This is a genomic window from Pyxidicoccus trucidator (genome assembly GCF_010894435.1).
Taxonomy (GTDB): Bacteria; Myxococcota; Myxococcia; order Myxococcales; family Myxococcaceae; genus Myxococcus; species Myxococcus trucidator.
Genome location: NZ_JAAIXZ010000024.1, coordinates 57,366 through 115,036, shown reverse-complemented (window position 1 = coordinate 115,036; position 57,671 = coordinate 57,366). Strand labels below are relative to the sequence as shown.

Annotated in this window: 41 protein-coding genes, 2 tRNA genes and 1 pseudogene (2 of these 44 cut by a window edge); 31 read left to right on the top strand and 13 right to left on the bottom strand. The window is 69.2% G+C overall.

Features of this window, described 5'->3' with window-relative positions; genetic code table 11:
• The 5 genes from G4D85_RS42685 to sdhB form a co-directional block, all read left to right on the top strand.
• Nucleotides 1–222 carry the 3' end of an ATP-binding protein gene (locus G4D85_RS42685; protein WP_240359835.1) on the top strand. The gene continues 342 nt to the left of window position 1, outside the view, so the window shows 222 of its 564 coding nt (coding positions 343–564); its start codon lies beyond the left edge, outside the window; its stop codon occupies nucleotides 220–222.
• Between the two features lie 312 nt (nucleotides 223–534).
• A complete protein-coding gene (gene icd / locus G4D85_RS42680; protein WP_164020031.1) occupies nucleotides 535–1,833 on the top strand; it encodes an NADP-dependent isocitrate dehydrogenase in 1,299 nt (432 codons plus the stop codon).
• Between the two features lie 33 nt (nucleotides 1,834–1,866).
• Nucleotides 1,867–2,811, top strand: coding sequence for a malate dehydrogenase (gene mdh, locus G4D85_RS42675; protein WP_164020030.1), 945 nt, complete (start codon nucleotides 1,867–1,869; stop codon nucleotides 2,809–2,811).
• 221 nt (nucleotides 2,812–3,032) lie between these two features.
• A complete protein-coding gene (sdhA, locus tag G4D85_RS42670; RefSeq protein WP_164020091.1) occupies nucleotides 3,033–4,910 on the top strand; it encodes a succinate dehydrogenase flavoprotein subunit in 1,878 nt (625 codons plus the stop codon).
• A gap of 80 nt (nucleotides 4,911–4,990) precedes the next feature.
• On the top strand, nucleotides 4,991–5,797 hold the full coding sequence (gene sdhB / locus G4D85_RS42665; protein ID WP_164020029.1) for a succinate dehydrogenase iron-sulfur subunit: 807 nt from the start codon (nucleotides 4,991–4,993) through the stop codon (nucleotides 5,795–5,797).
• 163 nt (nucleotides 5,798–5,960) lie between these two features.
• Here sdhB and G4D85_RS42660 read toward each other — a convergent pair whose 3' ends face one another.
• Nucleotides 5,961–7,064: a S41 family peptidase gene (locus G4D85_RS42660; RefSeq protein ID WP_164020028.1), complete on the bottom strand. Its 1,104-nt coding sequence runs from the start codon at nucleotides 7,062–7,064 to the stop codon at nucleotides 5,961–5,963.
• Between the two features lie 324 nt (nucleotides 7,065–7,388).
• On the opposite strand from G4D85_RS42660, the gene sucC reads away from it, so the two are divergent.
• The 12 genes and pseudogenes from sucC (at nucleotide 7,389) to rsmI (ending at nucleotide 17,270) form a co-directional block, all read left to right on the top strand.
• A complete protein-coding gene (sucC, locus tag G4D85_RS42655; RefSeq protein WP_164020027.1) occupies nucleotides 7,389–8,549 on the top strand; it encodes an ADP-forming succinate--CoA ligase subunit beta in 1,161 nt (386 codons plus the stop codon).
• 41 nt (nucleotides 8,550–8,590) lie between these two features.
• Nucleotides 8,591–9,490 (top strand): succinate--CoA ligase subunit alpha, encoded by a 900-nt coding sequence (gene sucD / locus G4D85_RS42650; protein WP_164020026.1) that lies wholly within the window; start codon nucleotides 8,591–8,593, stop codon nucleotides 9,488–9,490.
• Nucleotides 9,491–9,531: 41 nt separating this feature from the next.
• On the top strand, nucleotides 9,532–9,969 hold the full coding sequence (ndk, locus tag G4D85_RS42645; RefSeq protein ID WP_164020025.1) for a nucleoside-diphosphate kinase: 438 nt from the start codon (nucleotides 9,532–9,534) through the stop codon (nucleotides 9,967–9,969).
• A gap of 198 nt (nucleotides 9,970–10,167) precedes the next feature.
• Entirely contained in the window at nucleotides 10,168–11,301 is a 1,134-nt protein-coding gene (gene rlmN / locus G4D85_RS42640; RefSeq protein ID WP_164020024.1) for a dual-specificity RNA methyltransferase RlmN, read from the top strand.
• Nucleotides 11,302–11,388: 87 nt separating this feature from the next.
• Entirely contained in the window at nucleotides 11,389–11,652 is a 264-nt protein-coding gene (gene rpsP / locus G4D85_RS42635; protein ID WP_164020023.1) for a 30S ribosomal protein S16, read from the top strand.
• 20 nt (nucleotides 11,653–11,672) lie between these two features.
• Nucleotides 11,673–11,960, top strand: a complete 288-nt coding sequence (locus G4D85_RS42630) for a KH domain-containing protein (protein WP_164020022.1) — start codon at nucleotides 11,673–11,675, stop codon at nucleotides 11,958–11,960.
• Nucleotides 11,957–12,493, top strand: a pseudogene (gene rimM, locus G4D85_RS42625) (ribosome maturation factor RimM); the annotation flags it as partial. The gene G4D85_RS42630 and the pseudogene rimM, both read left to right, overlap by 4 nt.
• An 80-nt stretch (nucleotides 12,494–12,573) precedes the next feature.
• Nucleotides 12,574–13,317 (top strand): tRNA (guanosine(37)-N1)-methyltransferase TrmD, encoded by a 744-nt coding sequence (gene trmD / locus G4D85_RS42620; RefSeq protein WP_164020020.1) that lies wholly within the window; start codon nucleotides 12,574–12,576, stop codon nucleotides 13,315–13,317.
• Nucleotides 13,318–13,437: 120 nt separating this feature from the next.
• Nucleotides 13,438–13,845: a 50S ribosomal protein L19 gene (gene rplS, locus G4D85_RS42615; RefSeq protein WP_164020019.1), complete on the top strand. Its 408-nt coding sequence runs from the start codon at nucleotides 13,438–13,440 to the stop codon at nucleotides 13,843–13,845.
• A gap of 95 nt (nucleotides 13,846–13,940) precedes the next feature.
• A complete protein-coding gene (locus G4D85_RS42610; protein ID WP_164020018.1) occupies nucleotides 13,941–15,842 on the top strand; it encodes an AAA family ATPase in 1,902 nt (633 codons plus the stop codon).
• Nucleotides 15,843–16,049: 207 nt separating this feature from the next.
• Nucleotides 16,050–16,430 carry a YraN family protein gene (locus G4D85_RS42605; protein ID WP_164020017.1) on the top strand — a complete coding sequence of 127 codons (381 nt, stop codon included), beginning with the start codon at nucleotides 16,050–16,052 and terminating at the stop codon, nucleotides 16,428–16,430.
• Nucleotides 16,431–16,439: 9 nt separating this feature from the next.
• Nucleotides 16,440–17,270: a 16S rRNA (cytidine(1402)-2'-O)-methyltransferase gene (rsmI, locus tag G4D85_RS42600; RefSeq protein WP_164020016.1), complete on the top strand. Its 831-nt coding sequence runs from the start codon at nucleotides 16,440–16,442 to the stop codon at nucleotides 17,268–17,270.
• Nucleotides 17,271–17,369: 99 nt separating this feature from the next.
• Here the strand turns inward: rsmI and G4D85_RS42595 are convergent, their stop codons facing one another.
• The 5 genes from G4D85_RS42595 to G4D85_RS42575 all read right to left on the bottom strand — a co-directional run bounded on the left by G4D85_RS42595 (nucleotide 17,370) and on the right by G4D85_RS42575 (nucleotide 22,749).
• Nucleotides 17,370–18,671 carry a hypothetical protein gene (locus G4D85_RS42595; RefSeq protein ID WP_164020015.1) on the bottom strand — a complete coding sequence of 434 codons (1,302 nt, stop codon included), beginning with the start codon at nucleotides 18,669–18,671 and terminating at the stop codon, nucleotides 17,370–17,372.
• A 97-nt stretch (nucleotides 18,672–18,768) separates the two neighbouring features.
• A complete protein-coding gene (locus tag G4D85_RS42590; RefSeq protein WP_164020014.1) occupies nucleotides 18,769–19,800 on the bottom strand; it encodes a M23 family metallopeptidase in 1,032 nt (343 codons plus the stop codon).
• A gap of 77 nt (nucleotides 19,801–19,877) precedes the next feature.
• Nucleotides 19,878–21,302 carry a sigma-54-dependent transcriptional regulator gene (locus G4D85_RS42585; protein WP_164020013.1) on the bottom strand — a complete coding sequence of 475 codons (1,425 nt, stop codon included), beginning with the start codon at nucleotides 21,300–21,302 and terminating at the stop codon, nucleotides 19,878–19,880.
• A gap of 22 nt (nucleotides 21,303–21,324) precedes the next feature.
• The gene (gene encA, locus G4D85_RS42580; protein ID WP_164020012.1) at nucleotides 21,325–22,209 is read right to left on the bottom strand and encodes an encapsulin nanocompartment shell protein EncA; all 885 of its coding nucleotides are present in this window, start codon (nucleotides 22,207–22,209) and stop codon (nucleotides 21,325–21,327) included.
• 45 nt (nucleotides 22,210–22,254) lie between these two features.
• Nucleotides 22,255–22,749 carry a ferritin family protein gene (locus G4D85_RS42575; RefSeq protein WP_164020011.1) on the bottom strand — a complete coding sequence of 165 codons (495 nt, stop codon included), beginning with the start codon at nucleotides 22,747–22,749 and terminating at the stop codon, nucleotides 22,255–22,257.
• A 105-nt stretch (nucleotides 22,750–22,854) separates the two neighbouring features.
• Here G4D85_RS42575 and murJ point away from each other — a divergent pair, with 105 nt between their 5' ends.
• From murJ to G4D85_RS42545, 7 genes are all read left to right on the top strand, one after another.
• A complete protein-coding gene (murJ, locus tag G4D85_RS42570; RefSeq protein ID WP_164020010.1) occupies nucleotides 22,855–24,552 on the top strand; it encodes a murein biosynthesis integral membrane protein MurJ in 1,698 nt (565 codons plus the stop codon).
• 346 nt (nucleotides 24,553–24,898) lie between these two features.
• A complete protein-coding gene (locus tag G4D85_RS50055) occupies nucleotides 24,899–25,120 on the top strand; it encodes a hypothetical protein (RefSeq protein WP_240359834.1) in 222 nt (73 codons plus the stop codon).
• Nucleotides 25,108–26,814, top strand: coding sequence for a S1 RNA-binding domain-containing protein (locus G4D85_RS42565; protein WP_240359833.1), 1,707 nt, complete (start codon nucleotides 25,108–25,110; stop codon nucleotides 26,812–26,814). The genes G4D85_RS50055 and G4D85_RS42565 overlap by 13 nt, the downstream gene beginning before the upstream one ends.
• Nucleotides 26,815–26,914: 100 nt before the next feature.
• Nucleotides 26,915–26,988: transfer RNA gene (locus G4D85_RS42560), tRNA-Met, on the top strand.
• Between the two features lie 78 nt (nucleotides 26,989–27,066).
• Nucleotides 27,067–27,140 (top strand) — tRNA-Met (locus tag G4D85_RS42555).
• A 247-nt stretch (nucleotides 27,141–27,387) separates the two neighbouring features.
• Nucleotides 27,388–28,335: an aromatic alcohol reductase gene (locus tag G4D85_RS42550; protein WP_164020008.1), complete on the top strand. Its 948-nt coding sequence runs from the start codon at nucleotides 27,388–27,390 to the stop codon at nucleotides 28,333–28,335.
• Between the two features lie 603 nt (nucleotides 28,336–28,938).
• Complete coding sequence (locus tag G4D85_RS42545) at nucleotides 28,939–35,100, top strand: myxosortase-dependent M36 family metallopeptidase (RefSeq protein ID WP_275900366.1); 6,162 nt, start codon at nucleotides 28,939–28,941, stop codon at nucleotides 35,098–35,100.
• A gap of 154 nt (nucleotides 35,101–35,254) precedes the next feature.
• On the opposite strand, the gene G4D85_RS42540 is transcribed toward G4D85_RS42545, so the two are convergent.
• Nucleotides 35,255–36,313 carry a patatin-like phospholipase family protein gene (locus tag G4D85_RS42540; RefSeq protein WP_164020006.1) on the bottom strand — a complete coding sequence of 353 codons (1,059 nt, stop codon included), beginning with the start codon at nucleotides 36,311–36,313 and terminating at the stop codon, nucleotides 35,255–35,257.
• A 69-nt stretch (nucleotides 36,314–36,382) separates the two neighbouring features.
• Between G4D85_RS42540 and G4D85_RS42535 the strand changes: the two genes are divergently transcribed.
• Nucleotides 36,383–38,056, top strand: coding sequence for an amidase (locus G4D85_RS42535; RefSeq protein WP_164020005.1), 1,674 nt, complete (start codon nucleotides 36,383–36,385; stop codon nucleotides 38,054–38,056).
• A gap of 21 nt (nucleotides 38,057–38,077) precedes the next feature.
• On the opposite strand, the gene G4D85_RS42530 is transcribed toward G4D85_RS42535, so the two are convergent.
• The 3 genes from G4D85_RS42530 to G4D85_RS42520 form a co-directional block, all read right to left on the bottom strand.
• Nucleotides 38,078–38,455 (bottom strand): DUF1330 domain-containing protein, encoded by a 378-nt coding sequence (locus G4D85_RS42530; RefSeq protein ID WP_164020004.1) that lies wholly within the window; start codon nucleotides 38,453–38,455, stop codon nucleotides 38,078–38,080.
• A gap of 177 nt (nucleotides 38,456–38,632) precedes the next feature.
• Nucleotides 38,633–40,753 carry a zinc-dependent metalloprotease gene (locus tag G4D85_RS42525; protein WP_205525946.1) on the bottom strand — a complete coding sequence of 707 codons (2,121 nt, stop codon included), beginning with the start codon at nucleotides 40,751–40,753 and terminating at the stop codon, nucleotides 38,633–38,635.
• 287 nt (nucleotides 40,754–41,040) lie between these two features.
• Nucleotides 41,041–41,715 (bottom strand): 2OG-Fe(II) oxygenase, encoded by a 675-nt coding sequence (locus G4D85_RS42520; protein WP_420821749.1) that lies wholly within the window; start codon nucleotides 41,713–41,715, stop codon nucleotides 41,041–41,043.
• 153 nt (nucleotides 41,716–41,868) lie between these two features.
• Between G4D85_RS42520 and G4D85_RS42515 the strand changes: the two genes are divergently transcribed.
• The 5 genes from G4D85_RS42515 (at nucleotide 41,869) to G4D85_RS42495 (ending at nucleotide 52,594) form a co-directional block, all read left to right on the top strand.
• Entirely contained in the window at nucleotides 41,869–42,906 is a 1,038-nt protein-coding gene (locus tag G4D85_RS42515) for an acetylserotonin O-methyltransferase (protein ID WP_240359832.1), read from the top strand.
• A gap of 244 nt (nucleotides 42,907–43,150) precedes the next feature.
• Complete coding sequence (locus G4D85_RS42510) at nucleotides 43,151–44,008, top strand: hypothetical protein (protein WP_164020001.1); 858 nt, start codon at nucleotides 43,151–43,153, stop codon at nucleotides 44,006–44,008.
• A gap of 121 nt (nucleotides 44,009–44,129) precedes the next feature.
• Complete coding sequence (locus G4D85_RS42505) at nucleotides 44,130–46,277, top strand: hypothetical protein (RefSeq protein WP_164020000.1); 2,148 nt, start codon at nucleotides 44,130–44,132, stop codon at nucleotides 46,275–46,277.
• 143 nt (nucleotides 46,278–46,420) lie between these two features.
• Nucleotides 46,421–51,934, top strand: coding sequence for a DNA repair ATPase (locus tag G4D85_RS42500; protein ID WP_164019999.1), 5,514 nt, complete (start codon nucleotides 46,421–46,423; stop codon nucleotides 51,932–51,934).
• Nucleotides 51,935–51,946: 12 nt separating this feature from the next.
• Nucleotides 51,947–52,594 carry a hypothetical protein gene (locus tag G4D85_RS42495; RefSeq protein ID WP_164019998.1) on the top strand — a complete coding sequence of 216 codons (648 nt, stop codon included), beginning with the start codon at nucleotides 51,947–51,949 and terminating at the stop codon, nucleotides 52,592–52,594.
• A 27-nt stretch (nucleotides 52,595–52,621) separates the two neighbouring features.
• Here the strand turns inward: G4D85_RS42495 and G4D85_RS42490 are convergent, their stop codons facing one another.
• The 3 genes from G4D85_RS42490 to G4D85_RS42480 form a co-directional block, all read right to left on the bottom strand.
• A complete protein-coding gene (locus G4D85_RS42490; protein ID WP_164019997.1) occupies nucleotides 52,622–53,662 on the bottom strand; it encodes a hypothetical protein in 1,041 nt (346 codons plus the stop codon).
• 252 nt (nucleotides 53,663–53,914) lie between these two features.
• Nucleotides 53,915–56,689 carry a M16 family metallopeptidase gene (locus G4D85_RS42485; RefSeq protein ID WP_164019996.1) on the bottom strand — a complete coding sequence of 925 codons (2,775 nt, stop codon included), beginning with the start codon at nucleotides 56,687–56,689 and terminating at the stop codon, nucleotides 53,915–53,917.
• Between the two features lie 73 nt (nucleotides 56,690–56,762).
• The gene (locus tag G4D85_RS42480; RefSeq protein WP_164019995.1) at nucleotides 56,763–57,455 is read right to left on the bottom strand and encodes an expansin EXLX1 family cellulose-binding protein; all 693 of its coding nucleotides are present in this window, start codon (nucleotides 57,453–57,455) and stop codon (nucleotides 56,763–56,765) included.
• A gap of 150 nt (nucleotides 57,456–57,605) precedes the next feature.
• Here G4D85_RS42480 and G4D85_RS42475 point away from each other — a divergent pair, with 150 nt between their 5' ends.
• Nucleotides 57,606–57,671, top strand: partial view of a DUF3060 domain-containing protein gene (locus tag G4D85_RS42475; protein ID WP_164019994.1) — the 5' portion only. The gene runs 516 nt beyond the window's last position; only the first 66 of its 582 coding nucleotides appear in the window; its start codon is at nucleotides 57,606–57,608; the stop codon falls past the right edge of the window.

Below are 57,671 nucleotides of genomic sequence, written 5' to 3'. Positions count from 1 at the left end.
GGCCCGCGCTTCCAGGTGGTGGCGACCGGGGCTTCACTGTCCGAGCGTGAGGCGCAGGCCGTCTTCCTGTCGCCCATGCTGGTGGGGCCGCTGCACCGCCGCCTCGCCCGCGCCCGCGAGCTGGTGGAATCCATGGGTGGCACCCTGGTCGTGGCTCGCGGCGCCAGCGCCGGCATCACCGTGACAGTGGAACTGCCCGCGCCGGGCCTGTCGAGCTGGTAGTCCGGGCCTGTGTCCGCGCCCGCCGCTGAGCCCCTCGGGCCGGCGGCGGTCGAGGCGGACCGCTCGGAAGCCCCTGGCCTGGAGGATTGCGGCGCGCTCGCGCCGGTCCTCCGCGCCGCCCCGCTTCAGTTCATTCCCTCATTAAAGGGTGCGCGGCTCCGGGGCCTGCGCGGTGGGCTGCTCCCTGCCGCGCCGTTGGCTCCGATAAGTCCTGCAACCTGAGCGGGCGGCCAAACTCCTTGACGGGAGGGGGCTTGTTTTCGACTATCCCGCGCCTCTTCTTACACGGCCACACCTTCCAGGAGTACGCCCATGGCGCCCCCGTCTTCCGGAGAGAAGATCTCCCTGCAGAACGGCAAGCTGTCCGTGCCAAACAACCCGATCATCCCCTACATCGAGGGAGATGGTACCGGCCGCGACATCTGGCGCGCGTCCCAGGCGGTCTTCGATGCCGCCGTCGAGAAGGCCTACAACGGCAAGAAGAAGATTGCCTGGTACGAGGTCCTCGCCGGCGAGAAGTCCTTCAAGCAGGTCAACAACTGGCTGCCGGACGAGACTGTCGAGGCGTTCCGCACGTACCTCGTCGGCATCAAGGGTCCGCTGACGACGCCGGTGGGCGGTGGCATCCGCTCGCTGAACGTGGCGCTGCGCCAGATGCTGGACCTGTACGTCTGCCTGCGCCCGGTGCGCTACTTCAAGGGCGTCCCCAGCCCGGTGAAGACGCCGGACAAGGTGGACATGGTCATCTTCCGTGAGAACACGGAGGACATCTACACCGGCATCGAGTTCGAGGCCGGCACGCCCGCCGCCGAGAAGTTCCTGGGCCTGCTGAAGCAGGAGTTCCCGAAGGAGTTCGCGAAGATCCGCTTCCCCGCCAACGTGGGCGTGGGTCTCAAGCCCGTCTCCAAGGAAGGCACCGAGCGCCTCGTGCGCGCCGCCATCCAGTACGCGGTGGACCACAAGCGCAAGAGCGTCACGCTGGTCCACAAGGGCAACATCATGAAGTTCACCGAGGGCGCCTTCCGCAAGTGGGGCTACGAGCTGGCCGCCCGCGAGTTCGGTGACAAGGTCTACACGTGGGATCAGTGGGAGGTGACGAAGGCGGCCAAGGGTGAGGACGCCGCCAACGCCGAGCAGAAGGCCGCCGTGGCCGCCGGCAAGGTCGTCATCAAGGACTCCATCGCGGACATCACCCTGCAGCAGGTGCTCACCCGTCCGGACGAGTTCGACGTCATCGCCACGCTGAACCTCAACGGCGACTACCTGTCGGACGCGCTCGCGGCCCAGGTGGGCGGCATCGGCATCGCCCCGGGCGGCAACATCAACTACGTCTCGGGCCACGCGGTGTTCGAGGCCACGCACGGTACGGCGCCCAAGTACGCGGACCAGGACAAGGTGAACCCGGGCTCGGTCATCCTCTCCGGTGAAATGATGTTCCGGCACCTGGGCTGGCACGAGGCCGCGGACCTGATGATCAAGGGCATGGACCGCGCCATCGCCAACAAGACGGTGACCTACGACTTCGCCCGCCTGATGAAGCAGGAGGCGCAGGGGACGGTGACCGAGGTGAAGTGCTCCGAGTTCGGGCAGGCCATCATCAAGAACATGTAGTCCCCCTCCGGGGACCTGAGAGAGGACGAATCCATGGCTCAGAATCGCAAGAAGAAGATCGGCCTCATCGGCGGCGGCCAGATCGGTGGCAACCTGGCGCTGCTCGCCGTGCAGAAGCAGCTCGGCGACGTGATGCTCTACGACATCCCGGTGGCCGAGGGCCTGGTCAAGGGCAAGGCGCTGGACATCAACCAGCTGTCGGCGGTGGACGGGCTCGACTGCCGCGTCACCGGCACCACGGACTGGAAGGACGTCGCCGGCTCGGACGTCATCATCATCACCGCCGGCGTGCCGCGGAAGCCGGGCATGTCCCGTGAGGACCTGCTCGAGATCAACCTCAAGATCATGAAGGACGTGGCGGCCAACATCAAGCAGCACGCCCCCAACGCCTTCGTCATCAACGTGGCCAACCCGCTGGACGCGATGGTGTTCGCGCTCCACAAGATCGCCGAGCTGCCCAAGCACATGGTGGCCGGCATGGCGGGCGTGCTGGACACCAGCCGCTTCAAGTGCTTCGTGGCCGAGGCGCTGGGCTGCTCCATCCGTGACGTGGAGGCGCTGGTGCTCGGCGGCCACGGCGACGACATGGTGCCCCTGGTGCGCCACAGCACCGTGGGCGGCGTGCCCCTGACGCAGCTGATCGCCAAGGACAAGCTGGACGCCATCATCAAGCGCACCCGCGAGGGCGGCGCGGAACTGGTGGGCCTCTACAAGACGGGCAGCGCCTACTTCGCCCCGGCGGCGTCCTCCATCGCCATGGCGGAGAGCTACCTCTTCGACCGCAAGCGCGTGCTGCCGGCCGCCGCCCTGCTCGAGGGCCAGTACGGCATCAGCGGCTACTTCTTCGGCGCCCCGGTGCAGATCGGCGCGGGCGGCGTGGAGAAGGTCATCACCGTGGAGCTCGACGGTGAGGAGAAGGCCGCGCTGGAGAAGTCCTTCCAGTCGGTGAAGAAGACGGTCGACTCCGTCAAGCTGTAGGCCGTACCGGGCGCACGCGGCCCGCCGGATACCTCCGGCGGGCCCTGTGCCTGATGCCGTGGATGACGCGGTCTTATCTTCCGCGATGCCGTCGTTGCGGCACGTTTTCACCAAGTTAACTAGCCTGTAGACCTCGCACGGGATGTCCGGGCCCTGGCGCGCCTCGCGGCGAGCTGGCTCACGGAGGCGGTGTCCGGCGCCCGGCAGTCAAGGAGACGATGATGGCAGCAGCAGCGCGGTTCACGGTGGTGGGCGGCGGTCTCGCCGGGCTGATGACGACAATCAAGCTCGCGGAGGCGGGCCACCAGGTGGATGTGCTCTCGCTCGTCCCGGTGAAGCGTTCCCACTCCGTTTGCGCCCAGGGCGGCATCAACGGTGCGGTGAACACCAAGGGCGAGGGTGACCACCCGGACATCCACGTGAAGGACACGCTGCGCGGCGGCGACTTCCTCGCGGAGCAGACGTCCGTGAATGGCATGTGCCAGGCGGCCCCGGGCATCATCTACCTGCTGGACCGCATGGGCGTGACGTTCAACCGCACGTCCGAGGGCCTGCTGGACTTCCGCCGCTTCGGCGGCACGCTGCACCACCGCACCGCCTTCGCCGGCGCCACCACCGGCCAGCAGCTGCTCTACGCGCTGGACGAGCAGGTGCGCCGCTACGAGGCCGAGGGCAAGGTCACCAAGTACGAGTACTGGGAGTGGCTCGGCACGGTGAAGGACGAGGGCGGGCGGGTCATCGGCAGCGTGGCCGTGGACCTGCGGACCATGGAGATCCGCACCTTCCCGGCGGAGGCCGTGTGCCTCGCCACCGGTGGCCCGGGCATCGTCTTCGGGCGCTCCACCAACTCCATCATCAACACCGGCACCGCTGCGGGTCGCGCCTACATGGAGGGCGCCATCTACGCCAACGGCGAGTTCATCCAGGTGCACCCCACCTCGATTCCAGGTGAGGACAAGCTGCGCCTGATGAGCGAGTCGGTGCGCGGCGAGGGTGGCCGCGTCTGGGTGCCCCGCAAGAAGGGCGACCCGCGCAACCCCCGGGACATCCCGGAGAGTGACCGCCTCTACTTCCTGGAGGAGAAGTACCCCAAGTACAAGAACCTGGTGCCGCGCGACGTGGCCACGCGCGAGATCTTCATCATCTGCCGCGACCAGGGCCTGGGCATCAACGGCAAGGACGGCGTGTACCTGGACGTCACGCACATCCCGGCCAAGACGCTCGACGCCAAGATCAAGGGCGTCATGGAGATCTACGAGAAGTTCGTGGGAGACGACCCGCGCGTCACGCCGATGGTCATCTTCCCGGGCATGCACTACTCGATGGGCGGCCTGTACGTGAACTTCGAGTCGGACCCGCGCACGAAGGCGCCGGCCGATGGCAGCCCGCGCAACCAGTCCACCAACGTCCCTGGCCTGTACGCCGCGGGCGAGGCGGACTACGCGTTCCACGGTGCGAACCGCCTGGGTGCCAACTCGCTGCTGTCGTGCATCTACTCGGGCATGATTGGCGGCCCGGCGATGGCGGCCTTCGCCAAGAACAACGCCACCAGCGCGGCGGCGATGCCGGAGAAGTACTTCCAGGACGCGAAGCGCTACTGGGAGGACCGGTTCGCCACCATCAAGAAGATGGCCGGCCCGGAGAACCCCTACGGGCTCGCGAAGGAGCTGGGCGACGTGATGACGGAGAACTGCACCGTCGTCCGGTACAACGACCGGCTGAAGAAGACGGTGGAGAAGGTCCGCGAGCTGAAGTCGCGCTGGGCCAACTGCAACGTGCTGGACACGGGCAACGTGGCCAACCGCGCGCTGTCGTACACGAACCAGGTCTGGAACATGCTCGAGCTGGGCGAGGTCATCGCCACCAGCGCGCTGCTGCGCGACGAGAGCCGTGGCGCGCACTACAAGCCGGAGTTCTCGCTGCCGGAGCCGAAGTCGAAGGACCCGCGCGAGGACGCCGACTGGATGTCGCTGTGGCGCAAGCGCCACGAGAAGTGGGCGAAGACGACCATCGCGAAGCACAGCGAGCAGGGCCCGCAGATCTCCTACGAGGAGATTCCCACGCCGGTCCTGGAACCCGAGCCCCGCTGGTACGCCTGAGCCGGGGTACTCATCTTGGTGGGCCCGCGCCAGCAGGGGCGGGCCGCCGTAACTGACTGGGAAGTGAAGGGTCGAGCGACATGGATACTGCACAGGCAAGCGCCGTCACCACCAAGACCATCACCTTCCGCATCTGGCGGCAGGACGATCCGAAACAGCCGGGTCACTTCGATGAGTTCAAGGTTCCCTACAGCAAGGGCGCCAACGTCATCTCGTGCCTGATGGAGATCCAGCGCAACCCCGTCACCGTGGAGGGCAAGAAGGTTGCCCCGGTGATCTGGGATGCCGCCTGCCTCGAGGAGGTGTGTGGCAGCTGCGCGATGAACATCAACGGCCGCGTGCGCATGGCGTGCTCGGCGCTGGTGGACAAGCTGGAGCAGCCGATCACCCTGGAGCCGATGAGCAAGTTCCCGGTGGTCAGGGATCTCACGGTGGACCGTGAGCGCATGTTCGACGCGCTCAAGCGGGTGAAGGGCTGGATTCCGGTGGACGGCACCCACAACCTGGGGCCGGGCCCGCGGCAGTCGCCGAAGGACCAGTCGGTCATGTACGTGCTGTCCACGTGCATCACGTGTGGAAGCTGCCTGGAGGCGTGCCCCCAGGTGACGCAGGGCAACGACTTCATCGGTGCGGCGGCCATCAGCCAGGCCCGCCTGTTCAACATGAACCCGACGGGAAAGCTGCAGGCCGAGGAGCGCGTCCGCTCGCTGATGGGGCCGGGCGGCATCCAGGACTGCGGCAAGGCGCAGAACTGCGTGAAGGTCTGCCCGAAGGAGATTCCCCTCACGACGTCCATCGCGGCGATGAACCGCGAGGTGACGAAGGTGATGATCAAGGACATCTTCTTCAAGGAAGAGGAGCAGAAGAGCCACAGCGGTCCGGGGTAGTCCGCCCGTCCGTCACTGCTCTTCACGCAGCGAAGCGGCCCCGTGCTGGCGTCCTCTCAGGACACCGGGCGGGGCCGCCGCCGTTTCAGACGCCGGGGAGCAGCGCCCTCCAAGCGGTGCGCTCGGCCGTTTCCGGCTTACGTCCTCCTGTCGTGTGAGGCCCTCACGGCTTCGCGCCAGCGCCGAGCGACTCCAGCGCCTCACGGACCTCCTCCGCCTGCATCGGGTCCTCCGTGTGCTTCGCCAGCGCGGTGAGCGCGGCCACGTGCGCGGTGCGCAGCGCATCCTCCGCCGGCACTGGCAGGTCGGGCTTCACTCCCACGCCTTCCCAGCTCGTCTTCGTCAGGGCGTGCACCGTCTGCCCCATCGGCACGCCCACGACGAAGTGGTCATCCACGGGCAGGGCCACGCCCGGGTTGGCGCCTCCCTGCGTCGTCTCGCCCACCACCCGAGCCCGCTTCCGTGCCTGGAGGTCATACGCGAGCGTCTCCGCCGCGGAGAAGGTGTTCCCGTCGGTGAGGACGTAGACGTCCTTGCCCCCATACCGGCCCGCGGGAGGGGACGCGGGCGTGTGGAGCTGTTCCCTGGGCCGGCCCTTCCACAGCGTGTCGAGCACATGAGTGCGCTCCGGCAGCAGCCAGCCCAGGTACAGCGCCACCAGCTCATTGTCTCCGCCGCCATTACCCCGGAGGTCGATGATGAGCGCGTCCGTGGCGGACAGCAGCCGCATGGCCGAGGCGGCGGCCTCTGCGGCGTACTTCGGCTCGGGGAAGCTCGTCAGGCGCAGGTAGCCCACGTTGCCGTCCAGGCGCTCCACGCGGCCGATGCCGTACGCCTCGCGAAGGGCCATCAGCCGTCGGCGCTCCTCGCGGCTGGCGCGGAACTTCTCCACCTCGGGCGAGGCGGGCTCCCAGGGCAGGGGCATGTTCCGGGGCACGGGCTGCGCGCTGTAGATGACGACGAAGTGCGCGTCCTGGCCGTCCCGCACCAGGTGCTCGGTGAGCACGTTCGCCAATTCCCGGTGCGCGGTGATGGCGTCGTAGTCCCCCCGCTTCAACCGGGAGCGCAGCATCCGCTCGGCCAGGGCCGCCTTCTCCGCCGAGTAGTGGCGCGCCTTCACCTGGGCGATGACCGCCTCGACCACCCGGGTCCGCTGCTTCGCGTCCAGCGCCGGGGCTTCCGACGCCTTCGGCGTTTCCGCCGCGAAGGTGAAGGCCGGCACCACGAGAAGGCACAGCCACAGCAGGGGCCACGAACGAAGGGACATGCGCGAAGGCTCCAAGGAGGGGCAGGGGACGAGCACCCGGCCCTGCCAACCGAACGCCCGGGGGAATGTTCCATACCGGCCCCATTGCCCTGGAGGGCAGGGTGGGGCGCCAATCCGCTCCGCGGTCAGCCTCCCCGGGCACCCGACAGCCGTGAAGCCGGGCTCATCCTGGCGGACATTCCTGGTTATCTCCTGTGCATGGGGCAGCACGGAGCGATTCCGCCGGGGTCAAACGGCCTTGCCATCCGTCGGTTTCTGCGCAATGAGGGCCCCGCGCTGACGCCTGTATAGAAGGCTGTCTCCCTCGTCTCCACCGGAGCCTCGATGAAGATCCACGAGTACCAGGGCAAGGAAATCTTCCGGAAGTACGGCGTGCCCACGCCGAAGGGCATCCTCGCGTTGTCGCCGAACGAGGCGGAAGCCGCGGCCAAGCAGCTCGGCACGGCCGTCGTCGTGGTGAAGGCCCAGATTCACGCGGGCGGTCGCGGCAAGGGCGGTGGCGTGAAGCTCGCCAAGAGCCCGGCCGAAGCGAAGGACCTTGCCAAGCAGATGCTGGGCATGAAGCTGAAGACCATCCAGACCGGCCCCGAGGGCCAGACGGTCCACAAGGTCTACATCGAGGAAGGCCTCGCCATCGGCCAGGAGCTGTACCTCGGCGTGACGCTGGACCGCGCCACCAGCCGCGTCACCTTCATGGCCTCCCGCGAGGGCGGCGTGGAGATCGAGGAAGTGGCGGAGAAGCACCCCGAGAAGATCCTCCGCGAGGCGGCGGACCCGGCGGTGGGCTTCACCGACTTCCAGGGCCGCAAGCTGGCCTTCGGCCTGGGCCTCACCGGCCCCACGGTGAACAAGTTCGTCCAGTTCTGCTCCGCCCTCTACCGGATGTTCATGGAGACGGACGCCGCGCTGGTGGAGGTCAACCCGCTCGTCATCCTGAAGGACGGCGGCGTGGTGGCGCTCGACGCGAAGGTCACCTTCGACGAGAACGCGCTCTACCGGCACAAGGAGCTGCTGGAGTACCGCGACCTCGCCGAGGAGGAGCCCCGCGAGACGCAGGCCAAGGAGTGGGACCTGGCCTACATCGCGCTCGACGGCAACATCGGCTGCATGGTGAACGGCGCCGGTCTGGCCATGGCCACCATGGACACCATCAAGCTGGTGGGCGGTGCCCCGGCCAACTTCCTCGACGTGGGCGGCGGCGCGAGCAAGGAGAAGGTCACCGCGGCCTTCAAGCTCATCCTAGCCGACCCGGCCGTGAAGGCGGTGCTCGTCAACATCTTCGGCGGCATCATGAAGTGCGACGTCATCGCCGAGGGCATCATCGCCGCGGCGAAGGAGGTCCAGCTCAAGGTCCCGCTCATCGTCCGGCTGGAAGGCACCAACGTCGAGAAGGGCAAGGAGCTGCTGCGCAACTCCGGGCTCGCCATCACTCCGGCGGACAACCTGCGGCAGGCCGCCGAGAAGGCCGTCGAGGCCATCAAGTAGTCCGGCGCACTCCGTCGCCAACAACTTCCTGAAGGAGCGCCATGAGCATCCTCGTCAACGAAAACACGAAGGTGGTCTGCCAGGGCATCACCGGCTCTGCGGGCTCGTTCCATTCGAAGCAGATGCTGGAGTACGGCACGAAGCTCGTCGCCGGTGTGACGCCGGGCAAGGGCGGCACCGACTTCGAGGGCAAGGTCCCCGTGTTCAACACGGTGGCCGACGCAGTGAAGCAGGCGGGCGCCAACACCTCCGTCATCTTCGTCCCGCCGCCCTTCGCCGCCGACTCCATCATGGAGGCCGCCGACGCGGGTATCTCCCTCATCATCACCATCACCGAGGGCATCCCCGTCAACGACATGGTGCGCGCCAAGCGCTACCTGCAGGGCAAGCCGGGCGTGCGCCTCATCGGCCCCAACTGCCCGGGCGTGATTACGCCGGGCGCGAAGTGCAAGATCGGCATCATGCCGGGCCACATCCACAAGCCGGGCCGCATCGGCGTGGTGTCCCGCTCCGGCACGCTGACCTACGAGGCCGTGCACCAGCTCACGCAGCTGGGCCTGGGCCAGTCCACCGCCGTCGGCATCGGTGGTGACCCGGTCAACGGCACGGACTTCGTGGACGTGCTGAAGCTCTTCAACGCGGACCCGGAGACGGACGCGGTCATCATGATTGGTGAGATCGGCGGAAGCGCCGAGGAGGCGGGCGCGGAGTATGTGGCCCGCGAGTTCACCAAGCCCATCGCCGGGTTCATCGCCGGCCAGTCGGCGCCCCCGGGCAAGCGCATGGGCCACGCCGGCGCCATCATCTCCGGCGGCAAGGGCACGGCGACGGAGAAGATGAAGGCCATGGAGGCCGCCGGCTTCCTGATGGCCGCCAGCCCCGCCGAGCTGGGCACCACCCTCCAGGAGGCCCTCAAGCGGGGCGCTCCCAAGAAGCGCTGAAACGAAGCGCTAAACCCCAACGAGCACAAGGAGCCACTCACATGGCCATCGAGCGCACGCTGTCCATCATCAAGCCGGACGGTCTGGAAAAGGGCGTCATCGGGAAGATCATCAGCCGCTTCGAGGAGAAGGGTCTGAAGCCGGTCGCCATCCGGCTGCAGCAGCTCTCCCAGAAGGAGGCCGAGGGCTTCTACGCGGTCCACAAGGCCCGGCCCTTCTTCAAGGACCTGGTGCAGTTCATGATCTCCGGCCCCGTGGTCCTCATGGTGCTGGAGGGCGAGAACGCCGTCCTGGGCAACCGCGACATCATGGGCGCCACCAACCCGGCCCAGGCCGCCGCGGGCACCATCCGCAAGGACTTCGCCACCAGCATCGACAAGAACACGGTGCACGGCTCCGACAGCCTGGAGAACGCGAAGAACGAGATCGCGTACTTCTTCCGGGAGACGGAGATCCAGGCGTACCCGTACCAGAAGTAGCCGGCCGGCCCCCTCTCGGGGCCGCCGTTCACGGCCCGGTGTCCGTGCCTGCGAAGGCCCGGGCCCGGGTCGTTGTTCTTCCTGGAGAGGGCCGGAAAGCGTCCAGCGGGCGGGTAGGGGAGCGTGCGCTCCTTTGACTTGCCGTGCCCAGGTGTGGGAAGGGACGCCCTCGGTCCCACCGTTTACAGGCCAACGACGATGTCAGAGACCTCCGCTACCGCCCTGCCTGTGACCGAGCCGCTCGCGGCGCCCGCCCCCACGAAGCTCGTGGACGTGGCCAGCCTGTCGCTGGAAGCGCTCACGCGGTTCGTCACCGAGACGCTCGGCGAGCGTGCCTTCCGCGCCCCGCAGCTCTACCGTTGGCTGCACCAGCGCGGCGTCACCGCGTTCGACGAGATGACGGACCTGTCCAAGGCCCTGCGCGAGAAGCTCAAGGCCCAGGCGGAGATCGTCCCCCTGGTGAAGGACGCCGAGCTGCGCAGCACCGACGGCACCATCAAGTACCGGTGGAAGACGCGGGACGGCCGCTTCATCGAGTCCGTCTACATGCCCGCCGATGACCGCCGGACGCTGTGCGTGTCCACCCAGGTGGGCTGCGCCATGGCCTGCGGCTTCTGCATGACGGGCACCATGGGGCTCAAGCGGAACCTGACGCCCGGGGAAATCGTCGCCCAGGTCCACGCGGTGAACCGCGAGGTCCGGAAGAACGAGGGGCACGAGACGCTCCGCCCGCTCAGCAACCTGGTGTTCATGGGCATGGGCGAGCCCCTGCACAACTTCGAGAACCTCAAGACGGCGCTCTCCATCCTCCAGTCCCAGGACGGGCCCAACTTCAGCCACCGGCACATCACCGTCTCCACGGTGGGCCTGGTGCCCATGATCGAGCGCTTCGGCCAGGAGACGGACGTCAAGCTGGCCATCTCCCTCAACGCCAGCACCGACGAGCAGCGCAGCAAGACGATGCCCGTCAACCGCAAGTGGAACATCGCGGCGCTGCTGGACGCGTGCCGGAAGTTCCCCCTGCGTCAGGGCCGCCGCATCACCTTCGAGTACGTGCTCATCAAGGGCTTCAACGACGCCGACGAGGATGCCCACCGGCTCATCGAGCTGCTGAAGGGCATTCCGGTGAAGGTGAACCTGATTCCGTATAACGAGAACCCCGGGTTGGGGTTCCACACCACCGGCGACGAGCGGGCGGAGCAGTTCCGCGCCATCCTCGCCGACGGGCACATCGGCGCCTACATCCGCAGGAACCGGGGTCGGGACATCGCCGGCGCCTGTGGACAGCTCGCGAACCAGGGTGAGTCGGCTCCCGCCGACGGCACGACATAAGCTCCCGAGCTTCCTTGACAATCCCGCGGGTGCGGCGGTAAGAGCGCCCCCCTTTCCTAGTTTGTAACCTGTTCGTTGGAGCAACTCATGGCCGTCGTCCTCCGTCTCGCCCGCGCGGGCGCCAAGAAGAAGCCGTACTACCACGTGGTCGCCACCGACTCCCGGAACCCCCGGGATGGCAAGTTCATCGAGGCCGTGGGCGCGTATGACCCCAACCTCGAGCCCCCCAAGGTGGAGTTCAACGAGGAGCGGCTGAACTACTGGCTGAAGACGGGCGCGACGCCTTCCGAGACGGTGGCGGACCTCATCAAGGTCGCCGCGAAGGCCAAGACCGCCGCTCCCGCGGTCTGAACCCGCTTCGCTGAGCGGACGTGGAGCAACTTCTCACCTATCTGGCGCGGGCCCTGGTCGACCAACCGGACCAGGTCAGCCTGCGCATGTCCGATGTGGACGGCGCCCGGCTCTACGAGCTGAAGGTCGCCCCCGAGGACGTTGGCAAGGTCATCGGCCGTGACGGGCGCACCGTGAATGCCCTCCGGACGCTGCTCAACGCCGCCGCTCAGAAGTCCGGGCAGAAGGTCCGCCTGGAGATCCTCGACGACCGGCGCAACGCGGCTGGCGTGCCTGGCGCAGCGGCCGTCCCGGATTCCTCCCGGTGACGCCGCCTCCCACCCTCGAGCTCGGCTTCGTGTCACGTGCGCACGGGCTGCGCGGCGAGGTGGCCATCCGCACGTTCGACCCTGCCTCGGAGGCGCTCGACGTCGTGGAGCGCGTCCTGCTGCACACCCGCTCCGGTGAGGTGCGCGAGGTGTTCCTGGAGGCCGTGCGCCCCACGCCCAAGGAGAACATCGTCGTCATCGAGGGCGTGGACTCACGCACCGAGGCTGAGTCCCTGGTGGGCTCCAAGGTGTTCGTCTACCGCGAGGACCTGGAGCCCCCGGGCGAGGGCGAGTTCTTCCAGGGCGACCTGGTGGGGCTCATCGCCGTGGACGAGTCCGGCGCCGAGCTGGGCCGGGTGGAGGAGATCTGGTCCACCGGCGAGGTGCCCAACCTCGTCATCCGCGCCCCGAAGCGGCCGGAGTTGGTGGTGCCCTTCGCGGACGAGTTCGTGCCCTCCGTGGACTTGGCCACCCAGCGCATCGTCATCCGCCCCCCGGAGTACGTGGAGGTCGGGCGCCCCGGTGGCGGTCCCTCCGCCGTGAAGACCGCGCCCGAGGGCGGGGCGGTTGGAGCCCCTGAAGTCCCGGACGACAAGGGTGGCGGGGACTCGGAATGAGCCCGCCGTACCCGGTGGAAATCCTCACGCTCTTCCCGGGCATGGTGTCCAGCTACCTGGGGGCGAGCATCCTCGGGAAGGCCCAGGAGAAGGGCCTGCTGTCCGTCACCGTCACCGACGTGCGCGAGTACGCCGAGGGTAAGCACCGCGTCACCGACGACGCGCCCTATGGCGGCGGCGCCGGCATGGTGATGAAGCCCGAGCCGCTGGTGGCCGCGATTGAGGCCGCCCGGGCACGGCTGTCGGGTGCCAGGGCGCTGCTGATGAGCCCCCGCGGGCCCACCTTCGCCCAGGCCACCGCGCGTGAGTTGGTGCGCCACGAGGCCGGGCTGATCCTCGTCTGTGGTCGCTACGAAGGCGTCGACGAGCGCGTCATGGCCCACCTGGACGGCGAGCTGTCCCTGGGGGACTTCGTCCTCACCGGCGGCGAGATTGCCGCGCTGGCGGTGGTGGACGCGGTGGCGAGGTTGGTGCCCGGCGTGCTGGGCAACGTGGACTCGTCCGTCACGGAGAGCTTCGAAGAGGGGTTGCTGGAGCACCCCCACTACACCCGCCCGCCCGTCTTCCGGGGAACCGAGGTGCCCGCCGTCCTCCAGTCTGGAGATCATGCGCGCATTGCCCGGTGGCGCCGGTGGAAGTCGCTGATCCTCACCCGGGAGCGCCGGCCGGACCTGTACGCTCGTCTGGTGCTCTCGGCCGCCGACCAGAAATTGCTGGCCCGGCGGGAGGAAGACCTGTAACCCTGAGCGTTCCCAGCGGGTTGACTCATCTGTGGGCTTGTCCGACACCGCTCTCTCTGGTAGTACGGCCCGCTCTTTCACGCGCCCCGCGCGTAAGTTTCCGATTTTCCGGAGTCCGTCATGCGTAACGCCGCCATTCAGCACGTCGAGGCCAAGTTCCTGCGCCAGGACGTCACCGCTTTCCGTCCTGGTGACTCCGTGCGCGTCCACTGGAAGGTGAAGGAGGGCGACAAGGAGCGCGTTCAGGCTTTCGAGGGCGTCGTCATCCGGCTGAGCGGCCGTGCGCACCGCGCGACCTTCGCCGTCCGGAAGATGTCCTTCGGCGTCGGCGTGGAGCGCATCTTCCCCCTGCACAGCCCCCGCTATGAGCGCATCGAGGTCCTGTCGCGTGGCGCCGTGAACCGCAGCCGCCTGTTCTACCTCCGCGACCTCAAGGGCAAGGCCGCCCGCGTGGACGTGCAGGAGGAGCCGACGGCCAAGACGGTCGCCGCTGCCGCCGCCAAGAAGGCCGCCAAGTCGGCGTCCTGATCGCCTGCCTGCCCGCAAGGGCACAGGGGCTGTCATGAAAAGGAGCGTCCGATCCCGGACGCTCCTTTTTTCATTCGCGCTAACATGCGTGGGCCATGCAATTCGCCGAGGTCGCCGTCCAGAACGTCCGGGGCTTCTCTCCAGCGGGGCGCTTCGCCCTCAAAGCCGGGTACCTGGTCCTCAAGCCCCCCACGGCGGAGATCAGTCCGCTGGCGGGCCTGTCGCTCGCGTTGCTATTCGCCGATGGGCGCGGCGGTGACGCCAGCTTCCTCTCGCCGGGCGCGAAGTCGGGCAAGGCGGCCCTCACCTTCGTCGGCGTGGACGGGGTGACGTACCGCGTGCTGCGCGAGCTGGGCGGCTCCGGGACGCTGCACCGGATGAACAAGACGACGCAGCAGGCGGAGCTGGTGTCCTCGGACGCGTCGGAGGTCAGCCAGTTCCTCCGGGGCCAGGTGGGGCTGCCGCCGCGCACCACCTTCGAGCAGCTGTACTGCCTGCAGGCCGGGCAGCTCCCCTCGAAGCGCCCGCGCAAGCCGGCCGCGGGGGCGAAGCAGGACCCCAAGACGTCCGGGAAGTTCCCCTCGCTGGCGTCGGCGGCCACGGTGGCCCCCGCCGAGGACATTGGCGCCGCCGAGGCGAAGCTGCGCGCGCTCGAGCAGGAGCTGGTGGGCGCGAGCGAGGTGGACCAGATCCAATTCAAGGTGGACGGCCTGACGTCGCAGGTCTTCGACGCCGAGCAGCGCCTGAAGGGCACGGACGGGCTGAAGGTGGCCATCTCCGAGGCGGAGGGCGCCTGGCGGGCCGCGCCCACGCCGCAGTCGCTCGGGCTGCCGCAGGACATCCTGGGTCGCGTGCAGCGCTACCCCAAGGTGGTGACGAAGCGGGACGACGCCCTGGCTCGGCTCAATCAGGACCGGGACGTCGAGGCGGAGTCGGTGCCCGCGCACGTGGAGCCGCTGAAGGAGAACCGCATCTTCTGGGCGGGGATGGGCGCGGGCGTGCTCTTCCTCGCGCTGGGCGTGGGCCTGGGCTTCGGCGTGGATGCGACGTTCCGCTACCTGACGCTGCTGAACATCCCCGCCTTCGGCGTGGCCGCGTTCATGGCGCTGCGCTACGTGGACGAGCTGCAGAAGGCGTCCCGGCACGGCAGCAAGGAAGGCCGCTTCGAGGCCCGCGAGAAGAAGATCCTCGAGGAGTTCGAGGCCGAGGCCGCGCCGCTGCGGATGGCGCAGAAGGCGCTCGGCGTGGAGTCACTGGACGAGATTGCCCCCACGCTGGAGCGCAAGGAGCTGCTGGGCGCGCGCGTGGTGGAGCTGAAGGACCAGCTGGCCTCCATGGAGGCGGACCCGGACTACGTGGCCGCCGTCACCCAGCGGCAGTCGCTGAGGAACGAGCTGGAGGCGCTCAACGCGGAGCTGACGCAGAAGGGCTCCTACGTGCGGGACATCCGCGAGGTGGAGCGGGAGATTGGCCGGGTGAAGGAGTCCATCGCCCTGGCCAAGGCACCGCCTCCGGTCGCGGCTCCGAGCGCGGATGGCACTCCGGCCCCGGTGGAGGCCCTGGAGGACCCGTCCCCCGCGCTGCTGGCCCAGGCCGCGGACGTCTTCAACACGGACGTGCTGTCCGTGCAGGGGCTGCTCAAGGAGCGCTGCCTCCAGTACCTCACCGCGCTCACGGACCGGCGCTACCAGGGGGTCGAGTGGGACAAGGAGGGCCGGGGCTTCGCACTCGCGGCCGGCAAGCGGACTCCCGTGGGAGAGCTGCCGCCGAAGGACCTGGACCTCTACTACCTGGCGCTGCGGATGACGGTGGTGGAGAAGGCGAGCGCCCGCGTGAAGCGGCCCTTCCTGCTGGAGGACGTCTTCGCCGGTGTCGAAGAGGTGAAGCTGCCCCTCATCGCCCGCATGCTGAAGCACCTGGGCACGCTGACGCAGGTGCTGCATGTCACCGGGCACCCCGGCTTCGCGCAGATGTCGGACGGCACCGTTAACGTGTAGGTGACTCGGCGGGTTGCCTCCAAAGGGGAGGAGCCGCCGGGCTACATACACGGGTGACTCGGCGGGGCACTTCCATGATGGAAGACCCATCGCGGCACAGCCGGGTGACTCGGCGGGGAACCTCTACACAGGGGAGAACCCGCCGCGGCACCTGAGCGGGCGAAGTGGCGGGGGCCTTCCGGAAGGAGGACCGCCAGGGGAGGGTGCATGGGACGGGCGGCGCCGCGCGAGCGGCGGGAGTACGGAAACGCGGCCGAGGAAGCGGCGGTGGGCTTCCTGGAAGCGCAGGGGTGGCGGGTGCTGGCGCGCAACTGGACGTGCCGGTACGGAGAGCTGGACGTGGTGGCCGAGCGGGAGGACACCGTGTGTTTCGTGGAGGTGCGGATGCGCTCCACGGCCGTGTGGGGAGACCCGGCGCACACCGTATCCTTCGCCAAGCAGCGTCGGGTGGTGAAGGCCGCGCTGCACTACCTCTTCGCTCACGACTTGCGCGAGCGGATGATGCGCTTCGACGTGATATCGGTGGTGGGGCGTGGTGAGCGCGCCACCGTGGAGCACATCCCCGGCGCCTTCGACGCGGGCATGTGAGAGGACGCCATGGCTGGAACGCTCTATCTGGTGGCAACGCCCATCGGGAACCTGGGGGATGTGACGTCACGGGCGCTGGAGACGCTGCGCACCGTGCGCTTCATCGCCTGTGAGGACACGCGGCATTCGCGCGTGCTGCTGGACCACTTCGGCATTGGCGGGAAGGACCTGGTGAGCCTGCCGGCCTTCGCGGAAGGGCAGCGTGCCGGGCGCATCCTGGACCGGATTGCCGAGGGCGACGACTGCGCGCTGGTGACGGACGCGGGCAGTCCGGCCATCAGCGACCCCGGAGAGAAGCTGGTGTCGGAGGCGCTGGAGCGGGGGCTGACGGTGGTGCCCATTCCAGGCCCCACGGCCCTCGTCGCGGCGCTGAGCGCGTCCGGGCTGCCCACGGGGCGTTTCCACTTCCTGGGCTTCATTCCACGCAAGGGAGCAGAGCGCCGGGCCATGCTGGAGGAGGTGGCCCAGCTGTCCGCGACGCTGGTGCTCTACGAGTCCCCGCGCCGGGTGGGCGAGACGCTGCCGGACCTGCTGGAAGTCTGGGGAGACCGGCGCGCCTGCGTGGCCCGCGAGCTGACGAAGCTGCACGAGGAGTTCGCCCGGGGCACGCTGTCGGAGCTGGCCGCGCGCTACGCGACGGAGGAGCCCCGGGGCGAGGTGGTGGTGCTGGTGGAAGGCCGCACCGGAGAGCGCCGCTGGTCCGAGGAGGAGCTGCGCAAGGCGCTGGAGGACGGCCTGTCGCGCGGCGAGAAGCTCAAGGCGCTGAGCACCGAGCTGGCCCGCCGCGCGGGCTGGGGCGGTCAGGACGTGTACCGGCTGGGCCTCTCGCTGAAGCGGTGAAGGCGCCCGCCGGCACGGAGGCCGAACCCGGCTGAGTGTCCGGGCCCGTGCCTGAATCCAAGGGACGGGCTCACTGCGCGCCCGTCCCCGTCCTGCCCGCTAGAAGCTGAACGTGGCGCTCAGGTCGAAGCGGAACGAGGTGCTCTCCACCGCGCGGAAGCGGCGGGAGACCAGGTCATAGCGCCAGTCGAACGTCGGGTTGACCTCCCCCGGGTTGGTCTCCACGTCCACCTCGCCGTTGCCGTCGAGGTCCTGGCCCAGCTCCTCGGCGGTGAGGGTGTGGTCCGTGTTGTAGAGGAACGTGCCGGACGCGCGGATGGTGAAGGACTCGGCCGCGCTCGCGGTGACGCCCAGCATGCCACCCAGCTGGAAGTAGTCCTCGGACGTGAGGAGCTTGCCCAGCGCCGAGCTCAGCTCGTTGTAGTACCGGCCGCGGCCCACGTAGTTGCCGATGGTGCGCACGTCGAGGGCGAACTTCTGGTGCTTCTGCGGCTTGTCGAAGGGGACCAGCTCCACGCCGAAGAGCATGCCGCCCGTCGTCGGGGCCTTGATGCCCGTCTCCTTGCGATTCCACGGGCCCGTGAAGCAGTTCTCCGGAGCGCCCAGGTTGTCCGGGTTGGACGCCGCCTGGTCGCAGTTGGAGTAGATGCCCGGGCCGCGCACGGGGATGGTGTAGTGGGCCTTGAAGTACGGCTCGGCCACGCCCATGCGGCGCGAGAAGGACGTGTAGAGCTGGTACTTGTGGACGCGGTCACCGATGTCGCCGCGCTCGTCCGGGTTCGTGGTGTCCACGCTCGGGTCGCGCTGCTTCGCGGTGGGGGCCTCGTAGTCCAGGCCGATGATCCACGTGGGCTTGGTGGGGTCCCTCTCCTGCTTGAAGAAGGCGTAGGCCAGCCCGAAGTGCATGTTGCCCAGGCCGCCGCGGAAGCTCTCCTGCGGCATGCCGAACAGGGGAATCGTGCCATCGCCAGTGAGCGGATTGCAGCCCGGGATGGTCGAGCCGTTCGCGTTCAGGCAGTTGTTGGTGATGGTGGAGATGGCCGCCGACGAGTCCGAGGTGAAGTCCCAGCGCTCGTTCTGCTGGAACACCAGCGGCAGCGTGAAGGAGAACTCCAGGTCCCGGTACAGGCCGAAGGCCAGCTCCAGGTTGAGCCGCGCGTCCACGGCTTTGTACCAGAGCTCCGAGGCGTCGATGCGGCCCGTGGAGCCGGATCCCGCTGGGGGCACCTGCTCACGGAGGATCTTCGCGCGCGTCTGCGTGCGCTCGAAGCCCACGTCGATGAAGAGGTCGAACGGATCGTCATCGTCGAAAGACGATGCAATCCGGGTGATGTCCGCCGCGCTGGCGGCGAGCGGCGCGCCCAGGGTGACAGCGGCGAGTACGGCGCGAAGCCTTTGCATCCGACCTCCGACGGCGAATCACCCGGGCCTTCCGGCAAGGCCCGGGGGGCTTCCAGCTAGCCGCGCCGTCGGAGGAGTGTCAAGAAACGGGTAACGATTACTTGCCGGCCACCGAGGTCCCGAGGAGCCCGTCCAGGCGCCGCACCTCGTTCTCGAAGAGCGCCTTGTGGCTGGTATTCAGGGACCGGCGGTACGTCTTGTGCTGCTCGAAGGGGTCCAGCACGCGGTCATCCTGCGTCATCAGCTGATAGTGCAGGTGGGGCGCGAAGGAGCGGCCCGTGTTGCCGCTGGCGGCGATGACCTGGCCCACCGTGAAGCGGCTCCCCGCCTTGATGTTCTTGTCCACCGCGTCCAGGTGCAGGAAGAGGGCCCGCCGGCCGCGGCCACCGGTCTCCACCAGCTCCAGGCAGTTGCCGTTGCTGCCGAAGTTCCAGTTCTTGCGCTTCACCACGCCGCTGAAGGGCGCCTTGATGGGCGTGCCCACCGGGGTGCGGAAGTCCACGCCCTTGTGACGGCGGCCGTCGCGCAGCAGGGACGTCACCTGCTCGTAGTTGTCGATGGGTGACTTCTCCAGGCGCAGCTCCAGCTCATCGCCGCTGGAGAGGTAGTAGCGGGCGTTCGGGTCGCCCTCGCCCTGGAAGCGGTAGGCGCTGAGCGTCTTGCCCAGCTTCCCGCTGGTGAAGCGCACCGCGTGCACCAGGGGCTCCTCGTTCGGCCGGCGCTGGAAGAGCACGTCGAGCGTGTCGCCCCGGAGGATCTCCCCGGGCACCTCCACCCACCACACCAGCGTGCGCGTCACCACCTGCGCCAGGGCGGGGCCCACGTCCGCGCCGGCAGCGCCGTTGAGCGCCGTCTCCAGCGGGCCGTCGATGCGCACCGAGGCACGCTCCAGGCCCGCGGCCTTCACGGGGTCCACCGGCGCCGGAGGGGCGACGGGCGCCGCGGCGACGGCCCCCGCGTCCACGGCCGCGGGAGCGGCCTGCGCGGCCCCTTCCGTGGCATGTGCCATCCGCTGCTTCCACCACCACACGCCGCCGGCGGCTCCGCCGAGGATGAGTGACACGGCGACCACCGGTCCGAAGGGACTGCGCTTCGGAGGGGCACCGAGGGTGGGAAGGTTCGGCCGCATACAAGCTCCCTGGGTTTGGAAAGAGTGGGCCGGCCCGAAACCGACGCGCGCGAGGAGGAATTCCGCCTCAGCGCGGGCTACTCGTCGGTGGTGTCGTCCTGCCCGTCTGGTGTGGTGTCGCGCAGGCCGAATTCCTTCATCTTGGTCTGCAGCGACTTGCGGCTGATCTGCAGCAGGCGAGCGGCCCGCGTGACGTTGCCGCCCGTCTCATCGAGCTTCTTCACGATGAGGTCCCGCTCCAGCTCGGCCGCCTTCATGCGGACGATGTCCTTGAGTCCGACTTCACCCGTGGGAACCTCCATGGCCGCCGAGGAGGATGACGACGCGGCGCCCGCCTGTACGCCCGCTCCTCCGCGCACCGGCTCCGGCAGGTCCTTCGCGGTGATGAAGGGTCCGTCCGCGAAGAGCAGCACGCGCTCGATGAGGTTCTCCAGCTCCCGGATGTTGCCCGGCCACGCATAGGCCTGGAGCAGTGCCATGGCGTCGTCGGCGATGCCTTCGATCTTCTTGTTGAGGCGCTTGTTGTACTTGTCCAGGAAGTGCCGCGCGAGCATCGGAATGTCGCTGCGGCGCTCGCGCAGGGCGGGCAGGGTGATGGGCACCACCGCCAGCCGGTAGTACAAATCCTTGCGGAAGCGGCCCGCCTCGATTTCCGCCTGCAAATCGCGGTTGGTGGCGGCCACCAGGCGCACGTCCACGCGCGTGGTCTTGATGCCGCCCACGCGCTCGAACTCGCCCTCCTGGAGCGCGCGCAGCAGCTTCACCTGCATCTCCACCGGGATTTCACCCAGCTCGTCCAGGAAGAGGGTGCCCTCGTCGGCCAGCTCGAAGCGGCCGGGCTTGGAGGTGACGGCGCCGGTGAAGGCTCCGCGCTCGTAGCCGAACAGCTCGCTCTCCAGCAGCGTGGCGGGGATGGCCGCGCAGTTGATCTTGATGAAGGGCTTGTCGCGGCGGCTGGACGCGCCGTGCAACGCGGTGGCGATGAGCTCCTTGCCCGTGCCGCTCTCCCCGGTGATGAGCACCGTGGAGGGCGTGTCCGCCACCTTGTCGATGATTTTGTAGACCTCTTGAATCTGCGGCGAGTCACCGATGATGGCGGCGCGCGCCTTGAGGTCCGGCCGGACGGAGCGGCGGGCGCTCTCGTTCGTCTTGGCGGCCTTGGCCACGACGGAGGACAGCTCCACCTGGTCGAAGGGCTTGGTGATGTAGTCGAACGCGCCGGCCTTGATGGCGTCCACGGCGGAGTCCACGGTGCCGTGCGCGGTGATGATGATGACCGGCACGTCCGGGTTGGCGGCGCGGACGGTGCCCAGCACCTCCATGCCGCCCACCTTGGGCATCACCAGGTCCGTCACCACGATGTCCGCGCCGTTCTTGTGAAACTCGGCGAGCCCCTGCTCGCCATTCTCCGCGACGGTGACGTCGAAGCCATCGCGGCGCAGCATCGCGGCGAGCACCTTGCGGAGGTTCGCCTCGTCGTCGATGACCAGAACTTTTGCCATGGGCGGGACTGAGGGGCCCAGGCTAGCGGCGGTGCGTGGGGGCGGGCGGCGCGCTGGCGGCGCCGGGGCCCTCGAGGGTGCAGATGGCGTCCGGGTGCTTGATGCGCAGCAGCAGCGCCTCCAGCACGCGGAAGGGGTGGTTCATCCGCGACGCGCCCAGGTACGCGGCCACCATGTCCATGGACACGGCGAGGTCCATGTTCTCCCGGCCGGTGGACACCACCACGCCGGAGTCCCCGCGCAGGCGGTTGGACTGGTAGACGCCGTCCGACGCGAGCTGGCGGATGGTCTCGATTTCGAGCACGCCCGTCTTCTCGTAGATGCGGTGCAGCTGCGAGTACAGCCGCGGCGACAGCACCACGGCGTAGGGGCCGAAGTGGCCGTGCTCGTTCAGCTTGCGGGTGGAGTCGACGATGGCCTGGAAGCCGCCGCCCGCCACAGTCCAGTCCCCGAGCGGCACGGTGAGCCGGCCGTTGGCCGTCATCAGCCCCTCGTAGCCCAGGCGCGCGTCGCCGTAGAAGATGAGCTCGTCCTCCTGCTGCGCGCACAGCGCGGCGGCGCCCGCGGCGGCGGACACGTCCAGCGGCATGTTGTGCGTGCGCGCCGCCTCGATATCCCGCCAGTGCAGCAGGAAGTCCTTGTAGAGGATGGGGATGGTCTTGAACTTGCGCGCGTCGGTGAAGACCATCGCGGTCTCCTGCTCCCCGACGATGTCCACCGCGCCCGGGGACACGCCCTGGAACTCGTCGTAGGGCACGGTCTGCACGCCCGCGCCCAGCGGACCGTAGATGTCCAGGATTCGACGGCCGACGAGCGAGCGCCGCGCGACCTGGATGACGGTCTCGTTCAGACGCGCCCACTCCTCTTCGCGCAGCGGGTTCTCGGCATGTCCAAGGAAGTCAGGCATCGGATTGTTCTCCAGAGGAGTCAACAAGGAGAGAAGAGGGGGACGTCAGCGACCGCTGCCACCGCCGCCACCACCCCGGCGGAGCGAGCCGACGGTGAGCGGATGGGACTCCACCGCGGGCGGCGGGGCGGGCAGGCCGTACATCAACCGCTGCGGAGGCAGCGACGTGGGGGGCTCCGAGCCCAGGCGGCCATTGCGGCCATTCCCGGACACGGAGGCAGGGGCAGGGGGCTCCACCGGAGCGTGCCGGTCGGCGGCGACGGTGGCGGGAGGCGCACCGGCCGTCCCCTCGAAGTGTCCGGGGACGAAAGGCTTCGTGAAGTGCGCGTCCTGACCGTTGTCCATCATGCGGAGCATGTGGACGGCCTCGGAGACGTGCTCCTTCTCCTCGGCGGCCAGGTGCAGGAAGAAGGCGCGGACCTCGGGCGCCGAGGAGGTCCTGGCGAAGGCCTCATACTCGTTGATGGTCTCGAGCTCGCGGGCCAGCACGCGGCGGATGCGCGCCACGTCGTCCAGGTCGCTGTCGGGGGTTCCGGCCATTGGCACCGGACCCTGGCAACCTGGCGAGTTAGCGTCAAGTGAAAGAGGCTGGCCGGGTTTCGCGCTTCATGCCACTCAACGGCGCGCGTAGAGTCCCGCGCCTTCGTGACTGCCTCCGCCCCCGAGTCCCCACCGCCGCCGCCGCCCGCCGTGCCCACCCGGTCCGCGCGTCCGGGCGGGAAGGGCGCGCTGCTCGTCGCCACTGGCATCCTGGCCTCACGGTTGATGGGGCTGGTGCGCGAGCGCGTCTTCGCGCACTACCTGGGCAACGAGGCGGCGGCCGCCGTCTTCAAGGCCGCGCTGCGCATCCCCAACTTCCTGCAGAACCTCTTCGGCGAGGGCGTCCTCTCCGGCTCGTTCATTCCCGTGTACGCGGGGCTGCTGGGGCGCAAGGAAGACGAGGAGGCGGACCGGGTGGCCGGCGCCGTCTTCGGCCTGCTGTCGCTGGTCACCGCGCTGGCGGTGGCGGCGGGCATGCTCGCCACGCCGCTCCTGGTGGACCTCATCGCCCCGGGCTTCGAGGGCCACGAGCGGGAGCTGGCCATCACCACGGTGCGCATCCTCTTCCCCGGCACGGGGATGCTGGTGCTGAGCGCGTGGTGCCTGGGCATCCTCAACAGCCATCGCCGCTTCCTGCTGTCGTACCTGGCGCCGGTGGTGTGGAACATCGTCATCATCCTCACCCTGGTCATCGCCGGCGGCCGCTACACCGAGGACCGGCTGGTGGAGGTGCTCGCGTACGGCGTGGTGCTGGGCTGCACCCTCCAGTTCGCGGTGCAGGTGCCCTCGACGCTGCGGCTGCTGGGGCGCTTCCGCCCGACGCTGTCGCTGGCGGGCGACTCCGTGCGCCAGGTGCTGAAGAACTTCGGCCCGGTGGTGCTGGGGCGTGGCGTGGTGCAGTTCAGCGCGTGGGTGGACACCGCCTTCGCGACGCTCATCTCCAACCGCGCGGTGTCCTCGCTGCTGTATGCGCAGACTATCTACCTCATCCCCGTGAGCCTCTTCGGCATGGCGGTGTCCGCCGCGGAGCTGCCGGAGATGTCCCGCGCCTCGGGCGAGGGCCAGGACGTGGCCGCGAAGCTGCGCGAGCGCATCGACAACGGCGCGCGGCGCATCGCCTTCTGGGTGGTGCCCTCCGCCGCCGCGTTCCTCTTCCTCGGGGACATGGTGGCCGCCGCGCTGCTGCAGACGGGCCGCTTCGACGCGGCCGACTCGCGCTACCTCTGGTACCTGCTGATGGGCTCGGCGGTGGGCCTCGTCGCCTCCACCGTGGGCCGCCTCTATGCCTCCGCCTTCTACGCGCTGAAGGACCCGAAGACGCCCCTGCGCTTCGCGGTGGTGCGAGTCACCGCGGGCGCCCTGGGCGCGTGGGTGCTGGGCCTGCACCTCCCGGAGTGGCTGGGCCTCCCCCAGTACCTGGGCGCGCTGGGGCTCACCCTGGCGAGCGGCATGGTGGCCTGGCTGGAGTCCACTCTCCTCCGCCGGAAGCTGGTGAAGCAGGTGGGGCCCGTGGGCGTTCCCCCGGGGCTGCTGCCCCGGCTGTGGGGCGCGGCCACCATCGCGGGCCTCGTTGGGCTGGGCATCAAGCTGGGGCTTGCCTTGCTGCTCGGCCCCATGCCGGGCGTGGAGGCGGAGTGGGGTGGGGCGCTGCTGGCGCCGCCCCACTTGCACCCCGCGGTGGGCTTTCTCGCGGTCGCTGTGCCCTTCGGTGCGGTTTATTTTGGACTGGCCGCCGCCATGGGGGTACCCGAGGCCGGCGCCGTGTTCCGCAAGGTCGGCCGCAAGCTGCGGCTGGTGCGCTAACCCCCCGCGAATACTCGGCTCCTGACTGACCAGCCGGCACTTCGTTGGGGGCGCAACCAGCACCTGGGGATGGCCTGACGCGCTGCCTCCGTTAATGGACGAAGCATCGGGGCACACGGCATCCGCGTCATCTGGCTTCCTCCGGAGTTGGCGCGCGTGTAGAGTGCGCCGCCTTTTTCACCGGGGCCCGGCTTCTCGGGAAGCCAGGGTCGAATTCGTCTCAGGAAGGTCTCGGCAGTGAGCGACGAGAAGAGCGGTTCCAATTCGGGCGGTCCGGGCGGGATGGGTCCCAAGAAGCCGAAGGCTACCTTCGGTGACGTGATGCTCGGCATCCCCTCTGGGGGAAGTGGCCGGGACGGGGACCGGGGTGGGCGCGGAGGTGGCCGCGGTGGTGAGCGTGGTGGCGATCGCGGAGGTCGTGGCGAGCGCGAAGCGTCGCCGCGTCCCGAGGGTGGCGCCCCGCGAGGCGACCGTCCTCCTCGTCCTGGCGGTGACCGGGGCGGCGAGCGCCGTGGTGGCGGGAGTGGTGGCGGCGAGCGCCGCCCGTCCGGCCCCATGGTGGTCGTGAAGCGCGCCTCGGGTGCCATTGAAACGCGCGGCCTGGCGGACGAGAAGCCCGCCGACGCTACGGCCACGTCCGAGGAGACCACGGCGACCGCCGAGGCCTCCGCCGCGACGCCGGCCGCGCCGCCCGCGCCGCGTCCGGTGACGCCGACTCCCGCGCCGTCCAGCGCGCTGTACGAGGAGGTCCCCGAGTCCCAGTCCTTCGCCGAGATGTTCGAGGCGCAGGGGGGGGCTCCCGGCCGCCGCGGCGTGCGCGTGGGCGAGAAGGTCAAGGGCACCATCTTCCAGCTCGGCGCGGACACCGCGTTCGTCTCGCTGGAGGGGTCCGCCAAGAGCGAGGCGATGATCGAGCTTCGCGAGCTGAAGGACGACGAGGGCATCCTCCGCTTCGGCGTGGGTGACAGCCTGGAGGCGCACGTCATCGAGGTGGGCGCCAAGGGCATCCTCCTCAGCCGCGCGCTGGCCAAGGGCAGCGCGTCCATGGCCATGCTGGCCGAGGCCCGCGCTTCCGGCATGCCCGTCGAGGGCATGGTGCTGAGCGTGAACAAGGGCGGTGTCGAGGTCGCCATCGGCGACATCCGCGCCTTCTGCCCCATCAGCCAGCTGGACCTGCGCTTCGTGGAGAAGCCGGACCAGTTCATCGGCGAGAAGCTCCAGTTCCGCGTCACCGAGGTCCGGGACCGCAACGTGGTGCTGTCGCGCCGGGCGCTCCTGGAAGAGGAGCAGCGGAAGCTGGCCAACGAGACGCGCAAGACGCTGTCCGAGGGCAAGGTCGTCAAGGGCAAGGTCTCCGGCGTCCGTGACTTCGGCGTGTTCGTCGACCTGGGCGGCGTCGAGGGAATGATTCCCGTCTCCGAGCTCTCGTACACGCGCGTGGGCCACCCCAGCGAGGTGGTCAACGCCGGTGACGAGGTCGAGGTGGAGATCCTCCGCATGGAGGCCGCCCAGCCCAACTCGCCCGACAAGAGCAAGCAGAAGGAGCGCATCACCCTGTCCATGCGCGCGCGCATGGAGGACCCCTTCAAGAAGGCGATCTCCGAGCTCAAGGAAGGCGACCGGCTCCAGGGCAAGGTCGTCCGCCTGCAGCCCTTCGGTGCCTTCGTGGAGCTGCGTCCGGGCGTGGATGGCCTGGTGCACATCTCCGCGCTGAGCGACCGCCGCATCGCGCACCCACGCGACGTGGTGAAGGAGGGTGAGGTCATCTGGGTCGCCATCGAGAAGATCGACCCCAACGACAAGCGCATCGGCCTGCGCCGCATCTCCGAGGAGGAGGCGCAGCGTCCTCCCGAGGAGCGTCCGGCCTCCACGGCCGCTGCCGCCAGCGCCGCCCCGGCCCGTCAGCCGGCCGCGCCCCGTCCCCAGGTCGGGCAGGTCGTCGTCGGCAAGGTGGACCGCATCGAGCCCTACGGCGTGTTCCTCGCCTTCCCCGGTGGCAAGGGCCTGCTGCCCGCCAGCGAGACGGGCACCGAGCGTGGCACCGACCTGCGCAAGCACTACTCGCTGGGCCAGGAGGTGAAGGTGGCCATCCTGGACATCGACGCCTCCGGGAAGATTCGCCTGTCCGTCACCGCCGCCGTTCGCGCGGAGGAGCGGGCCGAGGTGGAGGCCTGGCAGAAGACGCAGCAGCCCCAGGGCCAGGCCGCGGGCAAGAAGGGCTTCGGCACCTTCGCCGACCTGCTCAGCAAGATGGGCAAGTAACGCTCCTTCCTCCGGCGCTGATCACCTCAAAGTGATCAGCGCCGAGAAAGGTGTTGACGCTCCAGGCGGGGGACGGTACTTACGCCTCGCCTCTCTCTGCCGCGGGGTGGAGCAGCCTGGTAGCTCGTCGGGCTCATAACCCGAAGGTCGCAGGTTCAAATCCTGCCCCCGCAATTCGTACCCGTAGCACCCGAAAGCCCGGCTGGAATGAAGGTCGGGCGTCTTCGGTTTGAAGACAGACACACAACATGACGCGGGGTGGAGCAGCCTGGTAGCTCGTCGGGCTCATAACCCGAAGGTCGCAGGTTCAAATCCTGCCCCCGCAACTCGGATCGGCCCGGTCATCCTCTCGGATGACCGGGCCGATTGCTTTTGAGCACTTCGCTCGCCCTCGTGTCCGGGGCCGCGCGGAGTGGAAGCGTTCGCCGGGCCTCCTGCTCGTCCCTCGTGCGGACCAGGGGCACCTGTGGAAACCCGCAGACACAACCGGCCTCACGCTCCATCTTCCCGGTGTGGGCACTTTCGCGGACGGGCCTTCCCACCGCGCGTGCCCCCGGAGAGGAGGAGCGCGCCATGGACACCGAGGCCACGCACGTCCTGCTGGTGGGCGGCACGGGCAGGTTCGGCCGGAGGCTCGCCGCGGCGCTGCTCTCCAGGCCGGGCATCCACCTTCATGTGCTGGTGCGCCCGGGCCGGCGGCGCGAGTCGCTGGTCGGGCTCGCGGACCAGGGGGTGACGCTCGTCGAGGGCTCGCTGGAGGATGTCCGCTCGCTCGACTCGGCGGTGGAGGGCGTGGACGCCGTCGTCTCCGCGGTGCGCGGAGGCCCGGAAGTGCTGCTGGACGGGCAGCTGCGGCTGCTGGAGGCGGCCCGGCGGCACGGAGTCATGCGCTTCATCCCCTCGAACTACTCGCCGGACTTCTTCCAGCTCGCGGACGGCGAGGACTCGCTGCTGGACCTGCACCGCCGCGTGGCGGAGGCCGTGGAGCGGAGCGGGGTGCGGTACACGTTCATCCTGTGTGGCGGCTTCATGGAAGTCGCGCTGTCGCCGGTGGCGCACGTGTTCGATTTCGAGCGCGGCCAGGTGGCGTACTGGGGCACGGGCGACGAGCCCTTCGACGTCACCGCCATGGGCGACGTGGCCCGCTGGGTGGCGGAGCTGGTGGTGGACCGCCGCGCGGAGAACCGGAGGCTGGAGCTGGTGGGTGACGTGGTGTCGGTGAACGAAGTCGCACGCCTCTACGAGACGCTCACGGGCCGTCAGCTCCAGCGCTTCCACCGGGGCTCCGTCGAGGAGCTGCGCCGCTACCTCGCGCGGGCCGAGGGCGCCTCGCGCGCGTCACGCGACAGCGTCGTGCAGCCCCACTTCCTCATGCAGCTGACGGGGAAGGGGAGGCTGCTGCAGCCGGCCAACGCGGAGTTCCCCCGCATCCACCCCATGAAGGTGCGCGACTACCTCGAGGCGACGCTGCGGCCAATGCTGGCGGCGCCTCAGGAGTCCGCGCACCCCGCGCACCCGTGAAGGGTGACGCTCAGCGCTCCTCGGCCGGAGGCGGCAGCCGATGCGGTGCGGGGTCGCACGCAAGCTGCGCGCACTGCAACTCCGTGCCGCACGTCCCATCGCAGCAGGGCTGCTGTCTTCCAGGACACGCGCCGCCGTCGGGCGACTGAGCCGGGGCAGGCGGTGGCCTCTGGCGCGCTTGCACCCCCGCATCCCAACGCCTCACGTCCTGGAACGCCGCGGCGCTTCCGCCATCCGTCACGTGGCCGTTGCGCCCACCCGTCCCGGGCGCCGTCTCCGCGGTGCCCCGACAGGCCGCGTTGAGCAGAAGCAGGCCAACTCCCGCCAACACGGGCCCGACGGCGCTTCGCATCCACCGCATTTTTCCTCCCGATTTCGGCCATAACCTGCCGTAACCACGGAATTCTGCGTTGCGCTGGGAAAATGTGACCGTGTCGCCTTTCAACCTACATCAGTAAGGGCACTAATCTCTTCAACAGGCGACAGTCCGTCGCCTTGGGGGCCTCCCACAGGAAACCTGGCGTTCCGGCGATGGTGCCGGGACACCCGACCAGGTTGCAAGGTGGCTCCCACCCCGCCGCAGTAAACAGGGAGCTCCCCCACGTGAGAAGGTTGGTCGCCACGCTGTCTGGCCTGTCGCTGGTGCTGTCCGGAACCAGCGCAGTTGCCCGGACGTTGCCGAATTACGATGCACTGCAGGACGCGAAGCCCGCGGGTCGAGTTGCCGCTGGCTTCAAGCCTGTGGACTACAAGGGTCCCCGCGCCGCTCATCGTGACGAGCGCACCGGTTCCCCCACTTTCGTCTGGGCCAAGAAGAGCGCGGATCAGACGAAGCTGCGCTCCCAGTTCGCGAGCATGGCGCCCGAGCAGGCCGCTCTGGCGCAGATCGCGGACGCCGCTGCTCTCTATGGAGTGAGCTCCTTCGAGGCTGCTGGCGCGCGGGTGGTCAACGTCAGCCAGAACCGTCAGGGCGTCAAGGTCGTCACGCTGGCCCAGGAGTCGGGCGGCGTCGAGGTCTTCCGCCAGAACCTCAACCTCCTGCTCAACCGCAACAACGAGCTGGTGGCCATCTCCGGCGGCATCTCCCAGCACGTCAACAACACCGCCTCGCCGCGCGCCCGGTTCCAGCTGTCGGCCAATTCGGCCGTCGCCGCTGCGTACCGTGACCTCACCGGCAACGAGCTGGACGGCAGCCTGCTCAAGAACGTGAAGGCGCAGAACGCCGGAAAGTACACGCACTTCGAGCTGGCCTCCTACGCCCGCCCCCTGGATGAGGGGCTCCTCATCCCGGCGCGCGCGAAGCAGGTTCTCTACTCGCTGCCCACCACGCTGGTACCCGCGTACTACGTGGAGCTCAACACCGGCCGCGCCGACAGCCCGGACTCCGACTTCTACGGGTACGTCATCTCCGCGCTCGACGGCCGCGTGCTGATGCGCAACAACCTGACGTCGCACGCGGAGTTCAGCTACCGCGTCTTCGCCGACACCACTCCGCCGTACATCCCGCACGACGGCCCCACGGGCGCCGTCGGCTCCACGCCGCACCCCACGGGCAACCCGGACGGCTACCGCCCGGCGTACGTCGCGCCCGCCCTCGTCACCCTCGAGAGCGCCCCCTACAGCCAGAATGACCCCTGGCTCCCGGATGGCGCCACGGTGACCACGGGCAACAACGTGGACGCGTACGCGGACCTCGTCGCCCCGGACAACTACCAGGCGGGTGACCTGCGTCCCACCGTCACCGCGCCGGGCGTGTTCGACCGGACGATGCTGTTCGACATCCAGCCGAACGCGAACGCCGAGCAGATCTCCGCGGCCACCACGAGCCTGTTCTTCATGAACAACTGGCTCCACGACTGGTTCTACGACGCGGGCTTCGACGAGGCCGCGGGCAACGCGCAGACCGACAACTTCGGTCGCGGCGGCCTGGGCAACGACGCCATCCGCGCGCAGGCGCAGGACTACAGCGGCACCAACAACGCCAACATGTCCACGCCGGCGGACGGTCTGTCCCCGCGCATGCAGATGTACCTCTTCACCGGCCCGCGCAACGCGCGCCTGACGGTGAACCCGCCCAACAGCGCCGCGGGTGACTTCCAGGTGGGCATCGCGGCCACCATGGGTCCGCAGACGTTCGACGCCACGGGTGCGGTGATCGCCGCCCTGGACGCGTCCGACGCCGCCGGCCCGTCCACCACCGACGGTTGCACCGCGTTCACCAACGCGACCGACGTCGCCGGGAAGATCGCGCTCATCGATCGCGGCACGTGCTCCTTCAACGTGAAGATCGAGAACGCGCAGGCGGTGGGCGCCATCGGCGTCATCATCGCCGACAACGCGCCGGGCTTCGTCACCGACATCGGTGGCACGTCCACCATCCCCATCACCATCCCCTTGCTGCGCCTCACCCAGGCGGACGGCAACCGGGTGCGCGCCGCGATTCCCGCCGGCATGAACGCGCGGATGTTCCGCGGGGGGACCATCAACGTCGACGGCACGATCGACAACCAGATCGTGGCGCACGAGTGGGGCCACTACATCAGCAACCGCCTCATCGGCAACGCGTCCGGCCTGGTCAACAACCAGGGACGCGCCATGGGCGAGGGCTGGGGTGACTTCACCGCCCTGCTCATGACGGTGCGCGCCGAGGACATCAACACCCCGTCCAACGCGAACTGGAATGGCGTGTACGCCATGGCCGAGTACGCGACGCGCGGAATCTCTCCGGACTCGTCGTTCTTCGGCATCCGCCGTGGCGCCTACTCGGTGGACCCCACCAAGAACGCGCTGCGCTACCGCCACATCATGGACGGTGTGGCGCTGCCGACGACCGCCCCCTTCGCTCCGGGTGGCCTCAACTCGCAGGTCCACAACTCCGGCGAGATCTGGGCCTCCATGCTGTGGGAGTGCTACGTCTCGCTGCTCCGCGCGCATCCCTTCCAGGAGGCGCAGGACCGGATGAAGAGCTACCTGGTCAACGGCTACAAGATGACGCCGTCGTCGCCCACCTACCTGGAGGCGCGTGACGCCGTCATCGCTTCGGCCATGGCCAACGACCCGGCCGACGGCCAGCGCCTGTGGGCTGCCTTCGCCCGCCGCGGCGCCGGCGTGGGCGCGGTGGCTCCGGACCGCAACTCGGTCGACCACGCGGGAGTGGTGGAGAGCTACAACGTCGGCTCGGATGTGCAGATCCTCGCCGCCTTCTACGAGGATGACTCGGCGCACGCGGGTGACGAGGACCAGATCCTCGACAACGGCGAGACGGGCCTGCTGACCTTCGTCGTCTTCAACAACGGCTCCGAGCCCGCCGACACCGCCAGCGTCACCGTCCTGTCGACCACCCCGGGCGTCTCCGTGGGCAACCGCGGCACCGCGCAGTTCCCGGCGATGGGCATTGGCGACGTGAGCATCGTCTCCCTGCCCGTGTCGCTGACCGGCGCGAGCACGGCCCAGCGGCTCGACTTCGCGTTCTCCGTCCGGGATGACCGCCAGGCGACCCCGGGCGACAAGTCCGACGTGCTGGCCTTCAGGGGCAACTACGACGAAATCCCCCTGGCCACCACCAGTGAGACCGTGGAGGCCACGCCCTCCAACCTGCCGTGGACCACCCCGTTCGACCCGGAGCTCATCCCCGCCGAGTTCGGCGTGGTCGAGTTCACGGACCTCAACCGCGCCTTCTACGGTGAGGACGTGGGCGGCCCGGTCGACTTCAGCCTCGTCTCCCCCGCGCTGAACGTCAGCGCGACCGCGCCGTTCGTCGTGAACTTCCGTCACTCCTATGACTTCGAGTTCGACGTCACCGGCTTCTACGACGGCGCCGTCATCGAGCTCACCGAGGATGGCGGTCAGACGTGGGTCGACATCGGCGATGCCGTGTATACGGGCGAGCTGGTCGAGTACGCCGGCAACCTGAACCCGCTGCAGGGCCGCCGCGCCATCGTCGGCAGCCTGGTCGACTTCCCGACGTTCCACTCCGCCACCCTGGACCTGGGGACGGCGTACGCGGGCAAGACGGTGCAGATCCGCTTCCGCATCGGTTCCGACAACGCCGTCGGCGCCACGGGCTGGGTGCTGGACGACCTGTCCTTCTCCGGCATCACCAACCTGCCGTTCATCAAGATCTGCGCGGACACCGGCGCTTGCGGGAACACCGCTCCGGTGATCTCCGCGGGTCCGGACGTGACGGTCAACGAGCGTGCGGCGGTGTCCCTCACCGGTAACGCCTTCGACGCGGATGGCCAGGCGCTTACCTACGCCTGGACGCGCGTGTCCGGCCCGGTGGTGACGTTCACCAATGGCAACACGCTGACGCCGTCCTTCACCGCTCCCGAGGTGACCGCCGACACCAACCTGGTGCTGCGGCTGACCGTGGGCGACGGCGCCGCGACGGTGACCGACACGGTGACCGTGCGCATCACCCAGGTGAACCGTGCGCCCACCGTCAACGCGGGCCTCGACGGCGTCGCCGACGAGCGCACCAACGTCACGCTCTCCGGCTCCGCCAGCGACGCGGACAACGAGGCGCTGACCTACCTGTGGACCCAGACGAGCGGCACGGCGGTGGCGCTGCGCAACTACAACACCGCGACGGCCACCTTCACCGCTCCGGAGACGGTTACCGGTGAGACGCTCACCTTCCGCCTCGCGGTCAGCGACGGCAGGATCAGCGTCAACGACTCGGTGAGCATCAACATCAACAACGTGAACCGCGCGCCGGCCGTGACGGCTTCTTCCGTCGCTGTCGACGAGCGCAGCACCGCCACCCTCTCGGCCACGGGCTCGGATGCGGATGGCGACACGCTGACCTACGCCTGGACGCAGCTGTCCGGCGCCGCGGTGACGCTCTCGGGCGCCAACACGTCGACGGCCACCTTCTCCACGGCCGAGGTGTCCGCTGACGCTGTGCTCACCTTCCGCGTGACGGTGAGCGACGGCACGGCCACGGCCACCCAGGACGTGACGGTGAACGTGCGCAACATCAACCGCGCTCCCACGGCGAACGCGGGTGTGGACATCGCGGCGAGCGAGCTGCAGCCCGTGACGCTGAGCGGCTCCGCGAGCGACGACGATGGTGACAGCCTTACGTACACCTGGGTGCAGATCTCCGGTACCTCGGTTGCGCTGTCCGGTGCCACCACCGCCACGGCCACCTTCACGGTGCCGGATTCGGCCGGCAACGAGACGCTGTCCTTCCGCCTGACGGTGAGCGATGGCCAGCTGAGCACCAGCGACACGGTGAACGTGTCGGTGAACGCCAGCAACCACGCGCCGACCGTGACGGCCGCGCCGGTGACGGTGAACGAGCGCAGCACGGCCACCCTGTCGGCCACTGCCTCGGATGTGGACGGTGACACGCTGACCTACGCCTGGACGCAGCTGACGGGCGAGGCGGTGGTGCTGTCGAACGCCGACACGGCGACGGCCTCCTTCACCGCTCCGGAAGTGACCACCGACTCCGTTCTCAACTTCCGCGTGACGGTGAGCGACGGGACGGCCATTGCCACCCACGACGTGGCGGTGACCGTGCGCAACGCCAACCGCGCGCCCACGGCGAACGCGGGTGTGGATGGTTCCGCGGATGAGCGTACGCAGGTGAGTCTGAGCGGCTCCGCGAGCGACGCGGACGGCGACGCGCTGACCTACTCCTGGGTGCAGACGTCTGGCACCCCGGTGGGGCTGTCCGGCGCGGACACCGAGCTGGCCCTCTTCACCGCGCCGGAGACGGCCACCGGTGAGACGCTCACCTTCCTCTTCACGGTGAGCGACGGCGCGCTGACGACCAGCGACACCGTGTCGGTGTCCATCAACCCTGTGAACCTCGCTCCGACCGTGACGGCCTCTGCCGTCGTGGTCGACGAGCGCAGCACCGCGACCCTCGCGGCCGTTGCCTCGGATGCGGACGGCAACACCCTGACCTACGCCTGGACGCAGGTGTCCGGTCCGGAGGTCACGCTCTCGGGCGCTGACTCCGCGACGGCCACCTTCGCCACGGGCGAGGTGACCGCCGACACCGAGTTCACCTTCCGCGTGACGGTGAGCGATGGTGAGCTTTCGGCCAGCCACGACGTGGCGGTGACGGTGCGCCAGGTCAACCGGGCGCCCGTGGCCAACGCGGGTGAGGCGGTGTCCGCCAAGGGCAAGGCCTCCGTCAGCCTCAACGGCAGCGCGAGCGCCGACGCCGATGGCGGCACGCTGACGTACCAGTGGACGCAGGTGGGTGGCCCGTGGGTGACGCTGGCGGGGGCCGACACGGCCACGCCGTCCTTCACCGCGCCCGACGTGAGGGCGAACACGGAGCTGACCTTCCGCCTGGTGGTGAGCGACGGTTCGCTCACCAGCGACGCGGCCACCGTGACGGTGACTGTCACGCAGACCGACAACGTCGTCCCCGTGGCGAAGGCTCGCATCATCCTCTCTGGCGACCAGACGTCGATGACCCTCGACGGCTCGGCCTCCAGCGACCCGGATGGTGACGCCATCACCTACAAGTGGGAGCAGACGGGTGGCCCGTCCGTCACGCTGGGCAGCGCCAACCAGGCGGTGCTGAGCGTGGACGTGCCCGAGCTCGACGACGACAGCGCCACGTTCAGCTTCAAGCTGACCGTGACGGATGCTCGCGGCGGCTCGCACTCCGTCACCGTGGAGACCACGGCCACGCCTGACACCGGCGGTGGTTGCTCCTCCACGGGCGCGGGCGCCCCGGTCGGCATGCTCGGCCTGGCGCTCCTCAGCCTGCTGCGCCGTCGGCGCAACACGCTGGCCTGAGACGTAAGGCGCCTCCTCCGCCCCTCGGGGTGGAGGAGGCCGCCTCCAGGCCCGGACGGCTGAAGGGTCCGGGTCCGGTGGTTCGAACCTGAGCTTTGGAAATCCCTGGCGGCCGGTTCCTTGTTTCGAGGGGCCGGCCGCCAGTCTTTTGTGGTCAGAGCGGCCGCACGTGCTCCGCGACGCGCCCCGTGGCGATGAGCTCCAGCAGCTCGTCGCCCATGCGCTCGCTCTCGGAGACCACCTGGTTCCACGCGCGGATGCGCGCCGTGTCGCTGAGCCGCTCGAAGTCGATGCGGTCCGGAATCTTCCCTCCGGGCAGCCGTGCGAGCAGCTCGGGGGAGGGCGCAATCAGCAGGGCCCTGCGGAAGTTCGCCGGGCGCGCGCGCCGCCAGCGCAGGGACTTGTCGAACCAGCCCGGCACCACGTACGGGTAGAAGTGCGGGTAGAGCACCAGTCCCTCGCCCGGGCCGAAGTCCAGGTCCAGGTGGTAGTCGAGCACGCCGCCGTCCCGGTACACGCCCGGCCGCGCGCCCGGAATCCTCACGCCGCTGAGCACCAGCGGAATGGAGCCCGAGGCCAGCAGCGCCGGGCGCAGGTTCTCCCGCGTCAGCGGCAGGTGCACGGAGGGCAAATCCTTCAGCCCCGCGAACGGGCTGCTGTCGCCCGCCGTATGGAAGATGACGCGCTCCATGTGCAGCCCGAGCGTCCGTCGGCTCACCAGGTTCCCCATCGCGCACAGCGCCAGCCCCAGCATCTGGACGCGAGGGTGCTCCACGCCCACCGGCCCACGGCACAGCGCCGTCACGACGTGCAGCCGTGCCCACGGGTGGTTCAGGATCTGCGCCTCGCCTTCGTCGCCCAGCAGCGCGCCCAGGATGTGCGCGCTCGTCTCGCTCACCAGCGACGGCGGGGGCTTCGCGGGGTAGCGCTGGTCGATGTACGCCGCCTCGAACCGGTGCAGCGCCGCCACCGGGTCCTCCTGCGCCACGCACGCCAGCCGCCAGCTTCCAATGGACGAGCCAATCAGGTGCAGCGGCCGTGTCCGGCCCATGAAGAGTCCGGCGAAGAGGGCGCGGTCCAGACCGGCCAGCACCAGCCACTTCGGGCCCCCCGACGCCCCGGGAACGACGTCCACGTCATCGCCACGCAGGCCCCGCTCACGAATCAACCGCAGTGCGTCAGGGCCGGCCAGGAGGGTCAGGTTCGATGCCATACGGGGGCGGCAAGGTAGCAGGCCCGCTTGCGACAGTCCGCGCGCCGCTGCTGTAGTGCGCGGCACCCCATGAAGAAGCCCAACGCTTCCGGCAGTCCTCCTCCCGGCCTGAGCCGCCGCGCCTTCCTCGGCGGCACCGCCGCGGCCACCGCCCTCGTCACGCTGGACTCGCAGGCGCAGACCGCCGCCGCCCCGGCCCCGGTCCCCGCGTCCCGGCCCTTCGAGCTGGAGGAGGCCACCGTCGCGGACCTCCAGGCCGGGATGAAGTCCGGCAAGCACACCGCACAGGGGCTCACGGAGCGCTACCTCGCGCGCATCCACGCGCTGGACCGCAAGGGGGACCTCCCGCTGCTGTCCGTCATCGAGCTCAACCCGGATGCGCTCGCCATCGCCGCGGCGCTCGACAAGGAGCGCAAGGAGAAGGGGCCTCGCGGGCCGATGCACGGCATCCCCGTGCTCATCAAGGACAACATCGCCACCGCGGACCGGATGCAGACCACCGCGGGCTCGCTCGCGCTCGTGGGCGCGGTGCCCTCGAAGGACGCCTTTATCGTCGAGCGCCTGCGCGCGGCGGGCGCGGTCATCCTCGGAAAGACGAACCTCAGCGAGTGGGCCAACTTCCGCTCCACGAAGTCCTCCAGCGGCTGGAGCGGGCGCGGCGGCCAGTGCCGCAACCCGTACGCGCTGGACAGGACGCCGTCGGGCTCCAGCTCGGGCTCGGGCGTGGCGGCGGCCGCCAACTTCTGCGCGGTGGCCGTGGGCACGGAGACGGACGGCTCCGTCGTGTCGCCCGCGGCGGCCAGCTCGCTGGTGGGGCTCAAGCCGACGGTGGGCCTGGTGAGCCGCTCCGGCATCATCCCCATCTCCCACAGCCAGGACACCGCTGGCCCCATGACGCGCACCGTGGCGGACGCCGCGGCGCTCCTGTCGGCGCTCGTGGGCATCGACGCGGCGGACGCGGCCACGGCAGCGAGTCAGGGCAAGGCGCACGCGGACTACACGAAGTTCCTGGACCCCGACGGGCTGAAGGGCGCGCGCATCGGCGTCCCGCGCGAGCGCTTCTTCGGCTATCACGCTCCCACCGACGCGCTCGTGGAGCAGGCGCTCGAGCTGATGAAGGCCCGGGGTGCCACCATCATCGACCCGGCCCCCATCCCCGCGGCGGCGAAGCTGGACGGCCCCGAGTTCGAGGTCCTCCTCTACGAGTTCAAGGCGGACCTGGAGGCGTACCTCGCCGGGCTGGGGGAGGGGACGCACCCGCGCACGCTCGCGGACCTCATCAAGTACAACGAGGAGCACCGCGCCACCGAGCTGCCGTACTTCGGCCAGGAGCTCTTCCACATGGCCCAGGAGAAGGGCCCCCTGACGGACAGGAAGTACCGCAAGGCGCTCCAGGACTGCCGCACGCTGTCGCGCGAGCAGGGGCTGGACGCGGTGATGGCGAAGCACCGGCTGGACGCGCTCGTCGCCCCCACGCAGGCGCCTCCGGGCCTCATCGACCTGGTGAACGGCGACCACTGGCTGGGCAGCAGCTCCACGCCAGCGGCCGTCTCCGGCTATGCCACCCTCACCGTGCCCGTCGGCTACGTCTTCGGGCTGCCGGTGGGCATGTCCTTCATTGGCCGGGCGTGGAGCGAGCCGACGCTGCTGAAGCTCGCCTACGCCTACGAGCAGGCCTCCCGCCACCGCCGTCCGCCCACGTTCGCGCCCACGGCGGACCTGCGGCTGAAGGCCGCGACCTGAGTCCCCGGCCGGCGCCGTGGCTCAGGGCTTCGGCGAGGTCGCCCAGGGCGAGGTGGCCTGGAGCACGGCCTCCTGGAGCGCGGCGGTGCGCAGGTGGGAGATGCGCTGGTACTCCGGGTCCTCGACCATCTGCAGGAACGCCGCTCGGCTGGGATAGCGCACCAGCAGCACGGCGTCCCAGGACTGTCCGGACTCGGCCACCAGCGCGGTGGAGCCATCTCCCGCGTAGAGCGGCTGGCCGCCGGCCTTGAGGAGGAAGGGCATGACGGCGCTCGCGTACTCCGCGTAGGACGCCCGGCCTCCCTCCTTGAAGCGCACCAGGTTCAGCATGACCACGGGGCCTCCCGGGTCTTCCTGCACGAAGCGTTGGATGTCGGCGCGGTTCGGATCGACGGCCACGGTGTCTCCTCGGATGGGGCCGCCCGGAGCGGGGCGGTGCCCCATTGTCGCCTATGTCCGGTGCTTCAGGGGGACACCCGGGCCAACCGTGCCCGGGCCTCCCAACCCGACTCCGGGGAAGCCGGTGTCCGCGGGCGTGCTCCCGCGGGCCTCCGGTCCCCGGCGCCGTGGCTCAGCTCACTGGTAGTACGGCGACAGCGCGGCGTGGACGCGGGCGAGCAGGTCTTCCGCCTGCGCCCGCTCGGCGCCGCTCAGCGAGCCCAGTCCCGCGGTCAGCGTGTCCCGGGCATCCCGCAGGGCGAGGTACGCGGGCAGGCTCTGCATGGACTTGAGGATGTCCACCATGGTGCGGCGGGCCTTGAAGCTCCGCACGCCGTCCACGTTGAGCAGGATGCCCTGGATGTCCGCGAGCACCGCCGGGGTGACGGCGGCGTCCTCGCCCGGGGTGGCGGTGAAGGCATCTCTCAGGCTCGCCGGGTCCAGGTAGAGGCGGGCCAGGATGCGACGGGCCAGGTCATCCGCCACCGTGCCGTAGAACGGGCCGGCGTCGGGGGGCACGGCCAGGGGAGGCCGCACCTGGCCGATGGCCACGTCATAGGCGAACAGCTGGTCCGCCGGGGAGCCCGCGCGCACCCACTGGAGCGTGGTGTTGGCGTAGTAGTCGAACGCCGACTCCAGCGCGGGGAAGGGGAGCACCTCGTAGAGCAGCAGCTCCTGCACCAGCTGGTGCGTGGGCCCGAAGAAGAAGCCCAGCGGGTCCGAGTAGCGGTCGAACCGGATGCAGTACGGGTCCACCACCGTGTCCTCGTCCGTGCAGAACAGCTCCGTGGGCAGCGCGCTGTCCAGCCCGTAGAGGTAGCGCACGGCCTGCACGTCATAGGTGCCCGGCGTGTCCACGTAGATGGCGTCCGGGTCATAGACGTACTCCATCGCCGAGTTGGAGCGCGGCGAGGCCGGGTCGCCGTCGAACACCAGCGAGCCCGCGAAGTTGTGGCGCAGGCCCAGCGTGTGGCCGACCTCGTGCAGGATGACGTGCGTGAGGTACCGCTCCACCTTCTGCTTCTTGGTGAGCGGGCCGTCCACCGCCGCCGCGGGCAGCTTGTCGTGGCGCGTGTCGGCGTCGGGGCGCAGCGGGGGCAGGGCCAGCTCGCACAGGGGCTCACCGTCGAAGCCGCCCCACGTCATGCGCAGCGGCTTGCGGGCGTCCTTCAGCTTTGCCTTGAGGCTCGCCGCCGCGTCGTCGCTGAACTCGCCGTCGGCGAACTCCAGCCACAGCGCGTTGACGTAGACGCTGGCGCCGCGAATCTCGCCGGTGTTGGGGTTGGTGCGCCAGTCGGCGAAGGCGAAGCCCGCGGAGGCGTCCGGGTCGAAGATGATGACGTTCTTGTCGTCATCCGCGAAGCCGATGCTGTCGCCCACCGAGGCCTCGAACACCTTGAAGCCGAAGGCCGCGTTCCAGTTCTCCACGCCCTTCTTCACCGCGCCCACCACGTCGTAGTCCTTGAAGCGCGGGTCGGCCTGCACGGCCCTCACCGTGTCGGTGATGAGCCACTTGATGGGCTTCATGCCCGGCCGGATGTTCCACTTCGCCGCCGTCTGCACCACCTGGCCGGTGTTGGGCACCAGGCGCGGCTCGCTGCGGAAGTAGTGCTCCTGCGGGGGCAGCTCGGTGGGCGTATAGCCCGCGCCCTCCTGGTAGCGGCGCAGCGCCACGCCCAGCGTGCCGGAGCTGCGCAGCTGGTTGTCCTCCAGGTAGTCGGAAGAGCCCGGGTCCGCCACGTCCGCGTAGCCGGTGAAGAGCTGCTCGAAGGTGACGCCGTCGGAGATCTTCCGGAAGCGCTGGGCGAAGCTCAGCTCCACCTCGAAGCGCACGCCGCCCTGGCCGTACGCCTCGCCAATGAACCCGAACCGGTTCAGGCCCGCAGTCGGGTCCACCAGGATGTAGCCGTCCGAGCCGCGCAGGTGGTTGAAGGGGCCGTAGTCGTTGACGATGGGCCACGCCTCCACCAGCACCTGCGGGTCGAAGATATCGCTGGTCGTCTTCCGCTCATCCACGTCGAAGACGAACAGCTTGCCGTTCTGCTCCTTGAACGACACCACCCGCGTGCCCAGCGTGGACGCGGCGCCGTAGAACACCGCGCCGGGGAAGAGCTGCTTGAGGTACGCGGACAGGAACCAGCGCTGCCCCAGCTCGCTCTTGCGGATGGCCAGGTAGAAGCTCTCGCCGGAGTTGGACACCGCTCCGTCCAGGTGCTGCTTCAGCTGCTCCTGCTGCTCCGCGCTGACCGCGCGGGGCACGGCGACAAAGGCGTCATCCAGTTCCACTTGCAGCGTGGATGCCGGAGTCTCCGGAGCAGGTTGGGGGACCGGCGCGTCCGACGGGCCGCAGCCGACAGTCAGGGCCACAGCGGTGGATACAGCGCCCCAGAAGGAGCGTCGTAGCGGGGATTGCCACCTCATGTTTGCCTCCGTGATCGATGAAGAGCGGTGACGTCCCGGAATGGGAGTCCGCACTTCAGTCGTCGCGGAGCCAATGCTGAAAGTTGCTCCTCATACTGTTTTCTTGAATTTTCGCAATCTGGTTACTACTCCAACTCACCTGCGGGGCCGCTATCGGGCCGCTCCCGCTGGGCGTCGAGGTAGGCGGCGAAGCCGGCCTTGGACTGGATGCGGAAGGTGGGGATGCGCGCGAGCGCCTCGGGAGGGAAGGCATACTGCTCGCAGACGAGGCTCGCCCGCCGCGCGCCTTCCTCGCCGCCGGTGAAGGGCCGCACCTCGTGCTGGAGGTCGCCGCGGAAGTGCACCAGCAGTCCTTCGCGGGGCCGCACCTCGCCCACGGGCACGTCGTCGCGCAGCAGCCGCAGCTCGCCGCCCTTCGCGCGCTCGGGGACCTGGAGGTACAGCACGCTCACGTGCCGGGGCGTGGCGCCGGGCACGCCGCTGGGCTCCTGCAGCGTCGCGTCGATGTGCCGCCCCACGGGCGTGCCCGCGTCCAGCAGCAGCAGGTTCAGGTAGAACGCATTGGGGAGGATGCGCTCCCTGCTCGCTCCCAGCAGCCGTTCCCTCCACGGCAGCAGCCCGCGCGCGCTGGCAGGATCCAGAACCCGCGCCAGGTAGCAAGATAGGAAAGGGAAGCGTGCCTCCAGCATGGCCCGGCCCTGGAGCGTGAAGATGAAGGCGAAGCCGCGGCTGGCCCGGAACGTACCCATCAGCGGGCTGCGCGCGACGAAGCGCGAGCCCAGCAGGGCTTCCCGGAGCATCCTCAACTCCAGTACCGTCAGGGCTTCACGCTGGGTGGTGTACGTGCGCACGGCGAGCCAGCTGGGATGGCGGGTCGAACGGACCCATGGCAGGTTTACAGTCTACTTTCTATGTTTCAGCTCTGACGTTCCTTTATCCCCCGAGACGCTCTCATGAGCCAGCACCTCCAACCTTCCAGCGCTCCGCCTCCCGCGACCCTCATCATGAACCAGATGGTGTACGGCTTCTGGGTCTCCCGCTGCCTGCAGATTGCGGCGGAGCTGAGGCTCGCCGACACCATCGGCGACACGCCGAAGACGGTGGAGGAGCTCGCGACGGCCAGTGGCACCCATGCGCCCTCGCTGGCCCGCATGCTGCGCCTGCTGAGCGGCGTGGGGGTGATGGTGAAGGACGAGCAGACCCAGCGGTGGGCGCTGACGGAGATGGGCGCCCTGCTGCGCAAGGACCACCCGGGCTCGGTGCACGGCTCGCTGATGGCGCATGGCCACCCGCTGTCCTGGCGGGCCTGGGGCGAGCTCAAGACTTCGCTCACGACGGGCAAGCCGGTGGTCGAGCAGCTCGTGGGAGAGACCTTCTTCGAGTTCCTGGGGTCTCACCCGAAGGACGGGGCCATGTTCCAGGAGAGCATGGTGGCCTACCAGCTGCAGAACGCCCCGGCGGTGGTGAACGCGTATGACTTCTCCACGGCCCGCACCATCTGCGACGTGGGCGGCGGCACGGGCGCGCTGCTGGCCCACATCCTCCAGCGGCACCCCGCCGCCCGGGGCACCATCTTCGAGACGCCCCTGGTGACGAAGGAGGCGCGCGCGAAGCTCGCCGAGCAGGGGCTGACGGAGCGCTGCGACGCCATCGAAGGCGACTTCTTCGCCTCGAGTCCCAAGGGCCAGGACATCTACATCCTGTCGCAGATCCTCCACGACTGGAACGACGAGAACAGCCTCCGCATCCTCACCCAGATCCGCCAGGCCATGCGCCCCGACTCGCGGCTGCTCATCGTGGAGGCGGTGCTGCCGGGCGACAACGCCAATCACTTCGGCAACCTCTACGACATGGCGATGCTCATCCTGCTGGGCGGGAAGGAGCGCACGGAGGCGGAGTACAAGGAACTGGTGGCCAGGGCGGGGCTGCGCGTCTCCCGCATCGTCCCCACGTCCATGCCTCCCAGCATCGTCGAGGTGGTCCCCGCGTAGTCGGGGCTCCCCCAGGGCGGGCGGTGCCGGCGTCTCGTGGCCGTCCGCCCGCCTCAGTGCCTCGCCTCGTCCAGCAGGTCGAGCAGGGCCCGCTCCGAGCATTGCACTGCGCGCCCATGACCTCCTGGAGGGACTCGTCGACAACCCAGGCTTCGGCTGGCCGCCTGCTGGAGGAGAGAGCAGAAAAGCGCCCGGCGGCGTTTTCGATGGGAATAGAGGTCGATTAGAGTCCGGGGCGGTTCCCATGCACGAGTTCCTCAGCGCCATCCTCACGCTCCCGACCGCGGTCTTCACCATCGCCATGGGCGTGGTGCTGACCTACTGGCTGTTCGTCATCATCGGGGCGGTGGGCATCGACCTGCTGGATGGCAACCTCGACTTCGAGGCCGGTGGCAAGGCCCTGGGGGGCGCCTTCGAAGGCGGCGCCAAGGCGCTGGGCGGCGCGCTCGAGGGCGGCGGCAAGGCGCTGGGCGGCGCGCTGGAGGGCGGGGTCAAGGCCGCCGGTGAGGCCGTGCAGGGCGGCGCCAAGGCGCTGGCCGGGCACCACGACCATGACATGCACGTGGATGGCGGCATCCTGTCCGCGCTGGGCTTCGCGGGCATTCCACTCACCGTGTCCGTGAGCCTCGTGTCGCTCTTCTCCTGGACGCTGTCGCTGCTGAGCTCGCCGCCGGTCCACGCCATGCTGGGGCCGGTGCTGCCGAACTGGGTCCTCAGCCTCGCGCTGGGGCTCTTGTGCTTCGCCGTGGGCACCGTGGGCGCGGGGTTCACCGTCCGTCCGTTGCGGCCCATCTTCGTGGCGCGAAAGGCCCCGGGCCGCGACTCGCTGATGGGCCGGGTGTGCACCATCTCCAGCGGAAGCGTGACGGACCGGCATGGCCACGCCACCTTCGAGGATGGCGGCGCCGGCATGATTCTCAATGTCGTCTGTGACAAGCCGAATGAGCTCAAGCGGGGCGCCCCCGCACTCATTCTCGCCTACGACGCGGAGAAGGGCGTCTACGAGGTGGAGCCGGTGGACTGGCTGGTGCCGGAGGAACTGGAGCAGCTCCAGGACCCGGTCAGGGCCGCGGCCCTGGCCCGAGCGAAGGCTCGCGACTGAAGAGAAGCGCGGGCCGCTCCAATGGGGGGGAGGCCGGCAAGAATTCCAGGCTGGGGGGCTTTTGCGGGGGACCTCCGGCGCCTGATAAAAGGCCCGCTGTCATCACATTTCAGGATAGGCCATGGATTCCATCAACTGGGGCACAGTCGTCGGTGTCGCAATTCCCGTCCTCATCATCTTGTTCGGCGTGGGCATCACCATTGCCCGCCTCTACCGTCAGGTGGACCAGGGCAAGGTGCTCATCGTCAACACGATGAAGAGCGAGCCGGCCGTCACCTTCACCGGCATGGTGGTGTTCCCCATCATCAACCGCTCCGAGGTGATGGACATCTCCCTCAAGACGGTTGAAATCGACCGCCGCGGCAAGGAAGGCCTCATCTGCAAGGACAACATCCGCGCGGACATCAAGGTCACCTTCTTCGTGCGCATCAACAAGACGCGCGAGGACGTGCTCAAGGTGGCGCAGGCCATCGGCTGCGCCCGCGCGTCTGACCAGACCACGCTGGAGAACCTCTTCGAGGCCAAGTTCTCCGAGGCCCTCAAGACGGTGGGCAAGAGCTTCGACTTCGTCGAGCTCTACACCAAGCGTGACGAAATCAAGGACCAGGTGGTCCGCGTCATCGGCCGCGACCTCAACGGCTACATGCTGGAGGACTGCGCCATCGACTTCCTGGAGCAGACCCCCGTCGAGATGCTCGACAAGGACAACATCCTCGACGCCGAGGGCATCCGGAAGATCACCGAGCTGACGACGAAGCAGAACGTCTTCACCAACGAGCTGCGCCAGGACGAGCGCATGGCCGTCACCAAGCGCAACGTCGAGGCGGACGAGGCCATCTTCGCCCTCGAGCGCCAGCGCGAGGAGGCCTCCGCCAAGCAGAAGCGGGAAATCGACAGCATCCACGCGCGTGAGTCCTCCGAGGCCGAGCGCGTGAAGCAGGAGGAGCACGCCAAGGCCGAGCTCGCCCGCATCAAGGCCGAAGAGGAAATCCTCATCAACGAGCAGAACAAGCACCGTCAGGTCGAGGTGGCCCAGAAGAACCGCGAGCGCGTGGTCGGCGTGGAGTCCGAGCGCGTGGAGAAGGACCGCGCCCTGGAGGCCATCAACCGCGAGCGCGAGACGGAGCTGCAGCGCATCGCCAAGGAGAAGGCGCTGGAAGGCGAGAAGAAGCTCATCGCCGACGTGGTGCGCGCCCGCATCGCCGTGGAGAAGACGGTGGCCGAGGAGGAGGAGCGCATCAAGGACCTGCGCGTGAAGGCCGAGGCCACCCGCCGCAAGGACGCGCTCATCATCACCGCCGAGGCGCAGGCGCAGGAGAAGACGGTCAAGGACGTGAATGCCGCCAAGGCCAGCAGCGAGATGGCCACGTTCATGGCGAAGGAGAAGCTCATCCTGGCCGAGGCGGACTTCGAGGCCGCGGACAAGACGGCGAAGGCGAAGATCCGGCTGGCAGAGGGTGTCCAGGCCGAGTCCGCCGCGCACGGCCTGGCCGAGGTTCGCGTGAAGGAAGCCGACGCGCAGGCCACCGAGAAGCTCGGCATGGCGCAGGTGCGCGTGAAGGAGGCCGAGGCTGGCGCCATCGAGAAGCAGGGCCATGCCCAGGCGCAGGTCGTCCGCGAGCGGATGCTGGCGGAGGCCGCCGGTGAGCAGGAGAAGGGCCTGGCTCGCGCCCGCATCCAGGAGGCCGAGGCCGGAGCCGTCCAGAAGAGCGGCGAGGCAGAGGCCAGCGCCATCCGCGAGAAGCAGCTGGCGGAGGCCGCGGGCATCCAGGAGAAGCTGTTCGCCGAGGCCCGGGGCCTCGCCGAGAAGGCCGCGTCCATGAAGCTGATGGACGGCGTCGGCCGCGAGCACGAGGAGTTCCGCCTCAAGCTCAACAAGGAGCGCGACGTGGAGCTGGAGACCATCCGCGTGCGCAAGGACATCGCCCACGCCCAGGCCGAGGTGCTGGCCAAGGCGTTCACCAACGCGAAGTTCCAGATTGTCGGCGGCGACGGCCAGTTCTTCGAGCGCTTCGTCAAGGCGGTGTCGTTCGGCACCGCGGTGGACGGGGCCATGGACCACGGCGAGTCCCTGAAGAAGGCGCTCGGCGGCTACCTCAACGGTGAGAAGGACCTGCCGGCGGACCTGAAGGAGATCCTCTCCAAGCCGGGCCTGAGCGGCGACGCGCAGAACCTGGCGGTGGCCGCGCTGCTGCACAAGCTGGCGTCCAGCCCGGTGGCCGCGACGGGCGCCGGCCTGAAGGCGCTGGTCGACGAGAAGCAGGGCTGACAGGTCGATGGGCCGCCACCGCGCACCACGCGGTGGCGGCGGGTTGGTACGACGACCCTCGCTCCGGCCTCTCCTTCAGGGGGGTGCCGCTCCCTGAAGGGAGTGGGTGGGGCGGGGGTCTACGCTTTTTCCGGTGAACATCCATGGCAACTGACGGCAAGGGCGCGGCGCCCACGGGCGAGGCGGCGCTGGAGGGCGGCAGCTACGAGGTCATCCGGACGCGGCTGCTGGCGCAGGCGGACGCGCTGGCCGCGAAGGCGAACGACCTCAACACGCGCCGCAAGACGCTCTTTGGCGGCACGGAGCTCTCCGTCATCGGCAACGAGCGGGTGCGCACCGAGCACAACTGCGTCCCGCGCGACATCTCCGCCGTCGGGAAGTACCTCCTCTTCGGCTACAACGTCTTCATCGGGCTGAAGAAGGAGACGTCGGTGTCCGACGTCTTCTCGCTGCACCGCTTCGAGAAGACGGGGGAGGGCTTCGACTTCGCCACGGTGCCCAACACGGAGGCCGGCGGGTTCCTGGCGGACCCTCGCTTCGTGAAGGACTTCGGCGAGCTGTACAAGTACTACAAGGACGCGAAGCTCCTGCAGCTGCGCCGGCTGGACTCGCGCCTGCTGGCCATCTTCCAGACGGGCCAGTCGCTGCGGGACATCAAGGTCTTCCGCTTCAGCGTGGACGTGGAGGGCCGCGCCACCTACCTGGACAACCAGGGTGAGAGAGACCACGTCTTCCCGCCGTCCCACGACTTCGAGTGGACGGTGGCCACGCGCGACAACTACGTCACCGGCCAGCACCCGCACGTCAACGTGCTGGACCAGGTGTTCGTGGAGACGGTGAAGGGCGACCTCACCATCAAGGTGGAGGACAACACCTCCTCCGGCATGGGCATCTACAGCGAGCCGGTGGAGGACCCGGACCAGTCGCTGGACGACGCCGAGTTCGCCTACGCCCAGGTGGGCACGCTCATCCTGCTGCGGGTGCTGCCCTTCCGTGAGAAGGCCCACCGCTACCTCGTCTTCAACTCGCGCACGCAGCACGTGGTGCGCATCGACGCCCTCGGCCAGGCGTGTGTGCGGCTGCCGGAGGACCAGGGCATCGTCTTCCCCGGCGGCTACTACCTCCAGACGGGCGACTTCAAGGTCTTCGACGGTGACGCCGCTGGCGCGGGCATGGAGTTCAAGCGGGCCATCCGCTCGCCGAATGGTGAGGACGTGCTCTACGTCTTCCACCGTCGCGACGAAGGCTCCTACGTCCTCTTCCCGTACAACCTGGTGCGCAAGGAGGTGCAGAACCCCCTCGTCGGCCACGGCATGAGCCTCTTCGCGGACGGGCAGCTGGTCATCTTCCGCTCCACGTCCAGCGAGCCCACCCGCGTCCACCCCATGCAGGTGTGGCAGACGCCCTTCGTCTCCGCGGAGCACGCGGCGGCCACGCCGCCGGCCCCCGGCTACCTGGGCAAGGTGGGCAACGCGGAGCTGGTGCGCGGCATCTCCGACTCGCTGACGCTCCAGCGCATCGCGAAGTCGGACAAGCCCTCGCGGCGCACCTACGAGGACCTGGTCGCGGCGGCCACGCGCGCGCTGGACGCGTTTTACTGGCTGGGCCATGCGGAGACGGGCCTTCGCGAGCCGGTGGAGGCGCTGCGGCGCACCTCCGAGCTCATCATCGACGAGTTCGAGAAGGTCCTCACCCTCCAGAAGCGCGCCACCGAGGCGCTCGCGGCGGCGGTGACGGCGCAGGACGAGTTGCTCCTGCGGGTGCAGCCCGAGCAGCTCACGAATGCCGAGGCCTTCATGCAGGCCCTGGCGGACCTGCGCAAGCAGCGCGGCCACCTGATTACCCTCAAGGACATCCGCTACATGGACCTGGGGCGGGTGGAGGCCCTGGAAGCCGCGGTGGTGGAGGCGTCCGACAAGGCCAGCGCGGCCTGCGTGGACTTCCTCCAGACGGGCGAGGCGCTCCAGCCGCTGGCCACGCGCCTGGACGAGCTGCTGGCGAAGCTGGAGCCCCTCCAGACGACGGTGGAGCTGGCGCCGCTGGGCGAGGATGTGGATAAGACGGCCCACGGCCTGGAGGTGCTGGGCGAGGTGGTGGGCGGGCTCCAGGTGGGCGACCCGCTGGCCCGTGCCCGCATCCTGGAGGGCATCTCCGAGCTGTTCAGCCGCCTCAACCGGGTGCGCGCCAGCCTGGGCGCGAAGCGCAAGGAGCTGTCCGGCCGCGAGAAGCGCGCGGAGTTCGGCGCCCAGTTCAAGCTGCTGGGTCAGAGCATCGAAAGCGCGCTGACGCAGGCGGACTCGCCGGAGCGCTGTGACGAGGCGCTGTCGCGCCTCACGGTGCAGCTGGAGGAGCTGGAGGGCCGCTTCGGCGAGTTCGACGAGTTCCTCGGGCAGATCACCACCAAGCGCGAGGAGCTGCTGGAGGCCTTCGGCGCCCGGAAGCAGTCGCTGGTGGACGAGCGCCAGCGCCGCGCGCAGGGCCTCTTCAGCGCCGCGGAGCGCATCCTCCAGGGCGTGCAGCGCCGGTCGAAGTCGTTCAAGACGGACGACGAGCTCAACGGGTACTTCGCGTCCGACGCGATGATCCTCAAGCTGAAGCAGCTGGCCGAGCAGCTGATGGGGCTGCAGGACAGCGTGCGCGCGGACGAGGTGCAGTCGCGCATCAAGTCCGCGAAGCAGGACGCGCTGCGCGCCCTGCGCGACAAGCAGGACCTGTTCGCGGACGGCGACTCGCTCATCAAGCTGGGCGCGTACCGCTTCAACGTGAATACGCAGCCGCTGGAGCTGACGCTGGTGCCGCGCGAGGGCGCGCTGTACCTGCAGCTCACCGGCTCGGACTACGCGCAGAAGGTGGAGGACCCGGAGCTGCTGAAGTACCGCGACCTCTGGGACCAGCACCTCGTCTCCGAGTCGAAGGACTTGTACCGGGCGGAGTACCTGGCCGCCTGCGTCCTGTCCGACGCGGAGGACGGGAAGGGCGGCCTGACGCTGGCGGCCCTGCACGAGGCGTCGGTGGGCGGCGCGCTGCTGGAGAAGGTGCGTGCGTACGCGGCGGACCGCTTCGACGAGGGCTACGAGCGCGGCGTGCACGACGCGGACGCGGCGGCCCTGCTGGAGAAGCTGCTGCACCTGCACCAGGGCGCGGGCCTGCTGCGCTTCGCCCCGGTGCCGCGCGCCTGGGCGTCGCTGTTCTGGGCCTTCGACACGGACGAGGCCGTCCGGACCCTGTTCCACCGGCGCGCGCGCAGCCTCTCGCGGCTGCGCACCACCTTTGCCTCCACTGGCGGCATGGCCGACCTGGGCACCGAGCTGGGCGAGCAGGTGGCGGTGTTCCTCACCTCGCATGGCGTGGCGCACTCGCCCGCCGAGGCGCGGCAGGCGGGCCGCTACCTGGTGGAGGAGCTGGGCGTGGAGCGCCCGCGCTTCACCACCAGCGGCGAGGCCCTGGCGCTGAAGGATTTGTTCCTCGGGCAGCTGGACAGGCAGGGCACGCGCTCGGCCTTCGAGGACGACCTGAGCGGGCTGGAGAAGGACCTCTCCTCGCGGCTGGAGATTGCCCGGGCGTGGGTGGACGCGTACCTCGCGAAGCGCGAGGAGGGCCCTGGCGCGTGGGCGCACGTGGCGCTGGAGACGGCGGTGTTGCTGCTCACCGAGCGCAAGCTGGACCGCGAGCCCGCGGGCGCGCTGACGGCCAGCGAGGTGACGAATCTGCTGGGCAACCACCCGCGCATCCATGACAGGAAGCTGCCCCTGCGGCTGGACGAGTTCCTGGCGCGCACGGGCGAGTTCCGGCAGGTGCGGGTGCCGCAATACCAGGCCTACCGGGCCGTGCTGCGTGACTTGCTGGAGCGCGAGCGGCGCAAGCTGCGGCTGGAGGAGCTGACGCCGAAGGTGCTCAGCTCGTTCGTGCGCAACCGGCTCATCGACGAGGTGTACCTGCCGCTCATCGGCGCCAACCTGGCGAAGCAGCTGGGCGCGGCGGGCGAGGGCAAGCGCACGGACCGCATGGGCATGCTGCTGCTCATGTCGCCGCCGGGCTACGGCAAGACGACGTTGATGGAGTACGTGGCCAGCCGGCTGGGCCTCACCTTCGTCAAGGTGAACGGCCCCGCGCTGGGGCACGCGGTGAAGTCGCTGGACCCGGCCGAGGCGCCCAACGCCACGTCGCGCCAGGAGGTGGAGCGCATCAACCTGTCCTTCGAGATGGGCAACAACGTGATGCTCTACCTCGACGACATCCAGCACACGGACCCGGAGCTGCTCCAGAAGTTCATCTCGCTCTGCGACGGCCAGCGCCGGATTGAAGGCGTGTGGAACGGCCGGACGCGCACGTACGACCTGCGCGGCAAGAAGTTCTGCGTCGTCATGGCGGGCAACCCGTACACGGAGACGGGCGAGCGCTTCCGCATCCCGGACATGCTCGCCAACCGCGCGGACACCTACAACCTGGGTGACATCCTCGACGGGAAGGAGCACCTGTTCGCGCTCAGCTACATCGAGAACGCGCTGACCTCCAACCTGGCGACGGCGCCGCTGGCCACGAGAGATCCGGCGGACACGCACCGCCTCATCCGCATGGCGCAAGGCGAGGAGGTGCCCGCGGGCGAGCTGAAGCACGGCTACGCGGCGGCGGAGCTCCAGGAAATCGTCGCGGTGTTCCAGCGCATGTTCAAGGTGCAGTCGGTGCTGTTGAAGGTGAACATGCAGTACATCGCCTCGGCGGCGCAGGACGAGCGCTTCCGCTCGGAGCCCGCGTTCAAGTTGCAGGGCAGCTACCGCAACATGGGCAAGCTGACCGAGAAGGTCGTGGCGGCGATGACGGACGACGAGCTGGAGCGGCTCATCGACGACCACTACCAGGGCGAGTCGCAGACGCTCACCACGGCGGCGGAGCAGAACCTGCTCAAGCTGGCGGAGATGCGCGGGCGGCTGACGCCGGAGAAGGCGAAGCGCTGGGAGGACATCAAGCAGGGCTTCGCGCGGGTGAAGCGCATGGGGGGCAAGGAGGACGACCCCGTGGCGCGCGTCACCGGCCAGCTCAGCGGCATCGAGGAGCAGCTCGGCGCGGTGCGGGACGCGGTGATGCAGGCGGCGTCCCAGGTGGCCAGCGGCGCGGAGCAGGGCACGGACCCGGCGGCCGAGGTACTGCCCCACCTGGAGGCCCTGCGCGACGCGGTGCTGGAGGTGGCGAAGGTGGGCCGCGAGGCGAAGGCCACGCCGCCGCCGCTCCCGGCCCCGGCCGCGACTCCGGCCACGGACCTGGCGCCGTACCTCAAGCACCTGGCGCAGCTGCTCAAGGCGCTCACGGAGCGGGTCGCGGTGCAGACGCAGCAGCCGGCGGTGGTGGCTGCCCAGACGCCCGCGCCGGACTTCGGGCCTTATATGGAGCAGCTCTCGCGGGCGATTGCCGCGCTGGCGGACCGGCCGGTGAATGTGTCGGCCAGCGTGCCGGCCGAGGCGCTTCAGCGCGCGGCCGTCGCCGGGCCTTCACCGGCGGAGCTGAGCCGGCAGATCGAGCTGGTGGAGGGCGTGCTCCTCCCCTTGGAGCGGGCCTCGCGGCGCGCCATCCAGGGCGAAGGGGAGGGCGTCAAGTCGCTCCAGGTCTGGCAGAACGTGACGGAGGCCCTGGAGCTGCTGCGCAGCATGCTGCGGCGGTAGAGGATGGCCGCAATGTCGGTGATAACGCACCCCAACTTCCTGACCGTCGTCGGCATCGGACTGGTCGTGGCTGTCATCATGGTCACCGTCCGGTGGAAGCGGTGGCAGCGGCGCATCGTGGCCTGGCAGTCCTTCGCGAACCAACGCGGCCTGGAATTCAGCGTAACGCCGGGGGCACTCAAGTACGCGGTGGGGACCCTGACGATGCAGGGCGTCTACCAGGGGCTCCCGCTCCTGCTGTTCACCGAGTACCGGGGGCATGGCGAGTACCGGAACATCTTCACGCTCCTGCAACTGGAGCTCGGAGACGCGCTCCCTCCCGGGTTGAGCCTGAAGCCCGAGCAGCTGGGTGACCTGGCGCTCAAGCTCATCGGCTACAAGGACGAGGAAGTGGGTGACGCGGAGCTCGACGCGGCGCTTCTGCTGAAGAACGTCACGCCCCGGGCCCGGGCCCTGCTCGTCGCCCCGCGTGTGCGCGGGCCCTTGCTGAAGCTGGGGCAGGCGTACTTGGGCTTCTCCCTCGAGGATGGCTTCCTGCGGGTGGAGAGGGTGGGGATGCCGGGAACAGCCACGGAGCTGGATGCCTTCATGGCCCCGGCGCTCCTGTTGGCGAGAGCGGTGCAAGCGACCAAGGAATATACCGGCGCGCGAATGGGCTGAGCGCGGCGCCTTGCCCGCGGCCTGCCTTCACTTCACGATCTTCACTTCCTCGTAGTCGTCGGGATTCAGGCCGAGGCTGCGCAGGGTGTCCAGGTCCATGCGGACGTCGCCGCCGACGTACGTGTGATCCCGCTTGTGCATGAAGTACCGCTGGTAGCTGCTGTCCACCTGGAACGTCTTGCCGCTCGAGCCGACCACCGTGTTCTCCTCGTTGACGTAGTTCAGGAAGTTCCGGTGCTGGGTGTCGCCCGCGGCCATGCGGTCGTAATAGCTCTTCATGCTGGCGTCGCCCTGCGCGTGGATGGCCTCCATCCGCTGCTGGTGGCGCTGGGCGCTCTGCTGGAGCGCGGCCATGTTCCGGTGATGCTGGGCGGTCATCTGACGCCCGAACTCCTGGATCTGCGCCATGCGCTCCTGGTGCTTCCGATTCTGCTCTGCCTGCCAGGCCGGGTTCTGCTGGTAGGAGCGGCCCATGGCTTCAATCATCGGCAGGTACTGCTTCGGGTCGCCCGAGGCGGCAATCCCCGTGACGGTGACGACCCAGAACGAGCCGTTGTCCGTCGTCGAGCCGATGATCAGCGCGTTCATCGGCTTGCCGCCGTCCATGTAGCTGAAGGCGACATTCGCGATGGTCGCCTGCACCCGGAGGCCCGCGTCGGCGAAGCGCTTCCGCAGCTTCTGCTCTGCCTGGGCATCCGCCTCGGTCGAGAGGAGCTTGAAGTCCGGCAGCTTGCCGAACTTCCGCTTCACGTAGCCGGGGAAGTAATCCGTGGCGGGCACGAACGGCTCGATCTTCATCCGGGGGTGGACCCGGGCCATGTCGTAGTGGACAGGCGTCGCCGCGGCTGGGTTCCAGTACTGGGGGATGCTGGGGTCGCCACTGAAGATGAGGACGCTTCCGTCCGGGCTGACCGAGTGGGTCACCATGCTGTGGATGTCGTACACCCGGGCCGAGTAGGTCTGGTTGTGCCAGCCCTTCGGCATCCCCATCGTGTAGGCGTTCTCGACCGGGTCACGCACCGTCACGAGGTCGGTGGTGGGAGGCGTGCTCCGCGGAGCGGTCTTCATGGCGGGCTGCTCCGGTTCGCCGGCCCCGGCGGGGGTGGCCTCTTTGGGTTTGGAGCAGGCTGCCATCAGGGCGAGCGCGAGGAAGGCGAGGTGACGGCTCGAACCCATGACATGAACTCCTGGCAGGCTTCGGGAGCCTGCTGACCGCATCACAGCCGGTGGTGAGCGTGTGTTGATATGTCCTGGCTGGGGACGTTGTCGAGGGGGGCGAAGGCGGTGCCCTCGGACCGCCCATGGCCTGCTTCCCTCGGTTCAGGGCGCCTTCTCCTTGTCGAAGATCCTCGGTCCGGTGGCTTGCAGCGCGGTCATGACCTCGTTCAGACGCGCGGACGCGGCGCCGACCGAGACCACCATGCGGCGCGGGTCGAGGTCGGCAGCCGCCACGGCGGCGACCTCGGCGGGGGTGATCTTGCTGATCGCGAGCGCGAGTTGATCGCTGTGGTCGGCGGGCAGGCCGCGCCGCACGCCGTACTCGAGCCGCTCTGCCCTGGCGGTGACGCCAGCGACGTCCGCCAGCGCGCTGGCCAGCACGCGGCGCCTCGCCCGGACGAAGCCCTCCGCCATGGCGCCGGCTCCGGTACGGAGCGCCTCGAGCTCGGAGACGATGGCGGTCGCGGCCTTCGCCGCCCGCACCGGCTCGAGCTCGCTCTCGATGTAGAGCGCGCCGCCGCCGGTGCCCGCGGTGTACGACACCTGCACGCCGTAGGACGCACCCATTCCCTCGCGGACGATCCGCAGCCTGTCTGTGACCATCTCCCGCAGGACGAGCCGCGCGGCCTGGTCCCGGTCGGGGTCCGAGGCGGTCGCGAACGTCACCGCCAGGCCCACCTGCGTGCGGGAGGCATCCCGCGTCCCGACCCAGCTCGGCCCTGGCGCGGGCCGTGCGGCGGGGAGCGTCGCGGGCGTCGCGGCGGGGTCGTCGGACCAGTACGCGAACAGCGCCCGGACATGCTTTCGCATCGCCTCGACGTCGAAGCCGCCGGTGACGATCAACGTGGCCCCGCGTGGCACGTAGTGAGTCAGGCGATAGCGCTCCAGCTCGTCGCGCGTCAGCCAGCTCCACGCCTCTCCGGTCGGAGGCGGGGTTGCATAGGGATGCCCGTCGCCGAACAGGAGCTCACGGCTCAGCGCCTCCGCCGGATCGACGTCCTTGGCGCTGGCACCCATGGCGTTGGCGCGGAAGGTGCTCACGGCCTCGCCTTGATAGCCACACTGGTCGATGAGCCATGAGAGACGCCACACGTGCCAGTCAGCCAGGTTGGAGGCGCCGCGTGCCCAGAACACGGTGGACGTCTCGGAGACGTCGATATCGAGCTGGGTGCCGATGCTCATCCCCCATCCGAGCAGCAGCACGTCGCTCGCCGGGTAGCGACGGTTCGGGTCGGGCTCCAGCAGGCCGGCGGCGGCGGTGGCCCGGCCGCGGAACTCGGGCGGGTCTGACGCCGCGCCGTACGGGAACACCAACCGCACATCGACCAGTGCGCTGGTGGAGTCCGGAGCCAGGAGCACGCGGAGTCCGTTTTCCAGTTTCAGCTCCTCGACGGTGTCGCGGGCCCGCGCGGGGGGCGCGGGAAGCGGGCGCTGGGCCTCCATGACGTCCACCGGCGCCCGCCAGGGAGCGAGATCGGGCTCGCGGCCCGAGGCCACGGCTTCCCGCGAGGTGGTCGCCGGCTTGCCGCTGGGCTTGACCAGGGCGACGTGGCTCTTGGTTTGTACGAACCTCGCCCGGGCATAGCTGGCAGCGTCCACCATCGAGGTGCGCGCCACGGTCTCCAGCTCGGGCATCATGAAGTTTTCGTGGCGCGTGTAGGTCAGGTAGTCGCCGAGCCACGTGCCGCGAGCCGAGAACGACTCGTACGACGCCACGTAGCCGGTCTGGAGCTGGCCGAGGAGGCTCGCGGCCGCGTACGGACTGACCTCGTCGAACATCGCGGGTGCGCGCTCGAAGACCTCGTCGACGGCGTCGTCGAGGCGCCTGGGGTCGTCGACTTCAACCGTGACGAGGATCAGCCGGGCCCGGCCCGCGCCGTCGGTGGTGACGTCCACGTCGGTAATCCAGTCATGCTCTTCATCGGCCCGAGCCAGGACGCGGTTCATCTGACCGAGCGCCAGCGTGTTCAGCACCGCGTCTTCTCCTCCCCAGGCCGGTGCCTGGAAGAAGACCATCGCGACCGCGTCGTCGATGTCGGCAAGGTGCCGCGACCGGGTGCCCGTGAGCCTGGCTTCCTGGACGGGGGCTCGCGCGGCTTCGCTCTTCCAACCGGCCCGGGCAAAGCGCTTGCCAATCGCCTTGGCGACCGGGGCGGGGTCGAAGTCACCGGTGACGACCAGCATCAGCCGATCGGGTGCGTAGTGTTTGCCGATGAAGCGACAGGCTTCATCCTTGGTCGCATTCGCGACCTCGTGGGTGCCGAGGCCGCGGGCGTACGGATGGTGCTCGCCCCAGACCGCACGCGCGACCTCGCGGTGGAGGTTGCTCCAGGTCGTGCTTCTCTCGGCGTCCTCCTCCAGCACCACGTCGCGTTCGCGGCTGAAGACGGCGTCGTCAAGCTGCTCGCAGGACACCTCGAGGCGCTGCGCTTCCAGCTCGAGCACGTCCGCCAGCCGGCTGGCGAGCGCCGTAGCCGTGTAGTGGGTGACGTCGTGGGTGGTGAACGCGTTGTGCTGGAGGGCGGCCTCGCTCAGGCGGTCCGCGAGAGTGGCTTGATTCGTTCCCGTCCGGGCCTCGAAGGTCAGGTGCTCGACCAGGTGGGCCATGCCGGCACGTCCGGCCGGATCGTCCGAGGCTCCGACGAGATAGCGGGCATCGACCGTGACCAGGTTGGTGCGCTTGTCGGGCAGCAGTGCCACGGTGATTCCGTTCTCGACGGTGTACAGCTGGATGTCGTGACGGAACTGGAGCGGGCGCGAGTCGGTGCGCAGGGCTCCGAAGCGGGGACGGCCGCGCACGCCCAGGCATGCGCTCACGGCGGCGGCCAGGGCCATGAGACAGAGAAGCCGGGCCGTCCTCTGGAAAGTCTTGCTCACGTGTATTCCCCCCTGCAGCCGCGTGTTCAAGTCGTTCGCCAGGGGCTGGCGGCAGCGCCAGCCCCCAGGTGAATCAGCGGAACTGGCCGGCGCCCTCGGCGGTGTCGTCGTCGAGCACGCGCTGAATCGTGTCCTCGACCTGCTGCCCGTCCGAGGCGGTGACGCGGACCTGGAAGCTGCCTTCGCCCATGCCGTCGCCGTTGACGAAGTAGTTGTAGTCCTCGCGGGGGACGTTGTTCCAACCGCCCGTGCCGCGCCGCCACTCCAGCTTCTGGATGGGCAGCCGGTGGTTGCGGACCTGGATGGCCGTCCACCACGGATTGCTGCCGTTCTTGAAGTGGTACTCGAGGTTGCCGGCCACGTCGCAGGACACCGGCGTCCAGGTGATGTTGACGCGACCGGCCTGCATCTCGGCGATCTTCGCGAAGGCCTCGCGGCTCAGGTCCAGGTGGCCGCTCTCGCACTCCGGGCAGCGGTCGACGATGCGCACGCGGACATTGCCCTTGGGTCCCTTGATGTCCACGCACTGCCCGCACGCCGCGCTGGCGGCGTACTGCGGCGTGTTCATGGCCGCCACCATCAGGTCGCCGTTCGGCTCGAAGCTGCAATTGCCGGCGCCGGTGGCGTCATAGTAGGTGGCGATGCCGTCCTGCTCTTCACCCAGCGGCGCGCCGCCGCCGGACGGGTCATCGCTGCACGCACCGCATGCGAACAGCGCGGCGGCGAGGGGGAGGAGGAATCGGGACTGGGAACGGAATGGGCGCATACGCGGGGGATTATACCCGCGAAGACGGGGCCCCGCTGCCGTGGGGTAGCCGCCGTAAAGCTTTGAATCTTTCGTGCCCGCTTGCGTAGATAGGCGGCGGTCGAGGCCGGGTCTTCTGGCCCGCTGCCATCCCAAGGGGAAAAAGACGATATGCACGGCAAGCTCGGAGCGGCGGTGTTCATGGTGGTCGCATGTGTCCTCGGCCCGGTGACGGCG

Bases quoted from the DNA above. Each gene is read 5' to 3' on its own strand.
- icd (WP_164020031.1), top strand. From the start codon at position 535: ATGGCGCCCCCGTCTTCCGGAGAGAAGATCTCCCTGCAGAACGGCAAG.
- mdh (WP_164020030.1), top strand. From the start codon at position 1,867: ATGGCTCAGAATCGCAAGAAGAAGATCGGCCTCATCGGCGGCGGCCAG.
- sdhA (WP_164020091.1), top strand. From the start codon at position 3,033: ATGGCAGCAGCAGCGCGGTTCACGGTGGTGGGCGGCGGTCTCGCCGGG.
- sdhB (WP_164020029.1), top strand. From the start codon at position 4,991: ATGGATACTGCACAGGCAAGCGCCGTCACCACCAAGACCATCACCTTC.
- G4D85_RS42660 (WP_164020028.1), bottom strand. From the start codon at position 7,064: ATGTCCCTTCGTTCGTGGCCCCTGCTGTGGCTGTGCCTTCTCGTGGTG.
- sucC (WP_164020027.1), top strand. From the start codon at position 7,389: ATGAAGATCCACGAGTACCAGGGCAAGGAAATCTTCCGGAAGTACGGC.
- sucD (WP_164020026.1), top strand. From the start codon at position 8,591: ATGAGCATCCTCGTCAACGAAAACACGAAGGTGGTCTGCCAGGGCATC.
- ndk (WP_164020025.1), top strand. From the start codon at position 9,532: ATGGCCATCGAGCGCACGCTGTCCATCATCAAGCCGGACGGTCTGGAA.
- rlmN (WP_164020024.1), top strand. From the start codon at position 10,168: ATGTCAGAGACCTCCGCTACCGCCCTGCCTGTGACCGAGCCGCTCGCG.
- rpsP (WP_164020023.1), top strand. From the start codon at position 11,389: ATGGCCGTCGTCCTCCGTCTCGCCCGCGCGGGCGCCAAGAAGAAGCCG.
- trmD (WP_164020020.1), top strand. From the start codon at position 12,574: ATGAGCCCGCCGTACCCGGTGGAAATCCTCACGCTCTTCCCGGGCATG.
- rplS (WP_164020019.1), top strand. From the start codon at position 13,438: ATGCGTAACGCCGCCATTCAGCACGTCGAGGCCAAGTTCCTGCGCCAG.
- G4D85_RS42610 (WP_164020018.1), top strand. From the start codon at position 13,941: ATGCAATTCGCCGAGGTCGCCGTCCAGAACGTCCGGGGCTTCTCTCCA.
- G4D85_RS42605 (WP_164020017.1), top strand. From the start codon at position 16,050: ATGGGACGGGCGGCGCCGCGCGAGCGGCGGGAGTACGGAAACGCGGCC.
- rsmI (WP_164020016.1), top strand. From the start codon at position 16,440: ATGGCTGGAACGCTCTATCTGGTGGCAACGCCCATCGGGAACCTGGGG.
- G4D85_RS42595 (WP_164020015.1), bottom strand. From the start codon at position 18,671: ATGCAAAGGCTTCGCGCCGTACTCGCCGCTGTCACCCTGGGCGCGCCG.
- G4D85_RS42590 (WP_164020014.1), bottom strand. From the start codon at position 19,800: ATGCGGCCGAACCTTCCCACCCTCGGTGCCCCTCCGAAGCGCAGTCCC.
- G4D85_RS42585 (WP_164020013.1), bottom strand. From the start codon at position 21,302: ATGGCAAAAGTTCTGGTCATCGACGACGAGGCGAACCTCCGCAAGGTG.
- encA (WP_164020012.1), bottom strand. From the start codon at position 22,209: ATGCCTGACTTCCTTGGACATGCCGAGAACCCGCTGCGCGAAGAGGAG.
- G4D85_RS42575 (WP_164020011.1), bottom strand. From the start codon at position 22,749: ATGGCCGGAACCCCCGACAGCGACCTGGACGACGTGGCGCGCATCCGC.
- G4D85_RS42565 (WP_240359833.1), top strand. From the start codon at position 25,108: ATGGTGGTCGTGAAGCGCGCCTCGGGTGCCATTGAAACGCGCGGCCTG.
- G4D85_RS42550 (WP_164020008.1), top strand. From the start codon at position 27,388: ATGGACACCGAGGCCACGCACGTCCTGCTGGTGGGCGGCACGGGCAGG.
- G4D85_RS42540 (WP_164020006.1), bottom strand. From the start codon at position 36,313: ATGGCATCGAACCTGACCCTCCTGGCCGGCCCTGACGCACTGCGGTTG.
- G4D85_RS42535 (WP_164020005.1), top strand. From the start codon at position 36,383: ATGAAGAAGCCCAACGCTTCCGGCAGTCCTCCTCCCGGCCTGAGCCGC.
- G4D85_RS42520 (WP_420821749.1), bottom strand. From the start codon at position 41,715: ATGCTCCGGGAAGCCCTGCTGGGCTCGCGCTTCGTCGCGCGCAGCCCG.
- G4D85_RS42515 (WP_240359832.1), top strand. From the start codon at position 41,869: ATGAGCCAGCACCTCCAACCTTCCAGCGCTCCGCCTCCCGCGACCCTC.
- G4D85_RS42510 (WP_164020001.1), top strand. From the start codon at position 43,151: ATGCACGAGTTCCTCAGCGCCATCCTCACGCTCCCGACCGCGGTCTTC.
- G4D85_RS42505 (WP_164020000.1), top strand. From the start codon at position 44,130: ATGGATTCCATCAACTGGGGCACAGTCGTCGGTGTCGCAATTCCCGTC.
- G4D85_RS42500 (WP_164019999.1), top strand. From the start codon at position 46,421: ATGGCAACTGACGGCAAGGGCGCGGCGCCCACGGGCGAGGCGGCGCTG.
- G4D85_RS42495 (WP_164019998.1), top strand. From the start codon at position 51,947: ATGTCGGTGATAACGCACCCCAACTTCCTGACCGTCGTCGGCATCGGA.
- G4D85_RS42490 (WP_164019997.1), bottom strand. From the start codon at position 53,662: ATGAAGACCGCTCCGCGGAGCACGCCTCCCACCACCGACCTCGTGACG.
- G4D85_RS42480 (WP_164019995.1), bottom strand. From the start codon at position 57,455: ATGCGCCCATTCCGTTCCCAGTCCCGATTCCTCCTCCCCCTCGCCGCC.